The sequence below is a fragment of the Pelomonas sp. Root1217 genome, from assembly GCF_001425705.1.
Classification (GTDB): domain Bacteria; phylum Pseudomonadota; class Gammaproteobacteria; order Burkholderiales; family Burkholderiaceae_C; genus Pelomonas.
The window spans coordinates 57,546-108,560 of the sequence record NZ_LMDC01000002.1 but is presented as its reverse complement, the minus strand read 5'-3'; the positions used below and the strand labels follow the sequence as shown (position 1 = coordinate 108,560).

Sequence of the window (51,015 nt, the reverse complement as noted above, 5' to 3'; positions counted from 1 at the left end):
GCGACCTTCTCCGAGCCGACCTCAAAGGACACCGGGCCGGCCTCGTTGACGAGCACGCCGTAGCCGCGGTTGGTCAAGTAGAAGGGCACGCTCTTGTAGGCCTGCTCGCAGGCGGTGCCGCCGTCCTTGTTGGTGTTCTCGACGATCTGGCCGTTCTTGACCCAGGGGGTGAAGCGCTCGCCCAGGCCGTAGACGTTCTCGCCCACGCCCAGCGACAGCTGCTCGTGGACGTGGCTGCGCACCAGGCCGTCCTTGCCGGCCCACTGGATGTAGCCCAGGCCGCGCCAGTCGCTCTTGGTCAGGATGCGGTCGCCGTCGCGNCTCGTGGACGTGGCTGCGCACCAGGCCGTCCTTGCCGGCCCACTGGATGTAGCCCAGGCCGCGCCAGTCGCTCTTGGTCAGGATGCGGTCGCCGTCGCGGAAGGTCAGGCTCCAGCCTTCGCCCTTCCTGACGTCGACGGAGAGGGCGCCGGAGGTGAGCGTCCAGCAGTCATCCGTTTCTGTGATCTGCACGGCAGGGCGGCCGGCACCCGGCATGGGAACGTGCAGGCGCGGCGGCTGCGAGGCGGTGTAGTGCTCCACGCTGACGCGGATGACGCCTTCAGCGGGGGAGGTCAACATGACCGTCAAGGTCGGCCCGGCGAGCGTGTCGCCCCGATGCTTGATCGGCTTGTTCGTGGCCAACACGACCAACCGATCCTCGAAGGCCTGCGTGTGATAGTTTTGTGAGGCGTAATGCGCCGTCACGCCAGGTTGCAAAAGCCACTGGCCGTCCGTGAATTTCATCTAATTTACCGATAAATTAGCACAAACATCGCATGTTAGGGGATCCGAACCCGCAGCGGAGAAATCAATACAAGGGGAAACGCGGAGGCGACGCAGCCCGCAGGGACGCCCACTCGGTGCGAGTTCCGGGAGGCAAGTTTACCTGACCTGGTCTGACCGCGCGCTGAGGCGGTGCGAACGAAAAAAATAGCCAGCCAGGAGCGAGTACGCCCGCACCGCCTATGAAGATCTGATCCGTTGTCGGTGTTTCTACGAATTCCTCGACGCACTGAAGCAACTACGATGCAGCGGACTGGTCAGACCGGATGAGCCGCAACATGCGGTCAAATGGCTTCCAGTCACCCCGGGCCTTCCCAATAGGCCCTTTTTTTGAACCAAGAGATTTATCGTTACATCAAGCGTTCGCAAGGTGGCGGGCAGCCAGGAAGACAGCAGTGAGACAAATCAAGGAGCGGACGTCGTGAAGCGAGTTCTTCCGACGCTGGGCACGGCCATCGCCTCGCTGGCATTCATGGCCGTGATTGCCGCTTGTGCGGGGCCGGCCGAACACGCGGCGAGCCTGTTGACCCGAGACAGCGCCGCCGCAGTCGCCGGCATGCGTGGACTCACCAGCGTGCAACTGTCCAAGGAGATGGTGCCGGGCATCAACCTGGGCAACACGCTGGAAGCCATTCCGACGGCGACCTCCTGGGGCCAACCCGTGCCGACGCAGGCGTTGATGAATGGCTACAAGGCGGCCGGCTTCAAGTCGGTGCGCCTGCCGGTGGCGTGGAGCCAGTACGCCGACAAGGACAACAACATCAGCCCCGCGTGGATGGCCCACGTCAAGCAGGTGGTGGACTACGCCCACAAGGCTGGCCTGTACGTGATGGTCAACGTCCACTGGGATGGTGGCTGGATGGACCACCCCACCTACGACAAGCAGGCGGCCATCAACGGCAAGCTGGCCAAGTTCTGGGTGCAGATTGCCACCACCTTCAAGGACTACGACGACCACCTGCTGTTCGCCGGCTCCAACGAGGTCGGCATGCTCAACACCTCGGGCGCGCCCAAGCCCGAATGGGCCGAGGTGCAGAACAGCTTCAACCAGACCTTCGTGGACACGGTGCGCGCCACCGGCAGCAACAACGCCACGCGCCATCTGATCGTGCAGGGCTACTGGACCAGCATCGAGCACACGGTGGCCCACAACACGATCCCCAAGGACAGCGTGCCCAACCGCCTGTTCATGGAGGTGCATTACTACGACCCCTACAACTTCACGCTCAACGGCGACAGCAAGGTCTGGCAGTGGGGCGCCATCGCCAAGGACCCGGCGGCCACCGAGACCTGGGCCAACGAGGCCTGGGCCGACAAGCAGTTCCAGCTGATGAAGACCCACTTCGTCGACAAGGGCGTGGGCGTCATCGTCGGCGAGTACGGCGCCTACCAGAAGGCCGGCCACGCCGACACCACCTACCGCCACCACTGGGCGCGCTACGTCACGCATTCCATCGTGCAGCACGGCCTGGTGCCGGTGTGGTGGGACGTCGCCGAACTCGTCGACCGCAACACGGGCGAGCAGAAGCTGCCGGCGCTGGTCCGCACCATCGTCGAAGCCGCGCAGTGACAGAGCGAAATGACGCAAAAGCAAAGCATCCACAAACTTCGCACGGCCACCGCCATGGCGGCCACCAGCCTGGCCCTGGCCTGCGCCTCGGGCGCGGCCCGGGCCGCCGAGGAAGCCGGCAAGGGCCTCTCGCCACTGCGCCAGGCTGTCGAACTCAAGGCGGCGGCCATCGTGGCCCGCATGACGCCCGACGAGAAGATCGAGCAGCTCCTCAACGTGGCGCCGGCCATCCCGCGCCTGCGCATTCCCGGCTATGGCTGGTGGACCGAGTCCTTGCACGGCGCCATGGGGCCGGTGCCGACGACCAATTTCCCCCAGCCCATCGGACTGGCCGCGAGCTTCGACGCCGACCTGGTGAAGGAGGTGGCGTCCACCATCAGCCGCGAGATGCGAGCGCTGCGCACGCTCGGCAAGGGCGGTGGCGGGCTCAACACCTGGGCGCCCAACATCAACATCTTCCGTGACCCCCGCTGGGGCCGTGGGCACGAGACCTATGGCGAGGATCCGTACCTGACGGCGACGCTGGCCGTCGCCTATATCACCGGCATGCAGGGCCCCAACCCCGACCTGCCCGACGTCATCGCCACGCCCAAGCATTTCGCGGTGCACAGCGGCCCGGAGCCGACACGCCACACCGACAACTTCTTCGTCACGCCGCACGATCTGGAGGACACCTACCTGCCGGCTTTCCGCGCGGCAATCGTCGACGCCAAGGCGGGCTCGATCATGTGCGCCTACAACCGTGTCGACGGCCTGCCGGCCTGCGCCAGCGGCCCGTTGATGAAGGACACGCTGCGCGGGGCCTGGGGCTTCCAGGGCTATGTCGTGTCGGACTGTGACGCCGTCACCGACATCGACGAGAAGCACAAGTTCTCGCCCGACGGCGCGACGGCGGTGGCGGCGTCGCTGAAGGCCGGTGTCGACAACGAATGCCACACCGGCTACTGGTCCAAGGGCAAGCAACTGCTGCAGCGCTACAAGGATGCGCGGGCGCGTGGGCTGATCAGCGACGCCGACATCGACCTGGCGCTGGTGCGCCTGTTCTCGGCGCGCATCCGCAATGGCGACCTGCCCGGCTTTGACAAGCCGGCCGTGCCGGCGACGGAGATCGACACGCCGGCCCACCGCGCCCTCGCGCTGAAGAGTGCCGTCAAGAGCCTGGTGCTGCTGAAGAACGATGGCGCGCTGCCGCTCAAGGCCAATGCGCGCATCGCCGTCATCGGTCCGCTCGCCGACTCGACGCGCGTGCTGCGCGGCAACTACTCGTCCGAGCGCACCGGCGAGGCCGTGTCCATCCTCGAAGGCCTGCGCCAGGCCATGCCCAAGGCCAGCATCAAGCACGTGCCCTTCACGGCGTCCATCACCGATGGCGACCCGGTGCCTGCCTCGGCCTTCGTGACGCCCGACGGCAAGCCCGGCCTGCGCGCCGAGTACTTCAACGCGGTGGCCGAGGGCAGCTATGAGGCTCAGCCCAAGGTCACGCGGATCGAGCCTTACGTCGTGTCCAACGCCGCCCTGATGCCCGAGGTCTCGGGCCGCCACAAGGTGGTCTGGACCGGCTTCCTGGTCGCGCCCGAGAGCGGCAGCTATCGCCTGGGCTTAAGCGCACTCAAGGGCAAGGTCGACACCGGCGGCGAAGGTGTGGGCGCCACGGCCTACTCGGGCTGGAACGATCCGCCCAAGCTCACCGACGTGGTGCTGGAGAAGGGCCATCGCTACGCCGTGCGCCTGGAGACCGAGCCGGGCGTCGGCCCGCACCCGGGCCTGCTGTGGAAGCGTGTCACGAAGGACCTCGATGCAGAGCTGAAGGCGGCCGTCGCCAAGGCCGACGTCGTTGTCGCCGCCGTGGGGCTGACGCCCGACATCGAAGGCGAGGAGATGCCGGTGGCCTACGAAGGCTTCTCCGGCGGGGACCGCACTGCCATCGAGCTGCCTGCCGACCAGCGCCGCCTGCTGGAGGCTGCCAAGGCCCTGGGCAAGCCCGTCGTCGTCGTGCTGATGAATGGCGGCGCCCTGGGCCTGGGCTGGGCCAAGCAGAACGCCGCCGCCATCCTGGAGACCTGGTATCCGGGCCAGGCAGGTGGGCGCGCGGTGGGCCAGGTGCTGGCCGGCGCGGCCGACCCCGGCGGCCGCCTGCCGCTGACCTTCTACGGCAGCGTCACCGACCTGCCGGCCTTCAACGACTACTCGATGAACGGCCGTACCTACCGCTACTTCACCGGCGCGCCTGTCTATCCATTCGGCCACGGCCTGAGCTACACGAGCTTCGCCTACGGGGCACTCAAGGTGGACGCGGCCGGTGACGCACCGGAGAAGGGCCTGCGCGTGACGGCCGAAGTGCGCAACACCGGCCGGCGCGCCGGCGACGAGGTGGTGCAGCTTTACATCACGCCGCCGGGCTTCAGCGGTGCGCCGCGGTTGGCCTTGCGGGGCGCGCAGCGCGTGACGCTCGAGCCCGGCAAGTCGCAGCAGGTGACGTTCGAGCTGTCGCCGCGCGACCTGAGTTTCGTGACGGCCGAGGGCCAGCGCCGCCTGGTGCCGGGCCAATACCAGGTCTCGGTCGGGTCGGGGCAGCCGGGTGCCGGCGTGGCCGCGGCGTCGGCCGCCTACACGATCCAGAACGTGGTTGATCTGCCGCAATGACAGGAGTCGCCCACCGATAGATCCCTGCGGCTTCAACGACGGCTGGCCGTTGAAGTCGCTTTTGTCAGCGAACCGTTGGGGGTTCGTGAAGCCGTCCAGCCCGATCGCCAAAAACACCAGACCGGAGACAAGCGTGGAAATGAAGAAGACTTTGCTGCTTTCGTTGGCAGTACTCAGCGCGCCCGCATGGACGCAAACGTGTCAGCCCAGTGCCGTCACGCCCTACCTCAACATCAATGGCACCACCTCGTGGGTTGCGAAGGCCTCGGCTTCGCTGAACACGGGCTCCACCGTCGTGCTGGGGCCGCAGCCGTTTGCCGGCAGCTGGTCCTGGAGCGGTTGCGGCACATCGGGTTCGTCCCGCGAGCAGACCCTCAAACTCACCAGCACCTGCACGGCCACGGCGACCTACACCAACAGCTGCGGCGCCAAGACGACCCAGCAGTACAACTTCACCGTCTGGGCAGCACCCGAGGCCAATGACGGCAAGTTCATCGTCGTCGACCAGTTCGGCTACCTTCCCAACAAGAAGAAGGTGGCGGTGCTGCGTTTCCCGATCCAGGGTTACGACGCCGGCCAGTGGTACTGGCCCGGCACCCTGCGGGTCGTGAATGCCGCCAATGGGTCGGTGGTGTACACGGGCCCGGTCGTTGAATGGAACAACGGCAACATGGACACCTCCTCCGGTGACCACACCTGGAGTTTCGACTTCAGCTCCATCACGACACCGGGCACTTATTACGTCGAGGACAGCCAGCGCGGCGTCAAATCGATGCGCTTCGAGATCGGCGACAACGTCTACCGCAACGTGCTGATCCAGGCCGTGCGGATGTTCTATTACCAGCGTCTCGGCCAGGAGAAGACGGTGGCCAACGCCGGTGCCAAATGGGCCGACGGCGCCAGCAATCTGGGCCCTGGACAAGACCCGCAGGCGCGCCGTTTCCTCGACAAGAACAACGCCGGCACAGCACGTGACGTGCGTGGCGGCTGGGCCGATGCCGGTGACTTCAACAAGTACACCAGTTGGGAAGCTGGCTACGCCCAGGAGCTGATGGACGCCTACGTCCAGAACCCCACGGTCTTCACCGACGACTTCAACATTCCCGAGTCCTACAACGGCATCCCGGACATCCTGGATGAAGCGAAGTGGGGTCTGGACTACCTGAAGCGCCTGCAGAACAGCAACGGTTCGGTGCTGTCCATCGTCGGCGTTGGCGGTGCCAGCCCGCCGTCGGCCGACACCGGCCCCAGCTACTACGGCGACGTCAACACCTCGGCCACCCTGGCGGCTGCCGCCGCCTTTGCGCAGGGTGCCAAGGTCCTGGGCAGCCTGAACAACGCATCTCTGAATACGTATGCGGCAGACTTGCTGACGCGTGCCAAGAATGCCTACAACTGGGCGGTGGCCAACCCCAACGTCGTCTTCCAGAACACCAATGGCCTGGGCGTTGGCCAGCAGGAGACGGACGACGACGGTCGCAAGGTGATGCGCATGCACGCGGCCATCAAGCTGTTTGCTGCGACGGGTGATACCTCTTATCGCCCCTACATCGATGCCAACTACCAGATGGCGCAGATGTTCAAGAACTGGTCGCTGTCGGGGTTCAGCGCCGGTGATGCACGCATCATGCTGTACTACGCCTCGTTGCCCAACGCCACCGCCAGCGTGGCCAACGACATCAAGGCACGCTTCCGCGACCTGATGAACCGCGCCGACTACGACAACTGGGGTGCCCGCGAAGCGAAGAAGGACCCGTACAGCGCCCACATCGGCACGTACACCTGGGCCAGCAACGCCACCAAGGCCAACGCCGGCTCGCTGTTCACGGAAGAAGCCTATTACGGCATCGGCACCCACACGGCCGACCAGGGCGCTGACGCCGCGCTGGACTACCTGCACTACCTGCATGGTGTGAACCCGCTGGGCAAGGTCTATCTGACCAACATGAACAGCTTCGGCGCCGAGAACTCGACCAACCAGATCTGGCACACCTGGTTCTTCGACGGTACGAAGTGGGACGACGCCAAGACCTCGCTGTATGGCCCCGCACCGGGCTATCTGGTGGGCGGCCCGGCCGGGTCCCAATACAGCTGGGATGGCGGCTGCCCGGGCGTCTCGGCGCAGTGCGGCTCTGCCCCGCCGTCGCCGCCCTACAACCAACCAGGGCAGAAGTCCTACCTCGACTTCAACACCGGCTGGCCGCTGAACTCCTGGTCGATTGCCGAGCCCTCCAACGGTTATCAGGTGGCCTATATCCGCCTGCTGGCCCGTTTTGTGAAGTGATACAGGACTGATGACGATGACAGCACGGGTCCCAACCATCTTGCTCAGCGGGCTCGTGCTCGCTGCCGCCGCCACCCTGGCGACGGCAGCGCCGCCCATTCCCTATGCCACCGAGCATGTGATCGAAGCCGGCGATTCGCCAGCCGTCATCGCAGAGAAGGCGGCCAAGGTGCTGCCGCGCGCCAACCAGGTGGACTGGATGCGGTTGGAGCGCACTTTTTTCCTGCACTTTGGCGTCAACACCTTCAACGAGGTGGAGTGGGGCACCGGGCGCGAAGCGCCGTCGGTTTTCAACCCGACGCAGCTTGACGCCAAGCAGTGGGTCAGCAGCGTCAAACTGCTCGACGGCAAGATGCTGGTGCTCGTCGCGAAGCACCACGACGGCTTCTCGATGTGGCCGACGCGCTATTCCAGCCACTCGACCCCGGCCAGCCCCTGGCGCGGCGGCAAGGGTGACCTGGTGCGCGAGGTCTCGGACGCGGCACGCGCCGGTGGCGTCAAGCTCGGCATCTACCTGTCGCCGGCCGATCTTTACCAGCTCAAGACCAACCCCAAGAACCCCGCCGGCTACTACGGCAACGGCAGCCCCAAGCTGAAGTCCACCATCCCGACCGACCCGGCCAGCTTCAAGACCGATCCGTCCAAGGGCAGGGCGCCCACACCCGGCTTCAAGAGCTACAGCTACGAAGTCAACGACTACAACCGCTACTTCCTGAACCAGCTTTACGAGCTGCTGACCGAATACGGCCCGGTGCACGAAGTCTGGTTCGACGGCGCCAACCCCGACCCCAGCGTGCCCGACGTCTATGACTACGAGGCCTGGTACCACCTGATCCGCAGTCTGCAGCCCAACGCCGTCATCATGGGCAAGGGCCCCGACGTGCGCTGGGTCGGCTCCGAAAGCGGCTATGGCCGCACCACTGAGTGGAGCGTGATCCCGCTGCCCATGGCGCCCGAGAAGTTCACCTGGCCCGACTGGCAGAACGGCGACCTCGGCAGCCGTGCCCAGCTCAAGCCCGGCTCGCACCTGTGGTGGTACCCGGCCGAGACCAACGTCACCATCCTCGGCGGCGGCCAGTGGTTCTGGGCGCGCAACAAGGGCCCGCGGCCGGTGACGCAGCTGGTCGACATCTTCTACGCCAGCACCGGCCGCAACGGCAACCTGATCTTCAACCTGTCACCCGACAACCGCGGCCTGGTGCCCGATGACCAGGTCACCGCGTTGGCGCAGATGTCCGGCATCGTGAACAGCACCTTCCAGCGCAACCTCGCCGCCGGTGCCCGCCTGACGGCCGACCATGCAGCCCGTGGCCACGGCGCGCAGGATGCCGCCGACAACAAGCCCGGCACCTGGTGGGAAGCCGCCGAAGGCCGCACTGACGGCGCCATCACGCTGACCCTGCCCCAGGCGCAGACCTTCGACGTCGTGGCGCTGCAGGAGGCGGTCGCCCAGCGCGGCCAGCGCATCGAACGCTTCGCGATCGACACCTGGAACGGCAAGGACTGGGTGCCGGTGCCGAAGATCAACTCCGACGAGACCACCACCGTCGGCTATCGCCGCCTGATCCGCCTGCAGTCGCCGGTCACGACCGACCGCGTGCGGGTGCGCATCGCCGAAGCGCGCTTCGCGCCGACGCTGTCGGAAGTCGCGCTGTACAAGCAGGCGCTCGACCTGACGCCACCGGTGATCGGTGACCGCGGTGCCGATGGCACGGTGACGATCAGCCATCCGGTCAGCGGCAAGGTGGTCTACACGATGGACGGCTCGGCGCCGACCGCGAAGTCGCCGGTGTACGAGGCGCCCGTTGCGTTGCCCTTGTCCGGCGTCGTCAAAGCCGCTCGCGTGCAACCGGACGGCCGCCTGGGTGTGGTCGGATCGCGTAATTTCGCCGGCGTGTCCCCGCGCGGCTGGAAGGTGGTCGAGGTCGACAGCGAAGAAGTCACCAAGGGCAACAACGGTGCGGCCCTGGCCATCGACGGCGACTCGTCGACCTTCTGGCACACGCGCTGGGATTCCGACCTGAAGCTGCCGCACCACATCACCGTGGACATGGGGCAGGCCCGCCGCATCGCCGGCTTCGTCTACCTGCCGCGCCAGGATGCGCTACTCAACGGTACGGCCGAGCATTTCCGCTTCGAAACCAGCGAGGACGGCAAGGCCTGGACGGTCGCCGTGGACAAGGGCACCTTCTCCAACGTGCGCAACAACCCCGACCTGCAGGAAGTGCGCTTCCCCGCCGTGAAGGCGCGTTTCTTCCGCTTCACCGCGCTGAACGAGGTCTGGGGCAATGGCTGGACCAGCGCGGCAGAGTTGTCCGTCATCCCCGCCGAATAAATCTCCGCTCTGTGCCCGAAGTCCCCAGGAGACAAGGGGACGGGCACTTCACAACCGAAAGGTAGACCCATGAAGTCATCCCTCAAACTCTCTGCTCTGGCGTTGGCATTGGGCGCCGCCATGGGCGCCCATGCGCAAAGCTGCGGCAGCGGCGGCGGCACGTCCGTCTGCCTGAGCGCCACCGGCAACACGACCAACATCCAGCTCGGCTGGACGGTTGCCGGCGGCGTCACCGGCCTGCAGGTGTACCGCAACACCAGCAGCGACCCCAATGGCCGCCAGCGCATCGCCCAGCTGTCCGCCGGCGAGCGCTCCTACGTCGACACCGCCGCTGCGGTGGGCCCGCGCTATTGGTACTGGGTCAGGTTCACGACCGCAGCCGGCAGCTACAACTCTGGCGCCGCAGAGGCCCAGGCCGGCGCGACGGCCCCGCCGGCCACCGTGGCCGGTGTCGTCTCCACGACGGCGGACTTCAGCGCGCCGGCCACCCCGCGCATGAACCAGCTGGCCTACTACCGGGTCACCGGCAGCAAGCTGTCAAACACGCTGGCGCTGGACGTGGCCGACTGCATCGGCATGCGCCTTCTTGCGAGCAGCAGCACCGAGCTGCGCTTCCAGTGCATGCCCGGTTTTTCCGAAGGCACCAAGGCCATCACGGTGAAGGCCGCATCGGGCGGCACCGCGCTGTACAGCAACTGGATCAGCGTGCAGGCGGCAACGTCGCCGCTGCCGGTGCCCACCTACGGGTTCAACTTGGGCAACTCGCTGGAGGCCGTCTGGGGGTACGCCTATCCCGGTGCGGCGGTATACACCTCGGCTGCCAAGTCCGGTTTCAACGCCGTCCGCATTCCCTGCGCCTGGGATTCCAACGCCGACCCGGCCACCCACAAGATCAATGCAGCCTACATGGCCAAGGTCAAAGAAGCGGTGGATCGCAGCATCGCTGCGGGCATGCACGTCATGATCAACGTTCACTGGGACGGTGGCTGGCTCGACAGCAATATCGGCGCCAGCACCGACCCAGTCGTCAGCGAGAAGATCGTGTCGTACTGGACCCAGATCGCCACCACGTTTGCGGGCTATGACAACCGGCTGCTGTTTGCTGCGGCGAACGAGCCGGATATCCACAACAATCCCGCCCACGCTAAGACGCTGCTGGCGTACTACCAGACCTTCATCAACACCGTGCGCGCGGCCGGCGGCAAGAACAGCAACCGCTGGCTGGTGCTGCAAGGCTTTGCGGATCCGTCATGGTTCCCCACGTTGCCATCCGACACGACGCCCGGGCGCCTGATGGTGGAGTACCACAACTACACACCCTTCCAGTTCACGCAATTGCAGGGCGACGCGTCTTGGGGCCCCATGCTGAACTATTGGGGACGGGCCTACCACTATGCCGGAGACCCGACTCACAACGTCCCCTACGTGGAAGAGGGGGAAACCGACTCAGGGTTCCAGCAGTTGAAGGAGCAATACGTCGACAAGGGTATCCCGGTGTTGGTGGGTGAATTCCAGGCGGCCGGAAAGGGATCGTTGACGGGAACGGCGGCCGCCTATAACCGAGCATCCGCCCTCTACTGGAACAAGTACCTGGTCGATTCCGCGAATGGCCACGGACTCAGCCCGTTCTACTGGAGCACGCCGAACTCGCCGTTCAACTACAGCACGGGTGCGGTCAGCGGTCAGGACATCATCGACGCATTGACCGGTGGAGTCGCGCCGCCGCCGCCGAACGGCGCCCCCTACGCAGTGACCGGGCTGGTCGCAAAATCTGCGGGTGCTGGCCAGGTGAATCTGTCCTGGAAACCCGTCGCCGGTGCCACCAGCTACCGGCTCTACCGTTCAACCGAGTCCGGCTACGAGCCCACTGACGCCTCCGTCAGCAACATCGCCGGCACCAGCTACAGCGACATCGGTCTCAACCCCGGCACGACCTATTACTACAAGGTGGTGGCGGCCAATGCGTCCGGCATTTCGGGCGATTCGTCGGAGGCCTATGCCAGCACGTCCGGCACCAACCCCGATCCGGCCAAGTTCAACTTCGAGACCGACACGCATCGCTGGACCTTCAGCGGCGGCCAGATCACCGGCATCGCCACCTCGACGGCACAGAAGTTCGCCGGCCAGCGATCCCTGGCCGTCAGCTTCAATGCGAGCGGTGCGGGCTCTTCTTCGCTGGATCTGTCGGGCCTCGTCTTGCCGGCCGGCGCCACGATCAGCTTCCGCATCTGGGCTCCCGCAGGGCACACGATCAGCAGCATCGAGCCCTACATGCAGGACTTCAACTGGGGCTGGACGCAGTCATGGAGCGGCAGCCCCGCGGCCAACAGCTGGACCACGGTCACCCTCACGGCGCCCGCCAACGCCCTGTCGCCCCTGAAGCGGCTGAGCCTGCAGTTCAAGACGAGTGGCGCCTGGGCCGGCACGGTCTACGTCGACTCGATCAACTGGGTCGCACCATGAGCTGAGCGCACACGCCGGCATGGCCTGTTGCCCGGGCCTGCCGGCCTTGCCGCCACCGACCGGGTCGTCGCAAAGCCATGCCCAGAGCGGTGGCACCGCTGCCGGCGCCCCTGGATCCCGACTGAACCTGGAGACGAGATGAACAAGAACGGCGCCGACCGCCGGCGATTCCTGGCCACCACCGGCATCGGCCTGGCCTTGCCCGGCTTGGCCAGTGCACAGCTGGCCGTGGCCCAGCGTGGTGAGCGCCAGGACCTGTCGCTCTGGTACGAGCAGCCGGCGGGCGTCTGGGTCGAGGCCCTGCCGGTGGGCAATGGCAAGCTGGGCGGCATGGTGTTCGGCCGGGTCGCGCAGGAGCGCCTGCAGCTGAACATCGACACGCTGTTTGGCGGCAGCCCCTACAAGGCCGACAGCCCGGATGCGCTGGCCGCGTTGCCGCGCATCCGCGCGCTGATCGACGAGGGTCGTTTCGCAGAGGCCGAGACGCTGGCGGGCAAGGAGTTCATGGCGCGGCCCATCGCGCAGATGCCCTACGGCACCGCGGGCGACCTGACCTTCGACTTCGCCGGCCTCGAAGCGCCGACGCAGTTCCGCCGCTGGCTGGACCTGGACCAGGCCGTGGCCTGCACACGGTTCGTCAGCGCCGGCGTGCGCCACCGCCGCGAGGTGTTCTGCAGCGAGCCCGACCAGGTGTTCGTCATGCAGTTCGAGGCCCAGGGCGGCACGTTCGACGTGGACCTCGGCTACCGCCACCCGGCGATGGCCGAGTTCTACGGCGCCAAGGCCATCGACCCGAAGACCAGCGCCGTGCGCATGCAGGGCGCGGCCTGGGACTTCCGCGAGCCGCCGCAGAAGGACAAGCGCCCGGCCGAGCTGGAGATCCGCCCCGACGGTGACCAGGCCCTCCTGATCACCGGTCGCAACATCGCCGACGCCGGCATCCCGTCCGGCCTGCGCTATGCGCTGCGCGTGCAGCTGGTGGGTGACGGAAAGATCCAGGCCCAGGGCGACAAGCTGCAGGTGCGGGGCAGCGGCAAGCTGACCCTGCTGATCGCTGGCGCCACGAGTTTGGTGCGTTACGACGACGTCTCGGGCGACCCGGTCAAGCAGGTACGCGAGCGCACCACGGCAGCCGCAGACCGCACTTATGCCGACCTGAAGCAGCGCCATCTGCGTGCCCACCAGGCCATCTTCCGCCGCGTCTCAATTCAGCTGGGTTCGCCAGCGGACGATGCGCGCCCGACCAACGAGCGCATCTACCAACTGCCCGATCGACCCGACCCCGCGCTAGCTGCCTTGTACGTGCAGTACGCGCGTTATCTGCTGCTGGCCTCGTCGCGCCCGGGGAGCGAACCGGCCAACCTGCAGGGCCGCTGGAACGAAGGCAACTACGGGCCCTGGGGCTGCAAGTACACGATCAACATCAACACGGAGATGAACTACTGGATTGCCGGCCCAGGCAATTTGGGCGAGTGCGTCGAACCGCTGCTCCGCATGGTCGAGGAGCTGTCGGTCGCCGGCCAGCACACGGCGCGCACCAGCTACGGCGCACGCGGCTGGGTGGCGCACCAGAACACCGACGTGTGGCGTGCCACCGCGCCGGTCGACGGCCCCAAGTGGGGCCTGTGGCCCACCGGCGGCGCCTGGCTGTGCAACACGCTGTGGGACCACTACGAGTACCACCCGTCCACCGCGCTGCTGAAGCGCCTGTACGCGGTGCTGAAGGGTGCGTCGCTGTTCTTCCTGGACACGCTGGTGGAAGACCCCAAGGGCCGTGGCCTCGTCACGTCGCCGTCGATCTCGCCCGAGAACCTGCACCATACCGGCGCCACGCTGTGCGCCGGCGCGGCGATGGACCGCCAGATCCTGCGTGACCTGTTCGGCCACACGCTGCAGGCGCATGCCGAGCTGAAGGTCGACGACCCGGCCTTCGAGCAGGCCGTGCGCCGCGCCCGCGCACGCCTGCCGGCCGACCGGATCGGCGCGCAGGGGCAGCTGCAGGAATGGCTGGAAGACTGGGACGCCATGGCGCCGGACCAGCACAACAGCCATGTGTCGCACCTGTACGCCGTCTACCCCAGCCAGCAGATCAACCGGCGCGACACGCCGGAACTGGTCGCGGCTGCCAAGAAGGCGTTGAACACCCGTGGCGACCAGGCGACTGGCTGGGCCATGGCCTGGCGCATCGTGCTGTGGGCGCGGCTGGGCGACGCCGAGCGTGCGTACTCGATCATGAACAACCTGCTGGGGCCGGCTCGCACCTATCCCAATATGTTCGACGCCCACCCGCCCTTCCAGATCGACGGCAACTTCGGTGGCGCGACTGGCATCCTGGAAATGATTGTGCAGTCCTGGGGCGGTGAGGTGGAACTGCTGCCCGCGCTGCCCAAGGCTTGGCCACAAGGCTCGGTGAAGGGCGTGCGTGCGCGCGGCGGCGTGGAGGTCGACCTAGCCTGGGCGAGTGGTGCACCCACGCGCCTGGCACTCAAGGGTCCGCCCCACGCGCCTGTAACGCTGCGCCTGGGCGAGCGGGTCTGGATCGTCAAGCTCGATGCCACCGGCCGCGCGCGGCTGGACCGCTTCGCCTGAGAAAGTTTTTCTAGGATTTCCATGATGAACGGGAAACAACTCCTCGTCCTTTCGGCGCTGCTCGGCAGCCTTGTGGCCGGCTGTGGCGGTGGTGGCGGCGCTAGCGGCGGCACCGGTGCCGACACAGCCGGCAACAACGGCGGTGGCACGGGGCAATCCGCTTCACCCAGCATCGCTGCCGTGAACTCGACCAATTCGAGTTTCAATGCGCCCGCCACCGCGCGGATGAATCAGCGCGCCTATTACCAGGTCACTGGCAGCAATCTGCCCAGTACCTTGGCACTGGCCGTGGCCGACTGCGCCAGCATGAGCACGCTTTCGATCAGCAGCACCGAGGCGCGCTTCCAATGCATGCCCAGCAACACGGAAGGCACGAAGTCCATCACGGTCAAGAACACCGCCGGTGATGCGGCGCTGTACAGCAGCTCGATCACCGTGCTGGCCGCAACGTCGCCGCTGCCGGTTCCCACCTACGGGTTCAACTTAGGCAACTCGCTGGAGGCCATTTGGGGATATTCCTACCCGGGTCCGGCGGTCTACACGTCGGCAGCCCAGGCCGGGTTCAATGCCGTCCGCATCCCCTGCGCCTGGGACTCCAACGCCGACAAGACCACCCACAAGATCAATGCGGCCTACATGGCCAAAGTCAAAGAGGCGGTGGACGGGAGCATTGCCGCAGGCATGCATGTCCTCATCAACGTCCACTGGGACGGTGGATGGTTCGACAGCCATATCGGGAGCAGCGTCGACGCGGCCATCAACGAGAAGATCAAGTCCTACTGGACCCAGATTGCCACCGAGTTCGCGGGCTATGACAACCGGCTGTTGTTTGCTGCGGCGAACGAACCGGATATCCACAGCCTCGCCGAGATGAAGACGCTCTTGGCGTACTACCAAACCTTCGTCAACACGGTTCGCGCAGCCGGCGGCAAGAACGCCAACCGCTGGCTGGTGCTGCAAGGCGGCGGGGATACCTCGTGGTTCACCACGCTGCCATCAGACACGACCCCCGGCCGCTTGATGGTGGAGTACCACAACTACACGCCCTCCCTGTTCACGATCATTCACGATGACCAATCCTGGGGCAAGGCGATCTGGTTCTGGGGCGCGGCCTACCACTACGCCGGCAACCCGAGCCGCAACGCCACGGCCTGGGAAGAGGGCGCCATCGACTCCGGGTTCCAGCAGTTGAAGGAGCAGTATGTCGACAAGGGCATCCCGGTGCTGGTGGGCGAATTCCAGGCGGCCGGGACACCCAACCTGACGGGCAATGACAAGCTCTGGAACACTGCTTCCACGCTTTACTGGAACAAGTACCTCGTGGACGCTGCCCATGCCCACGGCCTGAGCCCGTTCTACTGGAGCACGCCCGACGCCCCGTTTAAGTACGACACGGGCGCCATCACCAACCCGGAAGTCGTTGCTGTATTGACCGGCGGCGTCGCGCCCCCGCCGCCCAATGGCGCCCCCTACGCGGTGACGGGCCTGGTCGCAACGGCTGCAGGCGCGGGCCAGGTCAACCTGACCTGGAACGCCGTCGCTGGCGCCACCGGCTACAGCCTTTACCGCACGACGCAATCGGGCAATGAACCGGCCACGCCCTCCGTCACCGGCATCACCGGCACGTCCTACAACGACACCGGCCTGAATGACGGCACCACCTATTACTACCAGGTGATCGCGGTCAATGCCTCCGGGCCGTCCGGCTTCTCGCCGGAGGCCTACGCAGCCACGTCCGGCGTCAATCCGGACCCGACGAAGTTCTCCTTCGAGACCGATACGCAGCACTGGTCGGCGAGCGGCGCTTTGATCTCGGGGGTCGCCACGTCCACCGCGCAGCACTACGCGGGCAAGCAGTCGCTGGCCGTGAGCTTCAAGGGCACGGCCGCTGGCCAATCGTCGCTGGACTTGTCTGACGTGGTTGTGCCCGCTGGCGCGACGGTGACCTTCCGCGTCTGGGTGCCGGTGGGCCATCAGGTCACGTCCATCGAGGTCTACCTGCAGGACTACAACTGGGCCTGGGCCTCCAACTGGCATGGCAGCCCGACGGCTGGCACGTGGAACACGCTCACGGTCAAGGTGCCGGCAGGCGCCACCCCACCATTGAAGCGGCTGGGCCTGAAGATATCGACCGGCGCCGCCTGGACGGGCACCTTGTACGTCGACTCAATCGACTGGCCGCCATGAAGATCACAGAGAGAAAAGCATGATGAAGATGACAGGGTTTCGCGACCGATTGAATGCAGGCCTGCGCCTGTGCGCCGCGCTGCTGCTCGGCATGGTGCTGCTCGCCGACCCCGCGCTGGCGGCTGGTTCGCGCGAGCGGCTGTCGCTGGACGGCGGCTGGCTGTTCCACCTGGGCGACGTGGCCGGGCCGGCGATCAAAGGCCATGGCATGAGCTATGCCAACGGCAAGGCCAACGGCAGCTTTGGCGCCGCCGGCGCTGACTTCGACGACTCGGCCTGGCGCCGGCTCGACCTGCCGCACGACTGGGCGGTCGAAGGGCCCTTCGACAAGAACGAGAACGCCTCGCAGGGCTACCGCCCGCGCGGCATCGGCTGGTACCGGCGCTACCTCCAGCTGCCGGTCAGCGACCGCGGGCGCCATGTCGAGCTGCAGCTTGACGCCGTCGCCACGCACAGCACGGTGTGGGTCAACGGCATCGTCGCCAACCGCAACTACTCCGGCTACAACGGCCGCTCCATCGACATCACGCCCTACCTGCGCTACGGCGAGGAGGTCAACACCGTCGCCGTGCGCGTGGACGCGGATGCGCAGGAGGGCTGGTGGTACGAAGGTGCCGGCATGTACCGCCACGCCTGGCTGGTCAAGCGCGACGCTCTGCACATCGCCACCGACGGGCTGCACGCCAATCCGGTGCAGGAAGGAAAGGGCTGGACGCTGCCGGTGACGGTGGACCTGGCCAGCAGCGCCAAGGTGGCGCGGGCGGGTGTGCTGGAGGTGACGCTGCTCGACCCCGAGGGCCGCGAAGTGGCCCGCGGCAGCACGCGCGTGCAGGTGCAGGCGCTGAAGTCGAGCACGGCCCAGCTGAAGCTGACGGTGCAGCAGCCGCGCCTGTGGTCGCTCGAACAGCCCAACGTTTACCGCGTGCGCGCAGTGCTGCGCGACGGCAACGCCGAGATCGACCGAACCGAGGTGCAGACGGGCTTTCGCAGTCTGCGCTTCGACGCTGACCGCGGCTTCTTCCTGAACGGCCAGCCGGTCAAGGTGCAGGGCGTGGCCATCCACCAGGACCATGCCGGCGTCGGCGTCGCGGTGCCCGATTCGATCTGGGAGTTCCGCCTGCGCCAGCTCAAGTCCATGGGCGTCAATGCCATCCGCTTCGCGCACGGCGCGATCGCGGCCGAAGTGCTGGACATGACCGACCGCATGGGCCTGCTGGTCTTGAACGAGAACCGCAACTTCAACACCTCGCCCGAGGTGGTGGAGCGGCAGCTGGCCTGGCTGGTGCGGCGCGACCGCAACCACCCGAGCGTGTTCATGTGGTCCATCTTCAACGAAGAGCCCCTGCAGGGCAGCGAAGTGGGCTACGAGATCGCGCGCCGCACGGTCGACGTCGTCAAGACCCTTGACCCGACGCGCCCGGTGACGGCGGCCATGCACGACGGTATCTTCGGCGAGCTCAACGTCACGCAGGTGGTCGACGTGGCGGGCATCAACTACCAGACCTGGGCCTATGACCGCTTCCACCAGCAGAACCCCAAGCGGCCGATGACCAGCACCGAGGACACCGCCTCGTACATGACGCGCGGCGCCTTCGAGAGCGATCCCAAGGCGCAGGTGATGGCCACCTACGACGAGGAGCCATCGAGCTTCGGCACGACGCACCGCAAGGCCTGGCGCGCCATCGCCGAGCGGCCTTTCGTGGCCGGCGGCTTCATCTGGACCGGCCTGGACTACCGCGGCGAGCCGACGCCCTACGAGTGGCCCAGCGTCAACTCCTTCTTCGGCGCGATGGACCTGTGCGCTTACCCCAAGACGGCGTACTGGATCCACCAGGCGCACTGGATCAAGGACCGGACCGTCATCAAGGTGGTGCCGCACTGGAACTGGGCCGGGCGTGAAGGCCAGCCCATCAAGGTGATGGTGGCCACCAACGCGCCGCGCGTGCGCCTGCTGCTCAACGGCAAGGTCGTCGGCGAGAGCGATGTCGACCCGATCGACATGGTCAGCTTCCAGGTGCCGTACGCGCCAGGCCGCCTGGAGGCGGTGGCTCTGCGCAACGGCAGCGAACTGGCGCGAGACGCCGTGGAAACGACCGGCGCCCCGGCGCGCCTGGTGTTGACGCCCGACCGCGCCGCACTGGCAGGTGACGGCCGCGACGCGGTGCCCGTCAAGGTCAGCGTGGTCGACGCGCAGGGCCGCCCGGTGCCGACCGCCGACGCGCTCGTGAGCTTCGAGGTTGGCGGCGCCGGCACGCTGATCGGCGTCGGCAACGGCGACCCCAATTCGCACGATTCCGAGAAGACCCCCGAGCGCAAGCTCTTCAATGGCCTGGCCCAGGTGATCCTGCAGACCCGGTTGGGTGGGCAGGGCGTGCTGACGCTGCGCGCCACGGCCCCGGGTCTGGAAAGCGCCGTGATCGCGATGGACGTGAAGGCCGTGTCGGCGCCGCCCGCGGTGGCTGCGGCGGAACCGTTCGCCAAGGTCGGCGGCTGGCGCATCTCGCCGCCGCAGGCCACCCGCCCGGACCCGGCCATCGCGCCCAGCCATGGCGACATGAACAGCTGGGGCTGGGGTGATCCGCCGATCAAGCAGGAGCCGGAGAGCCAGCCCTGGCGGGCCTACCGCGCGTCGTTCGGCCTGCGTTCCGACCACAACGATGGCCGCGGGCGCCTGGTGTTCCGCGAGATCGCGGGCCGTGCCGAGGTGTGGATGGAAGGTGTGAAGCTCGGCGAGAAGACCGACCCCGCGACCGGACCGCTGACGGTGCCGCTGCCCAAGGGCCCGGGATGGCGCACGGTCACGGTGCTCCTGCAGGCGCAGCCCGGGCAGCCCTCGGGCCTCACCGGCCGTGTCGTCGTCGAAAAAGCAGCGCCGTGAACGGAGAGCAGTGCCTCGGCCGGCCGCGGGCAGTTCTATTACCGATGAAGATTCACTTTCAGACGCTGCTGGTCACGCTGGCGGTCTTGGCCGGTGGGGCGCAGGCCGAGACTCAAACGTTGACCGTCAAGGATGCCAAGTCGCTGGAGGCCGCTCTGCATTGGGCACGGACCGACAAGCGCATTCGCCACATCGAACTCGCGAGCGGCAACTACCAGCTCGCCGCGCCCCTTGTCATCGACGAAGCGCTGTCGGGTTCAGCCGAAGAGCCCTTCGTGCTCGCCGCAGCACCTGGCGCCCGCGCCGTGCTGAGCGGCGCGACGTCGCTGCCCGCCTTGCGCTGGGAAGCCTGGAAGGACGGCATCTGGCGCGCCCGCTATGCCGGTCGGTCGTTCCAGCGCCTGTGGCTCGGCCAAGCCATGCTCGTGCGGGCTCGCTACCCGAACTTCGACCCGGCCAACCAGGGCTTTGGCGGCGCACCCGACGCCACCTCGCCCGAGCGCGTGGCGCGCTGGCACGACCCGCAAGGCGCGGTGCTGCACGCGCTGCACGGTGCGCGTTGGGGCGGCGTGCAAGTGCCCATCCTCGGCAAGAAGGCCGATGGCAGCCTCCTCTACGGCGAACAGGTCGACAACAACCGCGTGATGCCGCCTAGCGACCGGGACCGGTTCGTCGAGAACGTGCTGGAGGAACTGGACGCACCGAGCGAGTGGTTCCACGACCGCAAGGAGGGTTGGCTCTACGTCAAACCTTCGGCCAACGCGCAGCCGCCGGCGCGGGGCTTCCGTGGCAGCGCGCACGAGGCCCTGATCCGCATCGAGGGTCGGGCCGAGGTCGTGCAGCACGTGCGCGTGCAGCGCCTCGTGTTCCGGGAGACCGAGCCTACCTACCTGAAGGCCACCGAGCCGCTGCTGCGCTCGGACTGGAAGTTCTACCGCGTCGGCGCGGTGACCATCGAGAACGCGGGCGACATCCGTATCGAGGACTCCGACTTCGCCGACCTCGGCGGCCATGGCGTCGTCGTCAGCGGCCGCGCGGAGCAGGTGGCCATCTCGGGCAACCATATCCACGACATTGGTGGCACGGCGATCGCCTTCGTCGGCCGTCCCGAGGCCGTGCGGTCGCCGCTGTTCGAGTACTACCAGCGGCTCGAGCTGGCGGCCATCGACCGCACGCCAGGCCCCAAGTCCGACGTCTACCCGAAGGATTCGCAAGCCAGCGACAACCTGATCCACGACATTGGTCAGATCGACCGCCAGGCCACCGGCGTGCAGCTGTCGATGGCGGCGCGCATCACCGTCGACCACAACAGCATCTACCGCATGCCGCGCGCCGGCATCAACATCGGCGACGGCACCTGGGGCGGGCATCGCATCACGCACAACGATGTCTTCGACACCGTGCGCATGACCGGCGACCACGGCAGCTTCAACAGCTGGGGCCGTGACCGCTTCTGGCACCCCGACCGCGCCGAGATGGACCGCCGCGCGGCGTCCCACCCGGAGCTGGCGCTGCTCGATGCCGTCGAGCCCATCGTCATGAAGCGCAACCGCTGGCGCTGCGACCACGGCTGGGACGTCGACCTGGACGATGGCGCCTCCAATTACGTCATCGAAGAGAACCTGATGCTGGCCGGCGGGCTGAAGCTGCGCGAGGGCTTCCAGCGCGTCGTGCGCAACAACATCCTCGTCAACGGCAGCTTCCACCCGCATGTTTGGTTCGACAACGGCGGCGACGTGTTCGAGTCCAACGTCGTCATGGGTGCCCACCAGCCGGTGGAGATCAAGCGCTGGGGCCGCAGCGTCAACCGCAACTTCTTTGTGACCGAAGCCGACCTGCGCGATGCGCAGGCTCGGGGCACGGATGCGGACTCGGTCGCGGGCGATCCGCGCTTCGCTGCACCGGCCAAGGGTGACTACACGGTCACGAGCGAGGCACTGGCGGCCCGCATCGGCTTCGTCAACTTCCCGATGGACGACTTCGGCGTGCGTCCGGCACGGCTGAAGGCGCTGGCGCTGCATCCCGTCTTCCCGGTGCCCCAGCAGCTCAGCCAAACCGCTCCGCGAGCGGCGCAGCAGCTGCATGGCCTGAGCCTCAAGCCGGTCGAAACGCTGGGCGAGCAGTCGGCCGCCGGCCTGGGCGACAAGGCCGGCCTCATCGTGCTGAGCGTTGACGCGGGCAGCCCTGGTGCGGCCGCCGGCCTGCAACCCCGCGATGTCATCGTCGGCGCGGGGTTGCAGGCTATCAACGATGTCGCCACCCTCCAGGCGCTGCTGGCCACAGGCCGGAGCGTCGACCTCATCGTCGTGCGCAACCAGGCACGCACCTCCTTGCAATGGCCGCGCGCCGCGGCCTCCTCAGCCAACCCAACGAATCCATGAAGCTGAAACAATCCCTCCTCACCTGCGCCCTCGCATTTGCCGCGCTGACCACCCACGCCCAGAGCGCCGACGGCCGCACGGACTGGCCCGGTGCCGGGCAACTCTTCGTCGGCACCAACTACCAGCCCTTCGACCGCGCCGACAAGGCCCAGATCCAGCGCGACATCGACCGCATGAAGGGCGCCGGCATGAAGATCGTGCGCATGGGCGACCTGAGCTGGGATGCCTTCGAGCCCGCCGAGGGCAAGTTCGACTTCGCCCTCTTCGACTGGATCATGGACCGCATGCAGGCCGCCGGTCTCAAGGTGATGATGGACATCCCCGGCCAGCCCGCGCCGATCTGGATGCACAAGAAGTACCCGGGCGTCGACGTGGTGAACGAGAAGGGCAACCGCCTCGACCCGGTCGAGCGCTACATGGACAACACCAGCGACCCGAACTACCGCCGCCTGCTGGTGCGCCTGGCCGACACGATGACCAAGCGCTATGCCAAGCACCCTGCGCTGTTCGCCATCGGCTTCAACAACGAGAGCGGCAACGGCATGGTGTCGTACTCCGAGGCCGACCGCCTACGCTTCATTGGCTGGCTGAAGAAGAAGTACGGCAGCATCGACGCGCTGAACAAGGCCTGGGCCTCGCAGCGCTGGTCGCGCCACATCAACACCTGGGACGAGGTGCGCCTGCCCTACATCGAAGGCCCCGGCCCCTACGAGCGCTATCTCGACATGCGCCGCTTCTGGTCCGAGCAGACCGTCGAAGTGCTGGCCTCGCTGGAAGCCGTGCGCAAGAAGAACGTGCCCGACAAGCCCGCCATCTCCAACCTGTGGGACAGCGCCTGGCGCAAGGGCTTCGACATGCTGGCCACCTACCGCCAGTACATCAGCTACGGCGCCATGGGCTTCTACCCGGGCGACCCCATCGGCGCGGGCTTCGAGGCCACCATGATGCGCGCCGGCATGAACGCGCCCATCTGGTTCAACGAGTTCACCGCGGGCGGCCCCGGCTACTACGGCAGCAAGGGCCGCTCGCGCATGTGGGCCCACTTCGGTTTGCTGCTGGGCGCCCAGGCCGTGATGCCCTGGACCTGGCACAGCCACCACGGCGGCGAGGAGCAGGCGCTGTTCGGCCTCATCGACCATGACGACCGCCCGTCCTGGAAGCTCGACGAGTTCGCCACCATCGCCAAGGAATTCAACCAGCTTGAAAAGCTCGGCTTCCCGCGCCTGCAGCAGCCCAAGGTGGCGATCGCCTACGCCTTCGACAACGTCATCGCGACCAACCTGCCCAAGGAGGGCATCTCCAACACGGTGCGGCCCTACGTGAACCCCGGCTACATGAAGCAGGCGCACAACGCCTTCGAGCCGCTGTTCAAGGACAACATCGACGCGGCCGTCATCCACATCGGCCATGAGGACCTGAGCCGCTACAAGCTCGTCGTCGTGCCCGGCATGTACCTGCTGGACAAGGCTTCGACGGCCAATCTGCGCAAGTTCGTCTCGGAGGGCGGCACCGTCATCATGACGGCCCAGTCCGCCAAGGTGAACGACAACAACCAGTGGCATGACACGCCGCTGCCCGGCGGCCTGACCGACGTGTTCGGCCTGCGCACCAACGAGTTCTACAACGCCGGCAAGGTCGAGACCCGCATCGGCGACGTCGACGCCAAGGGCGACCTCGGCTTCATCGAGGTGCTGGAGCCGTCCACCGCCGAGGTGCTGGCGCGCTTCACCAACACCGGCGACAAGGTGCCGGCGGTGACCGTCAACAAGTTCGGCAAGGGCCGCGCGATCTACGTCGGCACGGTGGCGCAGCCTGAGGTGATGCGAGCGCTGTACCGACAGCTCTACCCCAGCCTGGGGCTGGAGCCCGGTCCGAAGACGCCAGACGGCGTCTATGCACGGGTGGTGCAGGGCCGCAACTACTACGTCAACACCACGGGCGAAGCCAAGGACGTGCCCATCGACGGCACGGCGAAGGGCCTCATCAGCGGCCAGACCTGGACCGGCACCGTGAAGCTGCCGCCCATGGGCGCCGAGCTGCTGCAGGCACCGTGATGCTGGCGACGTTCATCCGTTGGGCCAGCGTCGGCCTGGTGTGCGTTGCGGCGCAGGTCGCGGCGGCCGCCGGCACGGCAGCGCCCCCGCTCCTGCGGGAAACCCTGTCGCTGGACGAGGGCTGGCGCTTCCACCTGGGCGACATCAAGCCCGATTCGTTTCCCGGCGGCCAGGGCGTCAATCTCTATGGCCCGGACATCACCTACCACGGCGCCAAGGCCGGGACCGCCTGGGGCGCGGCTGCGCGGGGCTATGACGACAAGGCCTGGCAGCGTGTGACGCTGCCGCATGACTGGGTCGTCGAGCAGCCCTTCGACGAGAAGGCGCTCAAGCAGCAGGGCTACCGCCCGCGCGGCGTGGCCTGGTACCGGCGGACGTTCCAGCTGCCGGCCGCCGACCGCGGCAAGAACATCGAGCTGCAGTTCGACGGCGTGGCGACCCGCGCCACCGTGTATGTCAACGGCAGCGAGGTTCACCACAGCTTCAATGGCTACGCGTCGTTCCAGATCAACGTCACGCCGATGGCGCGATACGGCGACGACATCAACACCATCGCGGTGCGGGTGGACGCCGATCACACCGAGGGTTGGTGGTACGAGGGTGGTGGCATTTATCGCCACACCTGGCTGGTCAAGCGCAGCCCGGTTCACATCGCCACCGACGGCGTCTATGCCAACCCGGTCAAGGCTGCCGATGGCAAGTGGGTGATCCCTGCCGAAGTCACGCTGGCGAACACCGGTGCCGAAGCGGCCTCGGCCCTGGTGGACGTCGAGGTGTTCGATGCGGCGGGCAAGCGGGTCGCGGGCGGGCGCTCTGCGCCGGTAAGCGTGATCTCCCAGGGCGACGCCGTGGCGAAGGTTCCGGTCTCGGTGGCGGCGCCGCAGCTCTGGTCCGTGGACAAGCCGACGCTCTACACAGTGCGCACCACCGTGTTGCTTGGCGGCAAGCCCGTGGACGCCGTGGACACCACGGCTGGCTTTCGCACCATCCGCTTCGACGCGAAGAAGGGCTTCTTCCTCAACGACCAGCCGCTCAAGCTCAAGGGCACGAGCAACCACCAGGACCACTCGGGCGTCGGCGTGGCCGTGCCGGATTCGATCTGGGACTTCCGCGTCCGCAAGCTCAAGGAGATGGGCTCGAACGCCTTCCGCTCCGCGCACAACCCGCCGGCCAAGGAGTTGCTCGACGCCGCCGACCGCCATGGCATGTTGGTGATGAACGAGACGCGGCACTTCAACGCCTCGCCGGAATACCTGAAGCAGCTCCAGTGGCTGGTGCGCCGCGACCGCAACCACCCCAGCGTGATCCTGTGGAGCCTGTTCAACGAGGAGGGGCTGCAGGGCCAGGAGGAGGGCATGGAGATGGCGCGCGTGATGAACGCCGTGGTCAAGCAGCTCGACACCACCCGGCCAACCACCGGCGCGCAGAACAAGGGGCACCTGAGTCCTGACGGCAAGGCCAACCCGAAGAACGCTGCACAGGTTGTGGACGTGGTGGGCATCAATTACGAGACCGACCTGTACGACAAGATTCGCGCGGCCTACCCCGACAAGCCCATCGTCAGCACGGAAGACACCTCCCAGGTCATGACGCGCGGTGAATACACCACTGACTGGAAGCAAGTCGTGGCGTCCTACGACGACGTGTTCCCGGGTTGGGCCGCCACCAGCAGCGCCCGCAACTCGTGGGAAGCGATCATGAAGCAGACGTCGTTTGCTGGCCGCTTCTCCTGGACAGGCTTTGCCTATCGCGGCGAACCCACGCCCTTCGGCTGGCCGTCCGCAAGCTCGCACTTCGGCGCGCTTGATCTCTGCGGCTTTCCCAAGACCGAGTTCTACGTCCGACAGGCCATGTTCGTGGAGGACAAGCCCGTGCTGACGCTGGTCCCGCACTGGAACTGGCCGGGCAAGGAGGGCCAGAACATCAAGGTGATGGGGCTGACGAACGCCGACACCGTGGCCCTCTCTCTCAACGGCAAGCTGATCGAGGAAAAGAAGGTCCATCCCTTCCAGATGGTGGACTGGCAGGTGCCCTACGCGCCGGGTCGGCTCGAGGCCGTCGCCAAGAAGGGCGGGCGCGAAGTGGGGCGTTTCGCCGTGGAAACCACCGGCGCGCCCGTGGCGCTGCGGCTGACACCCGACCGTGACACGCTGGCCGGCGATGGTCGCGACGCCGCCCCGGTGACCGTCGAGGCCATCGACGCACAAGGCCGGCCCGTGCCAACCGCGAACCTCGCCGTCGAGTTCGAGCTCAGCGGGCCGGGCGCCAACATCGGCGTCGGCAATGGCGACCCGAACAGCCATGATCCGGAGAAGGGCAACAAGGTCAGGATCTACAACGGCCTGGCCCAGGTCATCCTGCAAAGCCGGCGCGCTGGCTCGGGCGACCTTGTTCTGCGCGCCACATCCGCCGGCCTCAAGCCCGGCGACACCACGATCAAGGTCCGGCCTGTGCCCGCGCTTCCCGCCGTTGCGGTGGTGGCACCGTGAGGTGGCGGCCATCGCCGTCACGAGCCCCTCGCTGTTCAATGGCCTGGCTCAGCTCAGCGGACTGAACCGTATGCGCGTTTGCTAGGAATCCAGCGATGTTCACTCTGATGACAGGCCGCTGTCGCACGCTGAACCGCTCGGCCATCGTGGTGCTGACCGCGTCCGTCAGCATGGCAGTCGCCGCAGCATCGGCAGCCCAGAACTCCGCCGTTGGCGAACTCACCGTCACAGGCATGACAGCGAATGCACGCAGCCGTCCGCTGGGCATCGCTGCCGACGACATCTCGTTCGGCTGGACGCTGGCGGCTGCCGCGCGAAGCGCGCGCCAGCAGGCGTATCAAGTCCGCGTAGGCACGCAGCCGGGCAGTGGCAAGACCTGGGACTCCGGCAGGGTCGCGTCAGATCGGCAGGTCGACGTCACGCCACCCGCCGCCCTCAAGCTGCAGCCGGCAACGCGCTACCACTGGCAAGTGAGGGCCTGGGATCGCCATGGCCGCGCCGGTGCCTGGAGCACGCCGACCTGGTTCGAGACGGGCCTGCTGTCGGCTGCCGACTGGCAGGGCGCGCAGTGGATCGCCGCACCCTTCGATGCCGTCGACCAGCCGCGCCCGCTGTTGCGCGGCACGCTGGAACTGGACAAGCCGCTGGGCCAGGTTCGCCAGGCGCGCCTGTATGCCACCGCGCGCGGCGTCTACCAGTTGTGGCTCAACGGCCAGCCCGTGGGCGACCAGGCGCTCGCCCCCGGCTGGACCGACTACGCCAAGCGCGTGCAGGTGCAGACCTTTGACGTCACCGCGCAGCTGCGCAGCGGTGCCAACGTCATCGGTGCGGCGCTGGCCGACGGCTGGTTCCGCGGCAAGGTGGGCATTGGCTGGCAGGGCGTCTACGGCCAGCAGCTGGCGCTCAAGGCCAAGCTGCGCGTGACCTATGCCGACGGCAGCACACAGGACTTCGGCACCGATGGCGCCTGGCGCAGCCTGCCTGGCCCCTGGCTGCAGGCCGACCTGCAGGACGGGGAGAAGTACGACGCGCGGCGCCTGCCGAGCGGCTGGGCCGAACCCGGCTTTGACGACGGCGCGTGGCAGGCCGTGCTGCCGCAGGCCGACAGCAGTGCGCGCCTGGTGCCGCAGCCTGACGAGCCGGTGCGCGCCACCGAAGTGCGGCCCGCGCAGGCTCGCCTGCCGGCACCGGCCGGCACCTTCATCTACGACCTGGGGCAGAACCTGGTGGGTGTGGCCCGCGTCAAGCTCAGCGGTCGCGCCGGCCAGACCGTGCGCCTGCGCCACGCCGAGGAGATCCACCGCCGCGGCGAGCGCCAGGGCCAGCTCTACACCGAGAACCTGCGCTCGGCGGCAGCCACCGATACCTACACCTTCGCACGAGATGGCACCGTGACCTACCAGCCGCGCTTCACCCAGCACGGCTTCCGCTACATCGAGATCACCGGCGTCGACACCGCGCCCGCGCTGGTCGACGTGCAGGCCGTCGTGCTGGGATCGGACCTGCCCGACGCGGGCGACCTGCGCCTGTCGAACCCGATGCTCGACCAGCTCGTGCGCAACATCCGCTGGGGCCAGCGCGGCAACTTCCTGTCCATTCCCACCGACACCCCGGCGCGCGACGAGCGCCTGGGCTGGACGGGCGACATCAACGTCTTCGCGCCCACCGCCAGCCGCCTGCAGGACACGCGTGCCTTCCTGTCCAAGTGGATGGACGACCTGGCCGATGCCCAGCTTGGCGACGGCAACATCCCGGCCATCGTTCCCTACCCGGGCAAGGATTTCAAGGAAACCGGCGTCGGCTGGGCGGACGCCTACATCACCGTGCCCTACGCCGTCTGGCGCGCCACCGGCGACACGGCCATCCTGCGCCGCCACTGGGTGGCCATGCGCCGCTTCCACGACTTCCTGCGCAATGGCGCCATGGCCGACGGCAACCTGCTGGAGGAGGGCCGCATCTCCTTCTTCTCGGGAGACTGGTTGAGCCTGGAAGGCGTGGACCGCATGCGCGAGCACCCCACCATCGCGACGGCCTACTTTGCCGAGGACACGCGCATGATGGCCGAGATGGCCACCGCGCTGGGCGAGGCCGGGCAGGCGCGCGAATGGCAGGCCCTGGCCGCCCGCATCCGCGCCGCCTTCGTGCAGGCTTACCAGAAGGCGGATGGCCGCATCGAGCCCGGCACGCAGACCGTCTATGCGATGGCCCTCGGCATGGGCCTGCTGCCTGCGGGCGTGCAGCGCGATGCGACTGCGGCGCGCTTCGTCGAGAAACTGGCGGCCGACAAGCATCACCTGAAAACCGGCTTCCTCGGCACGCCCTGGCTGCTGCCGGCACTGTCCAGCATCGGGCGTGACGACCTCGCCATGCGCCTGCTGCTCAACGACGACTATCCGTCCTGGGGCTATGAGATCCGCATGGGCGCCACCACCATCTGGGAGCGCTGGAACAGCATCAACGCCGACGGCAGCTTCGGCCCGGTGGACATGAACTCCTTCAATCACTACGCCAACGGCGCCGTGGGCGACTGGATGTTTGCGCGCCTGGGCGGCCTGCAGGCGCTGGAGGCCGGGTACAAGCGTTCACGCATCGCTGCGCTGCTGTCCCACCCGGCCGTGGACCATGCCAGCGCCAGCCAGCGCACGCCCTTCGGCCTGCTGGCCAGCGACTGGCGCCGCGGCGACGATGGCCTGCATCTGAGCGTGGACGTGCCGGTCGGCACCGAGGCAGAGATCGTCCTGCCGACGTCCGACCCCAAGCTCGTGCGCGAGGGGCGGCATGACGCGTCACGCGCACCAGGCGTGAGCCGGGCGCGCTGGCAGGACGGCGTGCTGACCCTGCTGGCCGGGTCGGGCCATTACGAATTCCACGTGCCGGCGCAGGCAGCGCCGCCGCGCTGAGCAGGCGCGACGCCCAAACAACCAACTTCTTCCAACAGACCTATGTACCGTTACCTGATTGACATGCTCGTTGCCGGCGCCGTTCTCCTTGCAGCGAACCCGGCGGATGCGAAGCCACCCCACTTCGCCACGCAGGGCACCGCGACGCAATTGGTGGTGAATGACAAGCCTTACCTCATCGTCGGCGGCCAGGTACACAACTCCTCTTCGGGCAGCCCGGAGTATTTCGACCGCACGGTGAGCAAGCTGGCTCGGCTGCACGCCAACACCGTGTTTGCCCCGGTCACATGGGAGTTGCTCGAACCGGTCGAAGGCAGCTACGACTTCGGGCAGCTTGAGCACATGGTTCGCACGGCCCGAAAACACCGGGTGAAGCTGGTCGTGCTGTGGTTTGGCAGCTGGAAGAACGGCGTGTCCCAATACGCGCCGGCCTGGGTGCGCCGGGACACCGTGCGTTTCCCGCGGGCGCACAACGCCGAAGGACGCCCGATGTCGGCGCTTTCCACTTTCGGTCCACAGTCCCGCGATGCGGACAAGGCCGCCTTCACCGCCATGATGAAGCACCTGCGCAAGATCGATGCGCAGGACAACACGGTGATCCTGGTCCAGGTCGAGAACGAGGTGGGCCTCTTCGAATCACGTGACCACCGCCCTGAAGCCAAGGCGGCGTTTGCCGAGCAGGTTCCACAGCCGCTGATGGACTACCTGATCGGCCACAAAGGCCGTCTGGCGCCGCACCTCGAGGAGCTGTGGCAACGCAACGGGCGCAAGGAGCGCGGCTCGTGGGCGGAAGTCTTCGGCGCCACGAAGGATGGCGACGAAATCTTCATGGCCTGGCACTACGCCTCCTACATCAATGGCATCGCGGCCGCCGGCAAGGCGGTCTACGACATCCCCCTTTACGTGAATGCGTGGCTGGCGGGGAACGACCAGCCCGGGCAGTTCCCGTCCGGCGGCCCCGTCCATCGCGTCATCGATGTGTGGAAGGTCGCTGCACCAGCGATTTCGATCTGCGCGCCGGACATCTACGCCAACAATTTCAAGGACGTCACCGCCGCCTACCACCGGGCTGACAACCCGCTGTTCATTCCGGAGACCCACGCCGACGTCTGGTTCAAGCCCTCGGCGGTCGACCAGCACCAGGCGGCGCGCAACATCTTCTGGGCGTTCGCCCACCATGACGCGATCAGCTTTGCGCCGTTCGGCCTGGAAGGCCAGGCGGTGGACGGTCCCATCGCCAAGAGCTTCAAGCTCGTTTCGCAGCTGCGCCCGCTGATCCTGCAGTTCCAGGGAACGGGCCGGATGGCCGGCATCCTGCAGACCGAGGAGCCCAAGACCACCCAGGAGGGCGTCAAGGAAGCCACAGGCGCGCAGTCCAGCCGCGAGATCGCTCTGGGCGGGTACACGGCGCATGTCAGCTACAGCCCCGTTTCCGCGGATGAACGCGCCTATGGGCTCATCATCAACACCGCACCGGATGAGTTCCTCATCGCGGGTGATGGCTTGGTCGTGGGTTTCTCCGCAAAGCAGCGGGAAGTCGGGCTTGCCGAGATCTGGGAGCAGGTCTTCGTCAACGGCAGGTGGGTCAACGGCCGCCGCTTGAACGGCGACCAGACCAACCAGGGCAGCACCGCCCAGATCCCCTTCTGGCGCTGGGACAGCTTCGACGCCGCCCCGGGCCCACGCGTGGTGAAAGTGAAGGTCTTCTCGTACGACTGAGGTTCGGCAAACAGGGCCGGTCCGCGACCGTGACCGGCACCTGGAGCGCCACGTTCGCTGCCCTACCTCTTTCGCCGGCGCATTGATCGGATGCTCAGTCCCCGGCGAGGCTCATTGACTTGCGCCGCAACGGCAATCGCAAGGTTCTCAGCGTCGCAGCCCGCCACTACCATGGCAGGGCGCCGTTCATGTACCGCCCCTGGCCAACACCTGGCCAAGGAAGGCCTCATGCGAGGGGAGCCGGGCAACTGACTCGGCGATGGCGTGGCGGCGCTGCTGCAGTGACTGTCGCGCCTCGTCGGGCGGCAGCTCCTGCAGAACCGGGTCGGTACGTTCGGGCCAGTGCTGCATGCCGGCATGGATGGCCAGCCAGCTGTGCTCGTCAAAGCCCTCGTCGCCCTGCAGGTGCAGCAGACCCAGGCGGCGCCAGGCGTCGATCTTGAAGGCCAGCGTTTCGGGCAGCTCCATCGTCGCCATGTCGCGCCACAGTGCGCTGTCGCGGCGCGCCGTGAGGCAGTAGTGAAGGATGATGAAGTCGCGGATGCGGTTGAACTCGCGCACGGCCCGTGCGTTGTAGTCGGCCACCACGCCATCGCTGATCGGCTGGCCGGAGGTCAACAGGCCCATCAGGTGGCCCAGGCCACTCTGGATCAGGAAGATGCTGGTCGATTCCAGCGGCTCCAGGAAGCCCGAAGACAGGCCGAGCGCCACGACGTTGTGGACCCAGAAGCGCTCGCGGTGGCCGGTGGTGAAGCGCAGCAGCCGCGGTTCGGCCAGGGGCTTGCCGTCCAGTTGCCGCAGCAGTTGCTCGCGGGCGCGGTCGGCGTCGATGTGGCGGCTGCTGAAGACATGGCCATGCCCGGTGCGGCTTTGCAGCGGGATGCGCCAGGCCCAGCCGCCTTCGAGCGCGGTCGCGCGGGTGTAGGGCGTCAGCGCCGTGCCGGTGCGCTCGCAGGCGCACGCCCAGGCGCTGTCCACCGGCAGCCAGCGGCTGAAGTCGACGAAGGGTTCTTCCAGCGTTTTGCCCAACAGCAGCGAGCCGAAGCCGGAGCAGTCGATGAAGAGGTCGCCTTCGATCTCGCGGCCATCGGCCAGCCTGAGGCTGTGAACGCCGCCGTCGGCGCGCCGCGTGACGCCGACGATGCGCCCGTCGGTGCGGCGGGCGCCACGGCCGAAGGCGAGGCGGCGCAGGAAACCGGCATAGAGGGTGGCATCGAAGTGATAGGCGTACTTGTAGGGTGCGCGGCCCTCGTCGTCGGGCGGCACGAAGCGGCCCTGCATGGCCATGACGGTGGGCAGGCACTGCTCGCCAAGCTCACCGAACGCCGGGTCGGCCAGGCGCCGGTACTGGCCCCACAGCGCATGCGGCCCCTGCGTCTCGCCGAAGTCGCCGAAGGTGTGGAAATAGCGTTCGCCCTGCACCCGCCAGTCGCGGAACTCGATCCCCAGCTTGTAGGTGCCATGCGTGGCGCGCAGGAATTCGGCCTCGTCGATGCCGACCAGCCGGTTGTAGTTGCGGATGGAAGGGAAGGTCGCCTCGCCGACGCCGATGATGCCGATCTCCTCGGAGTCCACCACCTCCACGGTGCAGCGCCCCTTCAGGCCAGTGGCGATGGCGGCGGCGGTCATCCAGCCTGCGGTGCCCCCGCCCACGATGACGATGCGATTGAAGCTCTGGCTCATGACGGGCTCTTTGGCGCGGTTCGGAAGGCGTCGAGGGCGTGGCGTGCAGAAGCGCGCGCCACGCCCGTTTCGCGATGCCGGCTTTGTGATGGCCGGTGAGTCGTCTACCTGGTGGCGTCGACGAGGGCCTTGATCAGCTCAGGCACTCGCGGTGCGCCAGTTGCGCGATCGATGACCTCGCCGGTATCCCACCACATCGGCACCCCGCCGTGCTGCACGATGGAGCGCGAGACGTAGCCGGCCCAGGTGTTGCGATAGGCCGCCATGCCCGGGTAGGCCGGCTTCACGTAGGCACCGAACTCGCCAATGATGAAGCCCACACCCTGGTCGACATAGCGCGTCTTCATCTTCTGGAACTGCCCCTCGACCCAGGCCTCGTTGGCCCAGGTCTCCGTCGCGGTCGGGTCGGTCGCACCGGCGCCCCACTGCCAGATGGTGCTGCCGCCGTTGATCGTGAAGTTGAACGGGTCGTAGTAGTGCGCTTCCATGAACAGCCGGCCGGCGACCGTGTCGGTCGGCACTGTGTTGACCGCCATCCCGTTGTTGATGTCGGTGAAATAGGTCTGCACGACCAGATGGCGCTTGGCGTTGTTGCCGCCGGTGGCGCGCACAGCGTTGACGAAGGTCTGGTTGAAGCCGTTCTGCACGTTGGCCCACTCCGAGGAGATCGGCGTGCCCCAGGGTGCATCCATGCCGACCTCGTTGGTGCCGGCGAACAGCAGGTAGTCGTCGTAGTCCTTGAAGGTGTTGGCGATCTGCGTCCAGAACTTCGTCAGCTTGGCGTTGAGGGCCGGTTGCTGGTCGTCGGTCGGGTGGTTGAGCCAGCCGCCATCCCAGTGGATGTTGATCATGGCGTACAGGCCGGCCTTGCGGGCGTAGTCCACGACCTGCTTGACGCGTGCCAGCCAGGTGGGGCTGATGTTGTTGTTGGCATCGGCGTACTGGCTGTAGGACACCGGGATGCGCACGCTCTTGAAGCCGGCGGCCTTGTAGCCGTCCATCGTGGCCTGCGTGGTCAGCGTGCCGTTCCACGACGTTTCCGTCGGGATCGCTTCCAGCGTGTTGCCCAGGTTGATGCCGGGTGCCATCAGTTTGGAAAGCTGCACGCTGGTGAGGTCACGCATCGTGCCTGGCACGATGAGTGTGAAGGCCTGCAGGGACTTGCCGCCGCAGGGGTTGGTATAGGTGGCGGTGGCGGTGCAGCTGTTGCTGGCCGTCACGTTCTGCTCGCGCGCGCTGCCGCTGGTGCCGCAGCCCGACCAGGCCCAGCTGCCGCCGGTCACTGGCTGAGGCCCGAAGCCCACCGACGCGCCGGCGCTGACGACGGCCGAGGCGGTCTGCGACCAGCTGCCGTTGACCTTCATGTACGGCGTGATGGTGGTGGGCGGGCAGGATGCGTTGCGCAAGGCATTGGCCGAGCCGGAGTTGTAGCTGCCGGCATTGGTGGTGAACCTGACCCAGTACCAGTAGCGGGTGCCGTCCGCCGCGGTGGCATCGGTGTGGTTGGTGGCGCCGACGGCCGGGGTGGCGATGCGGGTGCGACCGTTGGGGTCGGCATCGGTGTCGCGATAGACCTCCAGGCGCGAGACATTGCCGCTCACCGACCACTGGAGCTGGACGTTGTCCGCCGTGCCGCTGGCGTTCAGGCAGACGGTGGCACCGCCGCCGCTGCCGCAGCTCTGCGCCGCGGCCAGTGTCGGCAGCGCCGACAGCAGGCACAGGGCCTTCAACAACAGGTGTTTCATGGTTCGACCTTCTTCAATGACCGGCGCGTGTTTGTCTGCGCCGCGCTCTGGCCGGGGTGAATCTCGGTGTCGCAGATGACCCTGGCGGCCCCAAGGGCCGCCAGGGAACCGCACTTACTTGGCGGCGTCGACGATGGCGCTGACCACGTCGGGGAACTTCTGCGCGCCGGTTGCGCGGTCGATCAGCTCGCCAGCGTCCCACCACATCGGCACCTGGCCGTGCTGCACGATGGAGTGCGTCACGTACTTCGCCCAGGCTTTGCGGAAGGCGGCCATGCCGGGATAGGCCGACTTCACGTAGGCACCGTACTCGCCGACGATGACGCCCACGCCCTGGTCGACATAGCGTGCCTTGGTCTTCTGGAACTGCTCATCCACGTGAGCCTCGTTGGCCCAGGTTTCCACCGCGTTCGGGTCAGTGGCGCCGGCGCCCCACTGCCAGACGCTGCTGGCGCCGTCCAGCGTGAAGTGGAAGGGGTCGTAGTAGTGCACTTCCATGAACAGGCGGTTGGCGACCGTGTCGGTCGGCACCGTGTTCACCGCCATCGCGTTGTTGATGTCGGTGAAATAGGCCTGTGCCACCAGGTGGCGCTTGGCGTTGTTGCCGCCCGTGGCACGCACCGCGTTGACGAAGGCCTGGTTGTAGCCGTTCTGCACGGCAGCCCACTCGGCCGTGATCGGCGTGCCCCAGGGCGCATTCATGCCGATCTCGTTGATACCGGCGAACAGCAGGTAGTCGTCGTAGTACTTGAAGGTGTTGGCGATCTGCGTCCAGAGCCTCGTGATCTTGGCGTTGCTGGCGGCCTGGGTGGCGTAGGTCGTGGTGTTCAGGTAGTCGCCGTCACCGTGGTTGTTGATGAGGACGTACAGGCCCGCCTTGCGGGCGAAGTCCACGACCTGCTTCACACGTGCCAGCCAGGTGGGGCTGACGTTGCCGTCGGCGTCCATGTACTGGCTCCACGTCATCGGGATGCGCACGCTCTTGAAGCCGGCGGCCTTGTAGCCGTCCATCGTGGCCTGCGTGGTCATGGTCCCGATCCACGAGGACTCGGTCGGGCTCTCCATGGTGTTGCCCAAGTTGATGCCGGGCACCATCAGCTTGGACATCTCCACGCTGGAGAGGTCACGCATCACACCCGGCACGGTCACCGTGAAGAGCTGGGTGGACTTGCCGCCGCAGGGGTTGGTGTAGGTCGCGGTGGCGGTGCAGTTGGCGGTGGCCGTCACGTTCTGCTCGCGTGCGCTGCCGCTGGTGCCGCAGCCCGTCCATGCCCAGGCGCCGCCGCTCGTGGGCTGCGGAGCAAAGCCGACCGTGGAGCCGGCGTTGGCAACGACCGAGGCCGTCTGCGACAGGACGCCGTTGAGCTTGGTGTAAGGCGTGATGGCCGTGGCCGGGCAGGACGCGCTGCGCGTCGCGTCGGCTGCGCCGGAGTTGTAGCTCCCGGCGGTGGTGGAGAACCTGACCCAGTACCAGTAGCGAGTGCCGTTGGCAGCCGTGGTGTCGGTGAAGCTGGTGGCGTTGACGGCTGCGCTGGCGATGCGGCTGCGGCCGGTGGGATCCGGGTCGGTGTCGCGGAAGATCTCCAGGCGCGAAACGGTGCCGGTCACCGTCCACTGCAGTTTGACGTCGTCTGCAGTGCCACTGGCGTTCAGGCACACGGTCGCGCCGCCGCCACTGCCGCAGCTCTGTGCGTGAGCCAGCGCTGGCAGCGCCGACAACAGGCACAGGGCCTTCAATAACTTGGACTTCATGGATCAACCTTTCTCTGGCGGAATTACCCGGCGCGGATGTCTCCGTCGCGCTCGGGCGTTGGAATGGATCTCGGGGCCGGGCTCGATGCCGTGGTAGTTGAAGCGGCGAACAGCGCCGGCTGCAGGCTTGCAAGGCTGTCGGGCGTGGGCCGGCCAGCACTTGCGCGCCGGCCCGGGATCAATAGGTGTAGCGAACCTGGAGGGTGTAGCGGCGCCCTGAAGCGAAGGCGGCTCGCTCCTTCAGGCCGATGGCCTGCTGCATGTACTGCCTGTAGATCGCGTCGTTGAGGTTCTGCCCTTCGACCGCGAGGCTCAGGTTGTCGCTGAACTTGTAGTGCACGCCCATGTCGAGCTGGCCGTAGGAGCCGCCCCAGGTCGGCAGCGCGTAGTTCACGGAGTAGGAGTTGCCCTTGTTCGGGCTCGCCGGGTTCTGGTCGATGCCATCGTTGCCGGCCGTGCCGTAGGCGTTGACGGCCTGCAGATACTTCGAGCGCCAGCTGTAGGCCACGCGCGCCGACAGCGGGCCGTAGTCGTACAGCAGCGCCAGGTTGAAGGAGTTCTTGGACAGGCCCGTCAATGGCACGCCGCCGAGCACGCGGCCGTCGGTGTCGCAGCCGTTGAGGTCGCGAATGAGGTTCGCATCCACCGTGCCGCTGGGCGTGCACCATTGCGCGCTGATCGGCGAGTACATCGTCATGCGGCTGTCGATGTAGGTGTAGTTGCCCGACACGCCAAAGCCCGACAGCAGGCCCGGCAGCTTGTCGAAGTACTGCTGGTAGCCGACTTCGATGCCGCTGGAACGGCCTTTCGCACCGTTGACCGGCGCCGTGATCAGGAAATCATGCGGCTGGCCTTTCGTGTCGTTGAGCCGGTAGGACGAGGTCTTGCCGATGATGACGTCGCGCAGCTGCTTGTTGAACACCGCCACGGTCAGCGAGCTGGCGCGGCCGAAGTAGTACTCCGCCGTCAGGTCAACGTTGTTGGACAGCGTCGGCTGCAGGCCCGGGTTGCCACGGGCCGAGCCGGTATAGGTGACCGAGTCGAGGACCTGCTGCCCGTTCTCCGTGTGCGTGTTGACGTTCTGCGACAAGGTCGTGTAGGCCTGCATCTGCCACAGCTCCGGCCGCGTCATGCCCTGGGACAGTGCGAAGCGGAACTGCAGCTCCTTGCCGGCCTTCATGCGCAGGTTCAGGCTGGGCAGGATGTTGGTATAGGCACGCCAGAACGCCTGCTTTTCGGACTGCTGGGGAATGAAAGGCACGTCGGGACGCGGGTCCGTCGGCGGCGTGAAGAGGGTGTAGCCCAGCGACGTGGTGCTGGTGCGCACGACGCGCAGGCCGACGTTGCCGTCCACCGGATAGGGCAGGTCGTCGAAACCGAAGCGCAGCTGGCTATACACCGCCTGGGTGCGCTCGGCCTGTTCGTTGATGCCCTTGTCGTCTCCGTAGGGCGCTGGGGTCCAGGTGCAGGTGGCCTTGCAGACCAGCTGGGTGTAGCCGTGCAACTTCTCGAAGCTGGCCGGGTAGCCGGTGGCGAGCGACATGTCCGGCACGATGACGGGCGCGGGCGCCGGCACCTTGCCGTTGAAGAAGTTGCTGCCAAAGTTGTGCAGGTTGTAGTCGTGCGCCATGCGCGGGTCGCTCAGCCAGGCAAACTGCTTCAGCGGCTGCCAGCTGTCGCCAACCGCCCAGCCCTGGGAGATCTGGGCCCATTCGCTGTCATGCGTGGACTGCGTGATGCCCTTGCGCTCGGTGAGGCGCAGGCCGAAGCGCAGGTCGCGCAGCACCGGGTGGTCGAAGTCGTACCTGACGTCGCCGCGCCAGGCTTTCTCGGTGCCCACGGAATGGTCCCGGTGCTCCTGCGCGAAGCCCCAGTAGTAGTGGCTCGGGTCAGCCAGGTAGGCGCGGTCGGCGGCGTCGAAGATGAAGCTCGGCGGCGAGGTGCTCAGGTCCACCGTCTGCTTGGGCATGTAGCCGCCCATACCGACCGTGTAGTCGAAGCCGTCGGTAGTCGCCTTGATGTGCTGCAGGTCCGAGGTCAGCGTCACGTTGTCGGCTGCTTTCCACGACAGATGCCAGGCGATGTCGCGGGTTTGGGCCGTGCGGCCGGAATCGCGCGCGTCGGTGCCGAAGCCGATGCCCTTGGCGCCACTTGGGTCCGGCGCCGGTGCGCCTTCGGTCGGCGCGCGCAGCACGCCCTTGAGCAGAGCGCCTTGCGCATCGAAGGTGGCGCCGGCGTCGACGGTCAGAGTGTTTGGGTTCGTGCCGAGGAAGAACGCGTTCTCGCTCGTGTGCATCTTGTACTTCGACTTGAAGTAGGTCAGCGAGGAGGAGACGGCGTCCTTGCGCCATTGCAGCGCGCCGTACAGGCCCTGGCGCTTGCGCTCGAAGTCGTTGCCAGTCCAGGAACCACCGGGCGTGATCCAGCGCAGTTCGCCGCTGGTGTCGCCAACCACCGCATTGCGGCGCGGGAAATAGGGCGAGACGGACAGGCCGTCGCTGTGCGTCGCGATCTCCGACTGCGCGACGTCGATGAGTGCCCCGACCTGGCCGAGATCGGTGTCCCAGCGGTTGGACAACAGGCCGGAGAAGGAGGGTTTGGCCTTGCCGCCGCGCAGCTGCGAGCGCGATGTCTCCAGCGAGAAGGCGGCCTTGGCGCCCTTGTAGTCGAACGGCAGTGCCGTGCGCAGGTTCACCAGTCCGCCGATGGCGCCTTCGATCTGCTCGGCGGACGGATTCTTGTAGACGTCCACGCCGGCCATCAACTCTGGCGGCACGTCTTCAAAGCTCAGTGCCCGCCCGCCGTTGGCCGAGAACGAGTCGCGGCCATTGAGTTCCGAGCGCACATAGCTCAGGCCGCGGATGGACACGCCCGTGCCTTCGGCCGCGAAATGTTGGATGCCGTCGCCCACGCCCTGCTGCGGGTCGGCGCGGTTGAGCGTGCGGTCAATGGTGACGCCGGGGATGCGTTGCAGCACTTCGGTCACCGACTTGTCGGGCAGCTTGCCGATGTCATCGGCAACGATCGAGTCGACGATCTCATCGGAGTTTTGCTTGATCTTCTGGGCTGATTGCAGGGCCGCGCGCTGGCCTGTGACGATCACTGTCTCGGCCTTCTCGATCTTGGGTGCACTGGCGGCGGCTGCGGGCGCCGGCGGTGTCTGCGCGAAGGCCATGCCGCTGCAGAGCAGGGCGGTCTGTGCGGCAGCCAGGGAAATGGCAGTTCGACGGGGCTGGTTCACGTTGTCTCCTCTTGAGGCTCTTTGGCCTGTAGGGGTGTGAGAAGGGCGGGTAGGCCTTCGATCGATTGAGCAGCTGCCGCGCTGATGAGAGTTGGCAGCGTTGTCACTGCAAAGTGGCTCGGCCGTCGACGCGAATGCTTGACTCGCGCCCATCCGGCGCGCAAGGAAGGGGCGCTTGTTTGGTAAAACCACTTTGGCAATACCAGGTCGAAGCCGCGCGACGGTGCTCGCGGCGACTTTCGACCCTCTGAGTGGTCAGATTCGACGACGACGCACGATTGCGCCAATGCCGACCAGGCCTGCGAGCCACAGCGCCGCCGCCGCGGGCTCCGGCACTGGGGCAGCCATCGACTGCACGGAGGCCGTCAGCCCGAAGCGCACGTTGACCCAGGCACCATCGCCGGCGCTTGGGCTGGTCCAACTGGCCGTGAGGATGGAAGGGCCGGTGTAGGAACCACTGCCGTCCACGAACGCTTCGGTGTAGTTGTCGCAGTTGCCGTTGAAGCAGAACTCGATGTAGGCGTTGGCCTGTGACATCGGACCACTGGCTTTGAAGCTGTCAAGCGTGGCGGAGATTGTGAGCGTCGTGTTCGCGCCGCCGACCAAGATTGAACGTTCAATCACATTGGCAAAAGCAAACCCGCCCTGGCCGCCACTGGCGTCCACCGAAGCGGAGCCCGACACGCCCATGATGTCCCACTTGCTCGGATCCCTGGCGTTGAGCTGCGCCCGTGCTACAGCGGAGCCGTCCGTCACCGATGCGCCCATTGCAGTGCCCGGCGCGCCAGTGGCTGCATCGGCAAAGCTAGGGTTCAACAGTTCAGCGGATGTCCCGGCTGCGGTGTCTCCGCCCGGATACCAGTACCACCACTGGCCCTGCGACGCACCCATCGACACGTTCGAAATCTTGACTTCGGCCGTGTCCGCAATGGCCAGTTGGGATGCGGCGATCAGAACCGCGCCGACGGCATATTGGAAGGTCTTCAGCATATTGTCTCCTAGGTTGGTTTTTTCACAATGAGGCATGTGGGTCCATGCCGCCAGAAACCGGATTTTGGTATTGCCAGTGTCGCTAAACATTCTAGTGGTCTTACCAATAAAACACTGAGTGCTCCGGACTGCGTCAGGCTGAGCGGACGGGAAGTCAGCCTTAATCGCATCGGCTTTGCGCTTCACAATCCGCCTCTGCAACGGCTTCGCGACGCAAGGAGATGGCTGCACAAAGCTGCATCCGCAGTGATCGGGTCACGCGCTTCCAGTGCCTGGAAGATGCTCTCGTGCTCTGCTAGAGCCAACTGCCAGCAGCGCGCCGCGTCAGGCCGTGAACCCGTATCCGTGGAAATTGGGCTAGAGCCGTCGAACAGCATTCCCACCACCCCACTCAACGCATTGCAGCCGGCCATTTCGACGATGCCAAGGTGAAATTGGCGGTCTGCCTTTACAGGGTTCAGACCGCAGGCAAGGTCTTCGCGCATCGCGTCCAAAGCCTTCTCGACATGCTGCAAACCAGATTTGCTGGCGCGATTCGCCGCGAGCGAAACGATGGTGCGCTCAAGTACAACGCGCGCCTGCATCAGCTCCGCTGAGGTCTGGCCCAGCATTGACGGCAGCGCGTTTCCCCTGTGAGCTCCGCAGGCGTACACACCTGAGCCACCACGGATCACCACTTGGCCGTCAATCTCCAAAGCGATCATGGCCTCGCGCACTACCTGGCGGGACACCCCAAACTGACTTGCCAATTGGCGCTCAGGAGGCAGCCTCGCGCCGCTCCGGATGCTGTCCATTCTGATCAACCTGCGGATCTGCTCCGCAACCAACCGGTACTGGCGTGGAGGGTCGCCGCCTTGGGGAGAAGTGAGCATGGCTGCGTTGTCGCGATTTCTTCGTCCGCGCCAACTCTATCCAACTTCGCCCTATTTCGAATGATTTAGCGAAAAATTTATTTTATCTGTGGTGCTGAGGTGGGATCTGACGCACCCTGTCAAGGGGCCGGAGGTCAACGGGCTTTGATGAAGCCCCCGCTTTGATTCGTGTCCAACCGCAGCGACCCTGCGTAAGACGACGCGTTCATTGCCGCAATGCAAGGGCAGGGCGCCGATGAGGGAGTGGCCGCAGGTCAGCGAAAGCGCAAAAGTGAACATGCATGCGTGCTAGCGCTGAATGTTCAAGTGACCCCGGCCCACCATCTAAGTGATTTCAGCAAGTCCCGCCAGGTTCTGCTGATCCAAAATGCCAAGTAAATCAATCACTTGGGCCTATTCTTTGTCCCGGGAGCACATGTACCTCTGAATTGCCCCGGGTCGCAGTTGGGACGACCAGACAGCACAATTGCTTTCCAGGTGAAGCGGCCAGATATGGCCAGCCCAATCGTTAAACGCCGCGCCAAGCGCCGCGGGCGATACCCCATGAGTGATGCGGCCAATGCTCGCCTTCAGCGCAACGTCCAGCGGGTAGGAATTCATTGACGCAGGCGGCTCAATGCGAAAGCAGCAGGGGCACCGGAGAACCGCGCACCAACGTCCGCGTCACGCCGCCCATCACGATTTCACGCCACCGCGCGTGGCCATAGCCGCCCGCCACGATGAGGTCCGCGCCCATGTCCGCGGCGTGCGACAGCAGCGCTTCGCCGGCAGCCACCTTGGCGGGCACGTACCTCACGTCCACCGTCACGCCGTGGCGAGCCAGCCAGAGCCCGATGTCCGCCCCGGGCGCCTCGCCATGATCCATGCTGACGTCCTCAGGTGTTTCAAACACCACCACCTCAACGCTCTTGGCCCTCGTGAACATGGGTAGCGCATCATGCATGGCGCGAGCTGCTTCGCGGCTGGCATTCCAACCCACCAGGATGCGTGCGGCCGGCGCGATCGACCATTGGCCGTTATACGGCAGCAGCAACAACGGCCGGCCCGAGCGCATCAGCACATCCTCTGGCAGCAGCGGCAGTTGGGCGAGCGGGGCCTCATCCGGGTCAGTCTGGCTGACGATCGCCAGGTCGCAGTAGCGGGCGGACTGTGCCATGGCGTAGCCGGCATAGCCTTCCCCGACGCGCCCTTCGTATTTCGCCACGCCCAGCCGCATGACCTGTTCCTCGAAGCTCGCGACGCAGGCCTGCGCCTGTTCGTCCAGTTCGCGCATCGCAGCGTCCTCGTAGGCCACCAGACCCGCGCTCAGGCCCACCCCCAGTTCGGGGGCCGTCTCGGTCAGCATCAGGCGCCAGCCCTTCGTCGCCAATCCGATCAGATGCGCGTCGTACTGCAATGCCAGCGCCGCAGCCGCGGCGATACGAGCACTCGCAAGCCTGCCGCGGTCGAGGTGCACGAGGATGGTTCGATAGCCCATGCTGGATCTCCTTGGCGGCCGTCCAGCCGCTTGGTGCATCAATGATTGCCATCCCCCCAGCCGCTGCCTTGACCCATGTCAAGGGGCCGGATCGGACCGTTCCTCAGCTCTCAGCAGCGTCGTGCCGAAGCGCACCCACCCAGACCTGGGCCCAGTCAGACCAGGCACGCTGCAGGGCCTCAGGTCCGAAGAGTCCCAGGCCTTGCGCAGCATCAAACAGCGGCTGTGCAGATGGCGAAGGTGCCGAAGGCACCAGCCAGGGTTGCATCAGGTTCGCCACGTGGCGCTCCATGTTCTTGCACAGCACCGTCTGGGCATCAAGCAGCGTCATGAGCCATTGGCCATAAGCAAGCGATCCGTCGCTCCATTGCCGCGACAGCGTAGCGACGCCGATATGCGAGCCTTCCGGAGAAAGCGCGGGAAGGGTGGTGGACATGGGATTCCTTCGAAGTGGGCGAGTCACCCTAAAGAAGATTCCCGGCAGCGCGTTGAGCTGCATCAAATGCATTCGTGTGAGCCGCTGCTTGTTGATGGCGCAACAGGGCACCACCGACGGTTTCCTGGCCATGGCCGGCTTCACGCCGATCCACGAGCCCCGCAAGACTGACGCGAAGGCGACCTGGGCCGGAACCGATGCGTGCCTTGATGGCGATCAACAGGCGATACGCCACGCCGCCCTAAGGTGGTGTCACGGCCGCCGCCGCAGTCACCGGAAGGCATTTATGTATCAACGCATCCTCGTTCCAACCGATGGCAGCACGACGTCTGAAAAGGGTTTGACGGAAGCCATCGCAATCGCCAAGTTGAGCGGTGGTCGCATTCGACTCGTCCACGTTCTCGATGCCCTGTCGGTGGCCATCGGAGGCGATGGTTTCGGCAGCTATTCGACAGAGTTTCTGCCTTCCCTGCGCGACGCGGGCCAGGAGATCCTCACCAAGGCCCGCCAGCGCGTCGAGGCGACGGGTGTCGAAGTGGATGACGCGCTGCGCGAGATGCTGTCCGGTCGCGTCAGCGACCAGGTGCTGCAGGAGGCTGCTGCCTGGGAGGCCGAGCTGATCGTGATTGGCACGCACGGGCGCCGGGGCGTGCGCCGGATGCTGCTTGGCAGCGATGCCGAGCAGGTGCTGCGCCAAGCCAGCGTGCCGATTCTGTTGGTACGGGGGGAGTGATCGTTTGAAGCTGGCCTACATCAGCGCCGCCATCGCTGTGGCTGTGGTCGCCGGGGCGATCGCCATGCCGATGCTGACCAGCACGGTCGTCCAGACGGTGAACGTGGCGCCGCTTGATCTCGTGCGTACTGTCGTGGCCACGGGCCGGGTCGAGGCACCGCATCGCGTGGATGTGGGAGCGCAGATCGTCGGCAAGGTCGTGCGCGTGCCGGTCGACGAGGGCCAGGTTGTGAAGGCCGGCCAGCGCCTGGTGGAGCTCGATGACGCCGAACTGCGGGCGGCGGCGCGCGAAGCCGTCGTGGCCGTCTCCCAGGCCCGAGCGCGGCTGCGGCAGCTCAATGAGGTGCAGCGACCGGTTGCCGGGCAGACGTTGCGGCAAGCTCTCGCCACGCTGGAAAACGCACGTGCGCAGTTGCGCCGCCAGGAGGACTTGTTCCGCCAGGGATTCGTTGGCCAGGCCGCGCTGGACGATGCGCGCAAAGGCGTGGAGCTGGCGGACTCCCAGGTCGGTGCAGCGCGCAGGCAGCTCGAGACCACCCTCGCGGGCGGCAGCGATGACGCCATCGCACAAGCGGCCCTCGACCAGGCCCGCGCCAACGCGGACGTCGCACGGGCGCGCCTGCAGTACGCCACGATCACGGCGCCGGTGGACGGCGTGCTCATCAGCCGCAACGTGGAGCGCGGCGACGTCGTCCAGCCGGGCAAGACACTGATGGTGCTTTCCCCCGCTGGAGAGAGCCAGTTGGTCGTGCAGTTCGACGAAAAGAATCTCGGCCTGCTCGCGGTCGGTCAGAAAGCCCTGGCCTCGGCGGACGCATTCGCCGACCGGCGCTTTGCGGCCGAGGTCGTCTTCATCAACCCTGGCGTCGACGTGCAGCGCGGGTCGGTAGAAGTGAAGCTGCGCGTGCCGGCGCCCCCCGGCTACCTGCGCCAGGACATGACGGTGTCGGTCGACGTCGAAGTGGCCCGCCGGGACGGCACACTGGCCGTGCCGCTGGAGTTGCTGCATGACGCCGAGACAGCCTCGCCGTGGGTACTGACGGCAAGGGACGGCCATGCCAGGCGCCAGGCCGTGCGCCTGGGGTTGCGCGGCGCGGGCGTCGTGGAGGTGCTGGAAGGCCTGAAAACGGGTGACCAACTTGTCGTCGGTTCGGCGCATGTGCGCGAAGGCACGCGGCTCAGGACGGCGGGCGCAGGGCCATGAGGAACTGGGAGCCCTTCGAGTGGATCGTCGCGTCGCGCTTTCTGCGCGAAGGCCGCTGGCAGACCGTGTTCATCATCGGCGGGGTGGCGATCGGCGTGGCCGTCATCGTCTTCATGTCCGCGCTTCTCAGCGGGCTGCAGGCGAACTTCATTCGCAGGGTGTTGACCGCCCAGCCACACATCCAGTTGCTGCCGCCCAAGGAGGCAGTGCGTGCGCTTCGGGGCGGACAGCCAGGGGTCGTGGAGGATGCCATCAAGCAGGCCCCCTTGCAGCGCATGAAATCCATCGACCAGTGGCAAGCCGTGGCTGCCCAGATCCGCGCCATGCCGCAGGTGCTGACCGTGTCTCCATCGGCGACGGGCCCGGCACTCGTGGTGCGCGGAGAGGCCAGCCGGGCCATCACGGTGGTGGGCATGGAGCCGGCACTGTATTTCCGCATCGTCGCGCTGCCGGACAAGATCGTGCGCGGCGGCACCCGGCTCAATGCCGGCGACATTCTCATCGGCACCGAACTCGCCAGCGACCTGGGACTGGACGTGGGCGACAAGCTCCATGTCAGCGCGGCATCGGGCGTGGACGCCGTTTTTTCCATCAGCGGCGTCTTCGATCTCGGCAGCAAGGGTGCAAACCAGCGCACGACCTATATGGCGCTGCACACGGCCCAGAGCCTGCTCGGCCTGCAGGGCGGCGTCTCCAGCCTGGACGTGACGGTCGCGGACATCTACGGTGCCGAGGGAGTGGCCCAGCGCATCACGGCGCGCACGGGCGTTCAGGCGGACAGCTGGATCAAGACCAATGCGCAGTTCTTCAGCGCGGTACAGGCCCAGATCACGGCCAACACGGCGATCCGCTTCTTCGTCGGCCTGTCGGTGGCGTTCGGCATCGCCAGCGTGCTTTTCGTCTCGGTGGTGCAGAAGTCCCGCGAGATCGGCATCCTGCGCGCGATGGGTGTGACGCGCGGTCGCATCCTGCGCCTGTTCCTGCTTCAGGGCGGGTTGCTGGGCCTGTCCGGCTCCGCCATGGGCTCGGCGATCGGTGCGGTGGCGCTGCTGCTGTGGCGTCAGCTGGTCCGCGGTCCTGACGGCCTGCCGCTGGTGCCGGTCACGCTGGACGCAGTGCTTTTCGTGGCGGCGTTGCTGCTGGCCAGCGTGACCGGACTGTTCGCGGCGGTGGCACCGGCACTGCGTGCTGCTCGTCTGGACCCAGTGGTGGCGATCCGTGGCTGACGAGGGACGCAACGAGGTTGTCGTGCGCCTGGAGCAGGTGCGCAAGGCCTTCAACGTCGGGCAGCCGGCCGAGGTGGAGGTGCTGCACGGCATCGACCTGGAGCTCCGCAGAGGCGAGTTCTGCGCGGTGATGGGGCCATCAGGGTCCGGCAAGAGCACGCTGCTCAACATCGTGGGCCTGCTGGACCGCCCGACCTCGGGGCGGCTTTGCATCGGCGCACAGGAAACGACGCGGCTCGACGATGCCGCGCTGACGCGGCTGCGCGGGCGCAGCATCGGCTTCATCTTCCAGTACCACCATCTCATCGCCGCGTTCACGGCCCTGGAGAACGTCATGATGCCGATGCTCGGAGACGCAGGCTTCCCGAACCGGGCGATGAATGAACGCGCCCGGGAGTTGCTGGACAGCGTGGGCCTTTCCCACCGCAGCGGCAACCCCGCCATGCACCTGAGCGGCGGCGAGCAGCAACGCGTCGCCGTGGCGCGTGCGCTGGCGATGCGCCCCGCCGTGCTGCTGGCCGACGAGCCCACCGGCAATCTCGACACCAAGTCCGCTGGCGTCGTCTTCGACCTGCTGAGAAGCGTCAATCGATCTCAGGGCACTGCCGTCCTGTTCGTGACACACAACCCGTCGCTGGCGCAGCGTTGCGACCGGACGATTGAAGTCGTGGACGGCGCCCTCGTCGGCGCCAATCACTGACCCGGCCAGCGCGGGCCGTTGCATTGCGCGGCTGCCGACCGCCATCTGCCAGGTCGGGGCGGATTCGGCCAGGAGGTCGGCCAGAAGCCGGTTGGCCAGTCCGGTGGGCGCGCGGATTCATGGCCGAGGCGGCTCGTCGCGGTCCAGGCCGTCTTCCTGGTAACGGTTGCTCGCGTTCCACAGCATCCAGCCGTCCGTGCCCAGGGCGTCAGCGGCGTCGATCTGCAGCCGGATCTCGCGCTCGCCGAAAAGCCGCCGGTCAAATGCGTAGTCGCGGAAGGCCTGCAGCCACGGGCGCAACCGCATGCCCGGCAGCCCTGTGCGCTCCAGTGCCCGTTGCAAGCTGTGATGCACGATCTCGTAGGGCGCGGCCACCGGGTCGCGATGCCCCGGTATGCCGAAGGTGAAACCCGACGGGTAGAGCATGGGTGACAGGTAGTCCACGTGGGGCATGATGGATTCGAGATGCTGGCCGATGTGCGTGTCGTCCCGATTCCAGGCCACATAGCCGAAGACGTCGGCGGCGATGAAGACGTTGTATCGGGCGAGCCGGCGCCGCGCGGCGTCCAGGAAGTCGCCGATCGCGGCGATGCGGCGCTCCTGCGTATCGGGCTCGGCGAAGATCAACCCAAGGGCGTCGGGGAAGCGCAGGTAGTCGAACTGGATCTCGTCGAAGCCCAGGGCCGCGGCCTCTTCGGCCAAAGCGAGATTGCGTTCCCAAGCCTCACGCCTGAACGGATCGATCCACGCGAGGCCCTCACGATCTTTCCAGACGTCGCCATTGGCTTCGTGGACCGCCCAGGCGGGATGCGCCGCGGCGTAGGGATCGTCCTTGAACGTGACGATGCGGGCGATCAGATACAGGCTCTGGCCCTGAAGCTCTCGCATCAGCGCCTGCATGTCGCGGACGGTGATCACTGGCTGCGCGAGGCCTGCGGCGGCCAGCGCCGGGCTCCGATAGGGCACGATGCCACGGTCGTCCTTGACGTCGATCACAAGCGCGTTGAGTTCTGTTTCGGCAATGAGCTTCAGCGCGTCGCCCCTCAGCGTGGCGCTGCCGACGCCGTAGGCCGACAGGTACAAGGCTTTCGGGCGCAGCGGCTTGAGCGGGACGACCAGCGGCCCGGGCGGTCCGACCGCGCTGCGGAACCGCGCATAGCCCACCGCGCGGGCTGTCACCAGGGTGCCTTCCGTCGCGACCGGGGCTGCGAGTCGGCCCTGTTCGTCACTGCGGAATTCATTGGACCCAACGACCACGGTGGCGTTCCCTAGCGGACGGCCCGACTGGGCGTCACGCACCACGACATCCAACGCGCCGGCCGCCTGCATGCACAGACACAGCGTGACGGTCGCCAGAATCCGCAGCAGCCGGTTCATGACGCGGCCTTGTCCGCAAACGCGGCTTCCAGCCGGGCGGCGAGCTGCCGCGCATCGACGCTGTCGACGATCATGTGCCTTGGCACGTCGAACGGGGAGTCGCCAGCCACTGCCGAACGGTTGCCCAGCGAGAACGCCGCCTCATACCCGGCCTGCTGTGCCTGCCGCGCCAGACCCTCGTCGCCGAGGCCAAAGGGCCAGGCCAGCAGGGTGACTGGGCGACCGAGGCGCAACTCAAGCGTGTCCCGGGATCGTGCAAGCTGGCTGGCCGCGAAGCGCTGGAAGGCGGTTGGGGGCATGCGCTGCCGGTCCCGCACCAGGTTCGGGTGCCAGTAGGTATGCGACTGCACGGAGAGGAGCGGGTCGCTGGCCAGTTCCTGCAACTGCGCCCAGGTCATCGCGTAGCTGGCGTTCGAGATCGCCGACGGATAGACGAAGAGCGTGACAGGCCAGCCACGTTCGCGCAGCAGCGGGGCCATGACCTCGAATTGCGATCGGTGCCCGTCGTCGGCGGTCAGGACGACGGCCCGTGGCGGCAGGGATACGCGCTCGCCGCGTTCCCGACCGAGGCGCCAGGCTACCCAGGCAGCCAAAGAGATCACTTGGCAGCCCAGCTGGTGCAGCACATGCAGGTGGTCCTCGAAGTTAGCGATGCGCACGGTCATGCTGTCCAGCATCCGCGACGCGAAGCGGTGATAGACAAGGATAGGAACGCGTGGGGCTGCCGTGGCGGCAAACGCGGCGGGCACCAGAGCGGGGCCGCAGGCGAGGGCCAGCGTCAGCGCGCGCCGCCGGCGGTCGACGTGCGAAGCCAACGCGTGCGTGGTCATGCCTCTTCCGCTCGTGGCCGAACACCAGCGGGTGCTGGGCTCCCGGCCGGGCGGGCGGTCCAAGCCATCATTCCCGCCCCAGGACCAGTTCCTTGCCGGCACGCTGAACCACGATGCTGGTGTCGGACAACTTACGCCACGCGAGGAGGGCGGTGACCAGATCTGAACTGCCGCCGATGGGCCGGCCATTCATCGTCGTCACGATGTCGCCCGCACGCAGCTGCAACTGCTCGCCCAGACTACCGCGGGGAACGGAAAGAATGAGTGCGCCGCTCGTGTCTGGCCGCCCAGCGGACCACGCTGTCAACGGCGGTACGTCGTCGAACTGGACGCCCAGGCGCGGGCGGGCCGGCGCGTCGCTGTCGCGGCGCAACTCGCCGGCGACCTGCAGGACGATCTCGATGGGAATGGCCAGGCTCGCGCCGGGCGTACCGACGGGGCCGACGATCGTGCGGGCATTCATGCCGACGATCGCGCCGGCGGCGTCCAGCAAAGGGCCACCCGAGTTGCCGGGGTTCAGTGCCACGTCGCTCTGGATGAACATCAGCTCGCCGTCATCGCTGAAGTGCCTGTCCTTGCCACTGACGACGCCAACAGCCACCGAGCGCTCGAGTCCGAATGGCTGGCCGACGGCCATGACCCAGTCGCCGACGCGCAGACTGCCTGGCCGGCCGAAGACGGGATGCACCCGGGGCGGCGGAGTGATGCGCAACAGCGCGATATCGGCGTTCTCGTTCAACCCCTCCAGCTCGGCCGCAAGCACGCGTTTGTCGGGCAGCGCGACGAGGATCTGCCGGGCCTCACCCACCAGATGGGCCGCCGTAGCGACAACGCCCTTGTCATCGATGAAGAAGCCCGAACCCACGTGCGGCTCTTCCTCCCCGGGCACGAACATGAAGATGCTGACGCTCCATGCAGCGCCGCGCTGGAAACCGGCGGCGAGGCTCGATGGGCGGGTCATCGCAGGAGACCGGCGCGGTGGATCGGCCGCGTACACCGCGTGCGTCTGCGCTCCCAGGGCGCTGGCGAGCAACAAGGCGAAGCATCGGCGCGTCATCATGGCCCGAAACGTACCGCGCCACGGCTCGAGGCCGCTTGACGCGTGTCAAGCCAGGCGCCGGGCTCGCCGACAGGGGTCAGAAGGTCGTCGACGCAGATGGGTCAGCATCCGGGCTTCACGCCCAGCCGGCGCAGGATGATCTCCAGCGGGCACCAGCGCGTGAGCGCGCTCTGCAGCAGGTTGGCGCCGACGAAGGCTGTGAAGGCCAGCCACCAGGGGCTGACGAAGACCGGGCTGCCGGGCACGCCCAGGGCCAGCGAGATCAGGATGAAGCTGCCGGCGAACAGCCGGACGATCTGCCATGAGGTCATGACACTCTCCTAGGTTCAAGGGGCGGCGACACTGCCGCCGAGTTGCGATAGGCGATGAAAT

The 51,015-nt window shown here is 66.8% G+C and carries 31 protein-coding genes and 2 pseudogenes (1 of these 33 cut by a window edge); 17 read left to right on the top strand and 16 right to left on the bottom strand.

The genetic code is table 11. The features are described from left to right. Together ASC95_RS32450 and ASC95_RS31740 are read right to left on the bottom strand one after the other, a co-directional pair. Positions 1-302: pseudogene (locus ASC95_RS32450) on the bottom strand (alpha-xylosidase); the annotation flags it as partial. A 19-nt stretch (positions 303-321) separates the two neighbouring features. Next, a pseudogene (locus tag ASC95_RS31740) lies at positions 322-786 on the bottom strand (hypothetical protein); the annotation flags it as partial. Between the two features lie 460 nt (positions 787-1,246). Here ASC95_RS31740 and ASC95_RS07505 point away from each other — a divergent pair. The 13 genes from ASC95_RS07505 (at position 1,247) to ASC95_RS07445 (ending at position 31,317) form a co-directional block, all read left to right on the top strand. Further along, positions 1,247-2,395 carry a glycoside hydrolase family 5 protein gene (locus ASC95_RS07505; protein ID WP_235537777.1) on the top strand — a complete coding sequence of 383 codons (1,149 nt, stop codon included), beginning with the start codon at positions 1,247-1,249 and terminating at the stop codon, positions 2,393-2,395. Between the two features lie 9 nt (positions 2,396-2,404). Beyond that, positions 2,405-5,038, top strand: a complete 2,634-nt coding sequence (locus ASC95_RS07500; protein WP_057297149.1) for a glycoside hydrolase family 3 C-terminal domain-containing protein — start codon at positions 2,405-2,407, stop codon at positions 5,036-5,038. Between the two features lie 139 nt (positions 5,039-5,177). Then, positions 5,178-7,322, top strand: a complete 2,145-nt coding sequence (locus ASC95_RS07495) for a glycoside hydrolase family 9 protein (RefSeq protein WP_057297148.1) — start codon at positions 5,178-5,180, stop codon at positions 7,320-7,322. A gap of 16 nt (positions 7,323-7,338) precedes the next feature. After that, positions 7,339-9,657 carry a discoidin domain-containing protein gene (locus tag ASC95_RS07490; RefSeq protein ID WP_235537775.1) on the top strand — a complete coding sequence of 773 codons (2,319 nt, stop codon included), beginning with the start codon at positions 7,339-7,341 and terminating at the stop codon, positions 9,655-9,657. Between the two features lie 69 nt (positions 9,658-9,726). Beyond that, positions 9,727-12,120, top strand: a complete 2,394-nt coding sequence (locus tag ASC95_RS07485) for a cellulase family glycosylhydrolase (RefSeq protein ID WP_082567588.1) — start codon at positions 9,727-9,729, stop codon at positions 12,118-12,120. 138 nt (positions 12,121-12,258) lie between these two features. Next, a complete protein-coding gene (locus ASC95_RS07480) occupies positions 12,259-14,709 on the top strand; it encodes a glycoside hydrolase N-terminal domain-containing protein (RefSeq protein WP_082567587.1) in 2,451 nt (816 codons plus the stop codon). A gap of 24 nt (positions 14,710-14,733) precedes the next feature. Beyond that, positions 14,734-16,896 carry a cellulase family glycosylhydrolase gene (locus ASC95_RS07475; RefSeq protein ID WP_162250733.1) on the top strand — a complete coding sequence of 721 codons (2,163 nt, stop codon included), beginning with the start codon at positions 14,734-14,736 and terminating at the stop codon, positions 16,894-16,896. 19 nt (positions 16,897-16,915) lie between these two features. Next, positions 16,916-19,774 (top strand): beta-galactosidase GalA, encoded by a 2,859-nt coding sequence (galA, locus tag ASC95_RS07470; RefSeq protein ID WP_235537774.1) that lies wholly within the window; start codon positions 16,916-16,918, stop codon positions 19,772-19,774. 44 nt (positions 19,775-19,818) lie between these two features. Then, positions 19,819-22,155: a PDZ domain-containing protein gene (locus tag ASC95_RS07465; protein ID WP_057297144.1), complete on the top strand. Its 2,337-nt coding sequence runs from the start codon at positions 19,819-19,821 to the stop codon at positions 22,153-22,155. Then, positions 22,152-24,209 (top strand): beta-galactosidase, encoded by a 2,058-nt coding sequence (locus tag ASC95_RS07460; protein ID WP_057297162.1) that lies wholly within the window; start codon positions 22,152-22,154, stop codon positions 24,207-24,209. The genes ASC95_RS07465 and ASC95_RS07460 overlap by 4 nt, the downstream gene beginning before the upstream one ends. Beyond that, positions 24,209-26,698 (top strand): beta-galactosidase GalA, encoded by a 2,490-nt coding sequence (galA, locus tag ASC95_RS07455; protein ID WP_057297143.1) that lies wholly within the window; start codon positions 24,209-24,211, stop codon positions 26,696-26,698. The genes ASC95_RS07460 and galA (ASC95_RS07455) overlap by 1 nt, the downstream gene beginning before the upstream one ends. Before the next feature lie 95 nt (positions 26,699-26,793). Next, the gene (locus tag ASC95_RS07450) at positions 26,794-29,598 is read left to right on the top strand and encodes an alpha-L-rhamnosidase (RefSeq protein ID WP_057297142.1); all 2,805 of its coding nucleotides are present in this window, start codon (positions 26,794-26,796) and stop codon (positions 29,596-29,598) included. 42 nt (positions 29,599-29,640) lie between these two features. Then, positions 29,641-31,317, top strand: a complete 1,677-nt coding sequence (locus tag ASC95_RS07445) for a DUF5597 domain-containing protein (protein ID WP_057297141.1) — start codon at positions 29,641-29,643, stop codon at positions 31,315-31,317. 186 nt (positions 31,318-31,503) lie between these two features. On the opposite strand, the gene ASC95_RS07440 is transcribed toward ASC95_RS07445, so the two are convergent. The 9 genes from ASC95_RS07440 to ASC95_RS07405 form a co-directional block, all read right to left on the bottom strand. After that, complete coding sequence (locus tag ASC95_RS07440; RefSeq protein WP_057297140.1) at positions 31,504-33,000, bottom strand: tryptophan halogenase family protein; 1,497 nt, start codon at positions 32,998-33,000, stop codon at positions 31,504-31,506. 104 nt (positions 33,001-33,104) lie between these two features. Further along, positions 33,105-34,745: a glycoside hydrolase family 5 protein gene (locus tag ASC95_RS31735; protein WP_057297139.1), complete on the bottom strand. Its 1,641-nt coding sequence runs from the start codon at positions 34,743-34,745 to the stop codon at positions 33,105-33,107. A 114-nt stretch (positions 34,746-34,859) separates the two neighbouring features. After that, complete coding sequence (locus ASC95_RS31730) at positions 34,860-36,497, bottom strand: glycoside hydrolase family 5 protein (protein WP_057297138.1); 1,638 nt, start codon at positions 36,495-36,497, stop codon at positions 34,860-34,862. A gap of 178 nt (positions 36,498-36,675) precedes the next feature. Then, positions 36,676-39,738 carry a TonB-dependent receptor gene (locus ASC95_RS07425; protein ID WP_057297137.1) on the bottom strand — a complete coding sequence of 1,021 codons (3,063 nt, stop codon included), beginning with the start codon at positions 39,736-39,738 and terminating at the stop codon, positions 36,676-36,678. A gap of 255 nt (positions 39,739-39,993) precedes the next feature. After that, positions 39,994-40,728, bottom strand: coding sequence for a PEP-CTERM sorting domain-containing protein (locus ASC95_RS07420; RefSeq protein ID WP_057297136.1), 735 nt, complete (start codon positions 40,726-40,728; stop codon positions 39,994-39,996). Between the two features lie 182 nt (positions 40,729-40,910). Beyond that, entirely contained in the window at positions 40,911-41,600 is a 690-nt protein-coding gene (locus tag ASC95_RS07415; protein ID WP_057297135.1) for a FadR/GntR family transcriptional regulator, read from the bottom strand. A 393-nt stretch (positions 41,601-41,993) separates the two neighbouring features. Then, entirely contained in the window at positions 41,994-42,200 is a 207-nt protein-coding gene (locus ASC95_RS32445; protein ID WP_082567585.1) for a poly-beta-hydroxybutyrate polymerase N-terminal domain-containing protein, read from the bottom strand. A gap of 13 nt (positions 42,201-42,213) precedes the next feature. Continuing rightward, complete coding sequence (locus tag ASC95_RS07410; RefSeq protein WP_057297134.1) at positions 42,214-43,077, bottom strand: universal stress protein; 864 nt, start codon at positions 43,075-43,077, stop codon at positions 42,214-42,216. Positions 43,078-43,180: 103 nt separating this feature from the next. Continuing rightward, complete coding sequence (locus ASC95_RS07405) at positions 43,181-43,576, bottom strand: hypothetical protein (RefSeq protein WP_235537771.1); 396 nt, start codon at positions 43,574-43,576, stop codon at positions 43,181-43,183. A gap of 31 nt (positions 43,577-43,607) precedes the next feature. Between ASC95_RS07405 and ASC95_RS07400 the strand changes: the two genes are divergently transcribed. From ASC95_RS07400 to ASC95_RS07385, 4 genes are read left to right on the top strand one after another with little or no spacing between them, the layout of a single operon-like run. Next, on the top strand, positions 43,608-44,246 hold the full coding sequence (locus tag ASC95_RS07400; protein ID WP_235537785.1) for a universal stress protein: 639 nt from the start codon (positions 43,608-43,610) through the stop codon (positions 44,244-44,246). A 4-nt stretch (positions 44,247-44,250) separates the two neighbouring features. Continuing rightward, on the top strand, positions 44,251-45,450 hold the full coding sequence (locus ASC95_RS07395) for an efflux RND transporter periplasmic adaptor subunit (protein ID WP_057297132.1): 1,200 nt from the start codon (positions 44,251-44,253) through the stop codon (positions 45,448-45,450). Continuing rightward, positions 45,447-46,676, top strand: coding sequence for an FtsX-like permease family protein (locus ASC95_RS07390; RefSeq protein ID WP_057297131.1), 1,230 nt, complete (start codon positions 45,447-45,449; stop codon positions 46,674-46,676). The genes ASC95_RS07395 and ASC95_RS07390 overlap by 4 nt, the downstream gene beginning before the upstream one ends. Continuing rightward, positions 46,669-47,376 carry an ABC transporter ATP-binding protein gene (locus ASC95_RS07385; RefSeq protein WP_057297130.1) on the top strand — a complete coding sequence of 236 codons (708 nt, stop codon included), beginning with the start codon at positions 46,669-46,671 and terminating at the stop codon, positions 47,374-47,376. The genes ASC95_RS07390 and ASC95_RS07385 overlap by 8 nt, the downstream gene beginning before the upstream one ends. 117 nt (positions 47,377-47,493) lie before the next feature. Here the strand turns inward: ASC95_RS07385 and ASC95_RS07380 are convergent, their stop codons facing one another. The 5 genes from ASC95_RS07380 to ASC95_RS07360 form a co-directional block, all read right to left on the bottom strand. Next, entirely contained in the window at positions 47,494-48,753 is a 1,260-nt protein-coding gene (locus ASC95_RS07380) for a putative glycoside hydrolase (RefSeq protein WP_057297129.1), read from the bottom strand. Further along, on the bottom strand, positions 48,750-49,583 hold the full coding sequence (locus ASC95_RS07375) for a polysaccharide deacetylase family protein (protein ID WP_082567582.1): 834 nt from the start codon (positions 49,581-49,583) through the stop codon (positions 48,750-48,752). Before ASC95_RS07375 ends, ASC95_RS07380 begins: the two co-directional genes overlap by 4 nt. Before the next feature lie 67 nt (positions 49,584-49,650). Next, the gene (locus ASC95_RS07370; protein ID WP_162250732.1) at positions 49,651-50,619 is read right to left on the bottom strand and encodes a S1C family serine protease; all 969 of its coding nucleotides are present in this window, start codon (positions 50,617-50,619) and stop codon (positions 49,651-49,653) included. Between the two features lie 125 nt (positions 50,620-50,744). Continuing rightward, complete coding sequence (locus tag ASC95_RS07365; protein WP_057297127.1) at positions 50,745-50,954, bottom strand: DUF2892 domain-containing protein; 210 nt, start codon at positions 50,952-50,954, stop codon at positions 50,745-50,747. Further along, positions 50,951-51,015: the 3' end of an efflux RND transporter permease subunit gene (locus ASC95_RS07360; RefSeq protein WP_057297126.1), read on the bottom strand. Its footprint extends 3,163 nt past the window's final position; the window shows 65 of its 3,228 coding nt (coding positions 3,164-3,228); its start codon lies beyond the right edge, outside the window; the stop codon is at positions 50,951-50,953. The genes ASC95_RS07365 and ASC95_RS07360 overlap by 4 nt, the downstream gene beginning before the upstream one ends.

What these genes read in the sequence shown, in the direction of transcription:
- ASC95_RS07390 (WP_057297131.1), top strand. Translation starts at nt 45,447, where the DNA reads ATGAGGAACTGGGAGCCCTTCGAGTGGATCGTCGCGTCGCGCTTTCTG.
- ASC95_RS07400 (WP_235537785.1), top strand. Translation starts at nt 43,608, where the DNA reads ATGGCGCAACAGGGCACCACCGACGGTTTCCTGGCCATGGCCGGCTTC.
- ASC95_RS07495 (WP_057297148.1), top strand. Translation starts at nt 5,178, where the DNA reads ATGAAGAAGACTTTGCTGCTTTCGTTGGCAGTACTCAGCGCGCCCGCA.
- ASC95_RS07420 (WP_057297136.1), bottom strand. Translation starts at nt 40,728, where the DNA reads ATGCTGAAGACCTTCCAATATGCCGTCGGCGCGGTTCTGATCGCCGCA.
- ASC95_RS07365 (WP_057297127.1), bottom strand. Translation starts at nt 50,954, where the DNA reads ATGACCTCATGGCAGATCGTCCGGCTGTTCGCCGGCAGCTTCATCCTG.
- galA (WP_057297143.1), top strand. Translation starts at nt 24,209, where the DNA reads ATGCTGGCGACGTTCATCCGTTGGGCCAGCGTCGGCCTGGTGTGCGTT.
- ASC95_RS07500 (WP_057297149.1), top strand. Translation starts at nt 2,405, where the DNA reads ATGACGCAAAAGCAAAGCATCCACAAACTTCGCACGGCCACCGCCATG.
- ASC95_RS32445 (WP_082567585.1), bottom strand. Translation starts at nt 42,200, where the DNA reads ATGAATTCCTACCCGCTGGACGTTGCGCTGAAGGCGAGCATTGGCCGC.
- ASC95_RS07460 (WP_057297162.1), top strand. Translation starts at nt 22,152, where the DNA reads ATGAAGCTGAAACAATCCCTCCTCACCTGCGCCCTCGCATTTGCCGCG.
- ASC95_RS07490 (WP_235537775.1), top strand. Translation starts at nt 7,339, where the DNA reads ATGACAGCACGGGTCCCAACCATCTTGCTCAGCGGGCTCGTGCTCGCT.
- ASC95_RS07440 (WP_057297140.1), bottom strand. Translation starts at nt 33,000, where the DNA reads ATGAGCCAGAGCTTCAATCGCATCGTCATCGTGGGCGGGGGCACCGCA.
- ASC95_RS07380 (WP_057297129.1), bottom strand. Translation starts at nt 48,753, where the DNA reads ATGAACCGGCTGCTGCGGATTCTGGCGACCGTCACGCTGTGTCTGTGC.
- ASC95_RS07445 (WP_057297141.1), top strand. Translation starts at nt 29,641, where the DNA reads ATGTACCGTTACCTGATTGACATGCTCGTTGCCGGCGCCGTTCTCCTT.
- galA (WP_235537774.1), top strand. Translation starts at nt 16,916, where the DNA reads ATGATGAAGATGACAGGGTTTCGCGACCGATTGAATGCAGGCCTGCGC.
- ASC95_RS31735 (WP_057297139.1), bottom strand. Translation starts at nt 34,745, where the DNA reads ATGAAACACCTGTTGTTGAAGGCCCTGTGCCTGCTGTCGGCGCTGCCG.
- ASC95_RS07480 (WP_082567587.1), top strand. Translation starts at nt 12,259, where the DNA reads ATGAACAAGAACGGCGCCGACCGCCGGCGATTCCTGGCCACCACCGGC.
- ASC95_RS07415 (WP_057297135.1), bottom strand. Translation starts at nt 41,600, where the DNA reads ATGCTCACTTCTCCCCAAGGCGGCGACCCTCCACGCCAGTACCGGTTG.
- ASC95_RS31730 (WP_057297138.1), bottom strand. Translation starts at nt 36,497, where the DNA reads ATGAAGTCCAAGTTATTGAAGGCCCTGTGCCTGTTGTCGGCGCTGCCA.
- ASC95_RS07485 (WP_082567588.1), top strand. Translation starts at nt 9,727, where the DNA reads ATGAAGTCATCCCTCAAACTCTCTGCTCTGGCGTTGGCATTGGGCGCC.
- ASC95_RS07465 (WP_057297144.1), top strand. Translation starts at nt 19,819, where the DNA reads ATGAAGATTCACTTTCAGACGCTGCTGGTCACGCTGGCGGTCTTGGCC.
- ASC95_RS07410 (WP_057297134.1), bottom strand. Translation starts at nt 43,077, where the DNA reads ATGGGCTATCGAACCATCCTCGTGCACCTCGACCGCGGCAGGCTTGCG.
- ASC95_RS07450 (WP_057297142.1), top strand. Translation starts at nt 26,794, where the DNA reads ATGTTCACTCTGATGACAGGCCGCTGTCGCACGCTGAACCGCTCGGCC.
- ASC95_RS07375 (WP_082567582.1), bottom strand. Translation starts at nt 49,583, where the DNA reads ATGACCACGCACGCGTTGGCTTCGCACGTCGACCGCCGGCGGCGCGCG.
- ASC95_RS07475 (WP_162250733.1), top strand. Translation starts at nt 14,734, where the DNA reads ATGAACGGGAAACAACTCCTCGTCCTTTCGGCGCTGCTCGGCAGCCTT.
- ASC95_RS07405 (WP_235537771.1), bottom strand. Translation starts at nt 43,576, where the DNA reads ATGCAGCTCAACGCGCTGCCGGGAATCTTCTTTAGGGTGACTCGCCCA.